At 65.8% G+C, this 56,699-nt stretch carries 51 protein-coding genes (2 of these 51 only partly in view); 35 read left to right on the top strand and 16 right to left on the bottom strand.

The window, feature by feature from the left end; translation table 11 throughout:
* Positions 1–1,331 carry the 5' end (the start) of an ATP-binding protein gene (locus DNX69_RS24655; protein ID WP_110788643.1) on the bottom strand. Its footprint begins 2,902 nt before the window's first position, so only the first 1,331 of its 4,233 coding nucleotides appear in the window; the start codon lies at positions 1,329–1,331; its stop codon lies beyond the left edge, outside the window.
* Between the two features lie 285 nt (positions 1,332–1,616).
* Here DNX69_RS24655 and DNX69_RS24650 point away from each other — a divergent pair, with 285 nt between their 5' ends.
* The 16 genes from DNX69_RS24650 (at position 1,617) to DNX69_RS24575 (ending at position 22,910) form a co-directional block, all read left to right on the top strand.
* Positions 1,617–3,467: a flagellar hook protein FlgE gene (locus DNX69_RS24650; RefSeq protein WP_110788642.1), complete on the top strand. Its 1,851-nt coding sequence runs from the start codon at positions 1,617–1,619 to the stop codon at positions 3,465–3,467.
* 40 nt (positions 3,468–3,507) lie between these two features.
* Positions 3,508–5,382 (top strand): flagellar hook-associated protein FlgK, encoded by a 1,875-nt coding sequence (flgK, locus tag DNX69_RS24645; RefSeq protein WP_110788641.1) that lies wholly within the window; start codon positions 3,508–3,510, stop codon positions 5,380–5,382.
* Positions 5,383–5,390: 8 nt separating this feature from the next.
* Positions 5,391–6,998 (top strand): flagellin, encoded by a 1,608-nt coding sequence (locus tag DNX69_RS24640; protein WP_110788640.1) that lies wholly within the window; start codon positions 5,391–5,393, stop codon positions 6,996–6,998.
* Positions 6,999–7,306: 308 nt separating this feature from the next.
* On the top strand, positions 7,307–9,973 hold the full coding sequence (locus DNX69_RS24635) for a DUF1522 domain-containing protein (protein WP_110788639.1): 2,667 nt from the start codon (positions 7,307–7,309) through the stop codon (positions 9,971–9,973).
* 154 nt (positions 9,974–10,127) lie between these two features.
* Positions 10,128–11,060, top strand: a complete 933-nt coding sequence (locus DNX69_RS24630; protein ID WP_110788638.1) for an FkbM family methyltransferase — start codon at positions 10,128–10,130, stop codon at positions 11,058–11,060.
* Between the two features lie 123 nt (positions 11,061–11,183).
* A complete protein-coding gene (locus tag DNX69_RS24625) occupies positions 11,184–11,852 on the top strand; it encodes an SIS domain-containing protein (RefSeq protein ID WP_110788637.1) in 669 nt (222 codons plus the stop codon).
* A 141-nt stretch (positions 11,853–11,993) separates the two neighbouring features.
* The gene (locus DNX69_RS24620; protein WP_110788636.1) at positions 11,994–12,932 is read left to right on the top strand and encodes an NAD-dependent epimerase/dehydratase family protein; all 939 of its coding nucleotides are present in this window, start codon (positions 11,994–11,996) and stop codon (positions 12,930–12,932) included.
* Positions 12,929–13,966 (top strand): GDP-mannose 4,6-dehydratase, encoded by a 1,038-nt coding sequence (locus tag DNX69_RS24615; RefSeq protein ID WP_110788635.1) that lies wholly within the window; start codon positions 12,929–12,931, stop codon positions 13,964–13,966. Before DNX69_RS24620 ends, DNX69_RS24615 begins: the two co-directional genes overlap by 4 nt.
* Before the next feature lie 8 nt (positions 13,967–13,974).
* Positions 13,975–14,634: a class I SAM-dependent methyltransferase gene (locus DNX69_RS24610; protein ID WP_110788634.1), complete on the top strand. Its 660-nt coding sequence runs from the start codon at positions 13,975–13,977 to the stop codon at positions 14,632–14,634.
* Complete coding sequence (locus DNX69_RS24605) at positions 14,631–15,605, top strand: thiamine pyrophosphate-dependent dehydrogenase E1 component subunit alpha (RefSeq protein ID WP_110788633.1); 975 nt, start codon at positions 14,631–14,633, stop codon at positions 15,603–15,605. Before DNX69_RS24610 ends, DNX69_RS24605 begins: the two co-directional genes overlap by 4 nt.
* Before the next feature lie 10 nt (positions 15,606–15,615).
* A complete protein-coding gene (locus tag DNX69_RS24600) occupies positions 15,616–16,668 on the top strand; it encodes an alpha-ketoacid dehydrogenase subunit beta (protein WP_110788632.1) in 1,053 nt (350 codons plus the stop codon).
* Positions 16,669–16,818: 150 nt separating this feature from the next.
* The gene (locus DNX69_RS24595) at positions 16,819–17,874 is read left to right on the top strand and encodes a zinc-binding dehydrogenase (RefSeq protein ID WP_110788631.1); all 1,056 of its coding nucleotides are present in this window, start codon (positions 16,819–16,821) and stop codon (positions 17,872–17,874) included.
* A gap of 5 nt (positions 17,875–17,879) precedes the next feature.
* Positions 17,880–19,364: a PfkB family carbohydrate kinase gene (locus DNX69_RS24590; RefSeq protein WP_110788630.1), complete on the top strand. Its 1,485-nt coding sequence runs from the start codon at positions 17,880–17,882 to the stop codon at positions 19,362–19,364.
* Positions 19,361–20,281 (top strand): nucleotidyltransferase family protein, encoded by a 921-nt coding sequence (locus tag DNX69_RS24585; protein ID WP_110788629.1) that lies wholly within the window; start codon positions 19,361–19,363, stop codon positions 20,279–20,281. Before DNX69_RS24590 ends, DNX69_RS24585 begins: the two co-directional genes overlap by 4 nt.
* Complete coding sequence (locus DNX69_RS24580) at positions 20,278–21,084, top strand: SDR family NAD(P)-dependent oxidoreductase (RefSeq protein ID WP_110788628.1); 807 nt, start codon at positions 20,278–20,280, stop codon at positions 21,082–21,084. The genes DNX69_RS24585 and DNX69_RS24580 overlap by 4 nt, the downstream gene beginning before the upstream one ends.
* Positions 21,085–21,107: 23 nt before the next feature.
* Positions 21,108–22,910, top strand: coding sequence for a thiamine pyrophosphate-binding protein (locus DNX69_RS24575; RefSeq protein WP_110788627.1), 1,803 nt, complete (start codon positions 21,108–21,110; stop codon positions 22,908–22,910).
* Between the two features lie 6 nt (positions 22,911–22,916).
* Here DNX69_RS24575 and DNX69_RS24570 read toward each other — a convergent pair whose 3' ends face one another.
* Positions 22,917–25,064, bottom strand: coding sequence for a tetratricopeptide repeat protein (locus DNX69_RS24570; RefSeq protein WP_110788626.1), 2,148 nt, complete (start codon positions 25,062–25,064; stop codon positions 22,917–22,919).
* Positions 25,065–25,583: 519 nt separating this feature from the next.
* On the opposite strand from DNX69_RS24570, the gene DNX69_RS24565 reads away from it, so the two are divergent.
* From DNX69_RS24565 to flaF, 3 genes are all read left to right on the top strand, one after another.
* A complete protein-coding gene (locus DNX69_RS24565; RefSeq protein WP_110788625.1) occupies positions 25,584–28,241 on the top strand; it encodes a DUF1522 domain-containing protein in 2,658 nt (885 codons plus the stop codon).
* 208 nt (positions 28,242–28,449) lie between these two features.
* Positions 28,450–28,830 (top strand): flagellar biosynthesis repressor FlbT, encoded by a 381-nt coding sequence (gene flbT, locus DNX69_RS24560; protein WP_110788624.1) that lies wholly within the window; start codon positions 28,450–28,452, stop codon positions 28,828–28,830.
* Positions 28,831–28,833: 3 nt separating this feature from the next.
* Positions 28,834–29,202: a flagellar biosynthesis regulator FlaF gene (gene flaF / locus DNX69_RS24555; RefSeq protein WP_110788623.1), complete on the top strand. Its 369-nt coding sequence runs from the start codon at positions 28,834–28,836 to the stop codon at positions 29,200–29,202.
* A 126-nt stretch (positions 29,203–29,328) separates the two neighbouring features.
* Here the strand turns inward: flaF and DNX69_RS24550 are convergent, their stop codons facing one another.
* From DNX69_RS24550 to DNX69_RS24535, 4 genes are all read right to left on the bottom strand, one after another.
* The gene (locus tag DNX69_RS24550) at positions 29,329–29,697 is read right to left on the bottom strand and encodes a hypothetical protein (protein WP_110788622.1); all 369 of its coding nucleotides are present in this window, start codon (positions 29,695–29,697) and stop codon (positions 29,329–29,331) included.
* Positions 29,698–29,880: 183 nt separating this feature from the next.
* A complete protein-coding gene (locus tag DNX69_RS24545; protein ID WP_110788621.1) occupies positions 29,881–30,372 on the bottom strand; it encodes a hypothetical protein in 492 nt (163 codons plus the stop codon).
* A gap of 19 nt (positions 30,373–30,391) precedes the next feature.
* Positions 30,392–30,727 (bottom strand): flagellar assembly peptidoglycan hydrolase FlgJ, encoded by a 336-nt coding sequence (flgJ, locus tag DNX69_RS24540; RefSeq protein WP_110788620.1) that lies wholly within the window; start codon positions 30,725–30,727, stop codon positions 30,392–30,394.
* Positions 30,727–31,848 (bottom strand): flagellar basal body P-ring protein FlgI, encoded by a 1,122-nt coding sequence (locus tag DNX69_RS24535; protein ID WP_110788619.1) that lies wholly within the window; start codon positions 31,846–31,848, stop codon positions 30,727–30,729. Before DNX69_RS24535 ends, flgJ begins: the two co-directional genes overlap by 1 nt.
* Positions 31,849–32,147: 299 nt before the next feature.
* Between DNX69_RS24535 and DNX69_RS24530 the strand changes: the two genes are divergently transcribed.
* Together DNX69_RS24530 and dksA are read left to right on the top strand one after the other, a co-directional pair.
* On the top strand, positions 32,148–32,558 hold the full coding sequence (locus tag DNX69_RS24530) for a flagellar assembly protein FliX (protein ID WP_110788618.1): 411 nt from the start codon (positions 32,148–32,150) through the stop codon (positions 32,556–32,558).
* Between the two features lie 139 nt (positions 32,559–32,697).
* Positions 32,698–33,108 carry an RNA polymerase-binding protein DksA gene (gene dksA, locus DNX69_RS24525; RefSeq protein WP_013501217.1) on the top strand — a complete coding sequence of 137 codons (411 nt, stop codon included), beginning with the start codon at positions 32,698–32,700 and terminating at the stop codon, positions 33,106–33,108.
* A 125-nt stretch (positions 33,109–33,233) separates the two neighbouring features.
* Here the strand turns inward: dksA and DNX69_RS24520 are convergent, their stop codons facing one another.
* Positions 33,234–33,515, bottom strand: coding sequence for a DUF3551 domain-containing protein (locus DNX69_RS24520; protein ID WP_110788617.1), 282 nt, complete (start codon positions 33,513–33,515; stop codon positions 33,234–33,236).
* A gap of 196 nt (positions 33,516–33,711) precedes the next feature.
* Positions 33,712–34,275: a TetR family transcriptional regulator gene (locus DNX69_RS24515; protein ID WP_110788616.1), complete on the bottom strand. Its 564-nt coding sequence runs from the start codon at positions 34,273–34,275 to the stop codon at positions 33,712–33,714.
* Positions 34,276–34,428: 153 nt separating this feature from the next.
* Between DNX69_RS24515 and DNX69_RS24510 the strand changes: the two genes are divergently transcribed.
* The gene (locus tag DNX69_RS24510) at positions 34,429–35,616 is read left to right on the top strand and encodes an efflux RND transporter periplasmic adaptor subunit (protein WP_425327327.1); all 1,188 of its coding nucleotides are present in this window, start codon (positions 34,429–34,431) and stop codon (positions 35,614–35,616) included.
* 12 nt (positions 35,617–35,628) lie between these two features.
* Positions 35,629–38,781 carry an efflux RND transporter permease subunit gene (locus tag DNX69_RS24505; RefSeq protein ID WP_110788614.1) on the top strand — a complete coding sequence of 1,051 codons (3,153 nt, stop codon included), beginning with the start codon at positions 35,629–35,631 and terminating at the stop codon, positions 38,779–38,781.
* A 137-nt stretch (positions 38,782–38,918) separates the two neighbouring features.
* On the opposite strand, the gene flgH is transcribed toward DNX69_RS24505, so the two are convergent.
* The 4 genes from flgH to flgF are packed head-to-tail and all read right to left on the bottom strand — an operon-like array spanning position 38,919 to position 42,289.
* Positions 38,919–39,677 (bottom strand): flagellar basal body L-ring protein FlgH, encoded by a 759-nt coding sequence (flgH, locus tag DNX69_RS24500; protein WP_110788613.1) that lies wholly within the window; start codon positions 39,675–39,677, stop codon positions 38,919–38,921.
* A gap of 5 nt (positions 39,678–39,682) precedes the next feature.
* A complete protein-coding gene (flgA, locus tag DNX69_RS24495; RefSeq protein WP_110788612.1) occupies positions 39,683–40,714 on the bottom strand; it encodes a flagellar basal body P-ring formation chaperone FlgA in 1,032 nt (343 codons plus the stop codon).
* A 12-nt stretch (positions 40,715–40,726) separates the two neighbouring features.
* On the bottom strand, positions 40,727–41,515 hold the full coding sequence (flgG, locus tag DNX69_RS24490) for a flagellar basal-body rod protein FlgG (RefSeq protein ID WP_110788611.1): 789 nt from the start codon (positions 41,513–41,515) through the stop codon (positions 40,727–40,729).
* Positions 41,516–41,527: 12 nt separating this feature from the next.
* A complete protein-coding gene (gene flgF / locus DNX69_RS24485; protein WP_110788610.1) occupies positions 41,528–42,289 on the bottom strand; it encodes a flagellar basal-body rod protein FlgF in 762 nt (253 codons plus the stop codon).
* 364 nt (positions 42,290–42,653) lie between these two features.
* Between flgF and fliL the strand changes: the two genes are divergently transcribed.
* Genes fliL through DNX69_RS24465 form a run of 4 tightly spaced genes read left to right on the top strand, consistent with a single transcriptional unit; the run spans position 42,654 to position 45,544 of the window.
* Entirely contained in the window at positions 42,654–43,154 is a 501-nt protein-coding gene (gene fliL, locus DNX69_RS24480) for a flagellar basal body-associated protein FliL (protein ID WP_110788772.1), read from the top strand.
* Positions 43,155–43,161: 7 nt separating this feature from the next.
* A complete protein-coding gene (gene fliM / locus DNX69_RS24475) occupies positions 43,162–44,364 on the top strand; it encodes a flagellar motor switch protein FliM (RefSeq protein ID WP_110788609.1) in 1,203 nt (400 codons plus the stop codon).
* Complete coding sequence (locus DNX69_RS24470; RefSeq protein WP_110788608.1) at positions 44,361–44,786, top strand: DUF6468 domain-containing protein; 426 nt, start codon at positions 44,361–44,363, stop codon at positions 44,784–44,786. The genes fliM and DNX69_RS24470 overlap by 4 nt, the downstream gene beginning before the upstream one ends.
* Complete coding sequence (locus tag DNX69_RS24465; protein WP_110788607.1) at positions 44,783–45,544, top strand: MotE family protein; 762 nt, start codon at positions 44,783–44,785, stop codon at positions 45,542–45,544. The genes DNX69_RS24470 and DNX69_RS24465 overlap by 4 nt, the downstream gene beginning before the upstream one ends.
* A gap of 22 nt (positions 45,545–45,566) precedes the next feature.
* Here the strand turns inward: DNX69_RS24465 and DNX69_RS24460 are convergent, their stop codons facing one another.
* Positions 45,567–45,896: a hypothetical protein gene (locus DNX69_RS24460; protein ID WP_110788606.1), complete on the bottom strand. Its 330-nt coding sequence runs from the start codon at positions 45,894–45,896 to the stop codon at positions 45,567–45,569.
* Between the two features lie 380 nt (positions 45,897–46,276).
* Here DNX69_RS24460 and DNX69_RS24455 point away from each other — a divergent pair, with 380 nt between their 5' ends.
* Positions 46,277–49,981, top strand: coding sequence for a tetratricopeptide repeat protein (locus DNX69_RS24455; RefSeq protein ID WP_110788605.1), 3,705 nt, complete (start codon positions 46,277–46,279; stop codon positions 49,979–49,981).
* A 188-nt stretch (positions 49,982–50,169) separates the two neighbouring features.
* On the opposite strand, the gene fliP is transcribed toward DNX69_RS24455, so the two are convergent.
* Positions 50,170–50,934, bottom strand: coding sequence for a flagellar type III secretion system pore protein FliP (gene fliP, locus DNX69_RS24450; protein WP_110788604.1), 765 nt, complete (start codon positions 50,932–50,934; stop codon positions 50,170–50,172).
* The gene (locus DNX69_RS24445) at positions 50,931–52,052 is read right to left on the bottom strand and encodes a flagellar biosynthetic protein FliO (protein WP_110788603.1); all 1,122 of its coding nucleotides are present in this window, start codon (positions 52,050–52,052) and stop codon (positions 50,931–50,933) included. Before DNX69_RS24445 ends, fliP begins: the two co-directional genes overlap by 4 nt.
* 320 nt (positions 52,053–52,372) lie before the next feature.
* Here DNX69_RS24445 and flgB point away from each other — a divergent pair, with 320 nt between their 5' ends.
* The 4 genes from flgB to fliQ all read left to right on the top strand — a co-directional run bounded on the left by flgB (position 52,373) and on the right by fliQ (position 53,978).
* Entirely contained in the window at positions 52,373–52,780 is a 408-nt protein-coding gene (gene flgB, locus DNX69_RS24440) for a flagellar basal body rod protein FlgB (protein ID WP_110788602.1), read from the top strand.
* A 23-nt stretch (positions 52,781–52,803) separates the two neighbouring features.
* The gene (gene flgC, locus DNX69_RS24435) at positions 52,804–53,229 is read left to right on the top strand and encodes a flagellar basal body rod protein FlgC (protein WP_110788601.1); all 426 of its coding nucleotides are present in this window, start codon (positions 52,804–52,806) and stop codon (positions 53,227–53,229) included.
* Between the two features lie 35 nt (positions 53,230–53,264).
* Complete coding sequence (fliE, locus tag DNX69_RS24430; protein ID WP_110788600.1) at positions 53,265–53,570, top strand: flagellar hook-basal body complex protein FliE; 306 nt, start codon at positions 53,265–53,267, stop codon at positions 53,568–53,570.
* A gap of 144 nt (positions 53,571–53,714) precedes the next feature.
* Entirely contained in the window at positions 53,715–53,978 is a 264-nt protein-coding gene (fliQ, locus tag DNX69_RS24425) for a flagellar biosynthesis protein FliQ (protein WP_110788599.1), read from the top strand.
* Here the strand turns inward: fliQ and DNX69_RS26800 are convergent.
* Entirely contained in the window at positions 53,955–54,086 is a 132-nt protein-coding gene (locus DNX69_RS26800; RefSeq protein WP_283809359.1) for a hypothetical protein, read from the bottom strand. The genes fliQ and DNX69_RS26800 overlap by 24 nt on opposite strands.
* On the opposite strand from DNX69_RS26800, the gene fliR reads away from it, so the two are divergent.
* The 3 genes from fliR to cckA all read left to right on the top strand — a co-directional run.
* Entirely contained in the window at positions 54,079–54,846 is a 768-nt protein-coding gene (fliR, locus tag DNX69_RS24420) for a flagellar biosynthetic protein FliR (protein ID WP_110788771.1), read from the top strand. The genes DNX69_RS26800 and fliR overlap by 8 nt on opposite strands.
* A gap of 26 nt (positions 54,847–54,872) precedes the next feature.
* A complete protein-coding gene (gene flhB / locus DNX69_RS24415) occupies positions 54,873–55,946 on the top strand; it encodes a flagellar biosynthesis protein FlhB (protein WP_110788598.1) in 1,074 nt (357 codons plus the stop codon).
* Between the two features lie 155 nt (positions 55,947–56,101).
* Positions 56,102–56,699, top strand: the beginning of a protein-coding gene (gene cckA / locus DNX69_RS24410) for a cell cycle histidine kinase CckA (protein ID WP_234827078.1). 1,964 nt of this gene lie beyond the right edge of the window; only the first 598 of its 2,562 coding nucleotides appear in the window; its start codon is at positions 56,102–56,104; its stop codon lies off the right edge, out of view.

The raw sequence follows: 56,699 nt of genomic DNA, 5'->3' as shown, positions 1-56,699 counted from the left end.
GCGGAGCGGAAGTTCGACGCCAGTTCGGCCGTGAACGACGACAGGTCGACCGGGGTGAAGTGGGCGGTGACGCGGCCGGCTTCGATCCGGGCGAAATCGAGCAGGGTGTTGACCAGCTTCAACAGCCGCAGGCCATTGCGGTGGGCGATGCCGAGCAGCGACCGCTGTTCGTCCGGAATGCCGTCTCCTCCCAGCGCTTCTTCCAGCGGGCTGAGCATCAGCGTCAACGGCGTGCGGAATTCGTGGCTGACGTTGGAGAAGAACGCAGTCTTGGCGCGGTCGATCTCGGCCAGCGCCTCGGCCCGGCGGCGCTCCTCCTGATAGGCGTCGGCATTGGTGATCGCCGCCGCGATCTGGCCGGCGACCAGCGCGAGGAAGTCCTGATAGGCGCTGTCGTACAGCCGGAACGGGTTGAGGCCGGCGATCAGAAATCCGGAGCGGCCGGTGTCGCCGCTGGCCGGGATCGGCAACACCACCGCCCGGGTCGGGGGCTGGCGCCAGCCGCCGGTCGGAAACGCGGTGCCGAAACGGTCGTCGAGATCCGGCACCAGAACCGGCGCGTTGAGGCGGAAGGCGTCGGCGATCGGCCAGGGCTCGTCGCCCGTCAGCGACAACGTCGGCTTCACCGCAGGATGGCCGGCATCAATCCCCGACGAGGCGGCAAGGTCGGCGTGGCCGCTGCCGTGGTCGGTCAGATAGATCAGTGCGAAGGGCAGGTCTTGGGGATCGGTGGCGAGCGCGGCCGCGCTGCGTTCGCAGGCTTGACCGACGCTGCGGGATTCCGCGGCGCTGGCGGCGAGATCGCGCAGCAGCGACAATTGCCGCTCGGTGATGACGCGCTGGGTGTCGTCGGTGTTGGCGCAGAAAATGCCGCCGGGCGAGCCGTCGTCGGTCGGGATCGGGCTGTAGGAGAAGGTGTAATAGGTCTCCTCGGGGAAGCCATTGCGCTCCATGATCAGGAGCTGCGCCTCCACATAGGTGCCCTCGTCGCCGCCGGACGCTTTGGCGAGCAGGGGAGCGATGTCGTCCCAGATCTCGGACCAAACTTCTGCGGTCGGACGCCCGAGCGCCCAAGGGTGCTTGCCGCCGATGATCGACTTGTAGGGATCGTTGTAGAGATAAATCAGCTCTTCGCCCCAGCCGATCCAGATCGGCTGCTGCGAGGTCAGCATAATGCGGACGGCAGTTTTGAGCGCCTGAGGCCAATCCTCCGGCAGCCCGATCGGGGTCGAGGCCCAATCGTGCGCGCGCATCAGCGCAGCGAGTTCGCCGCGCCCGAGAAAGAGGCTGTCTTGGCCGGCTTCGCCACGGCCCGGTCGCCCACCCGGCATATCGTCAGCAGCCAAGTGATCCCCCGATCAACCCCTCTCTGATCGATCGCAAACGCGCAGCCCGAGATTTTGTTCCTCGGTATCCGGTTCGGGGGCGGATTTCGTTCCCTTGTCCCGGCAATTGTTGCCCGACCCGGCAAAACCGCCCTGGCCACCCGGCTTCGAGAAATCCGTCAAGCCATTGCAATTGCATGACTTTGATCGTTGGCACGAGGCTTGCGGAGTGTCGGTCTGGAATCTCGCAGTCTCAGCCGACGCAGACGGTCGCAACGGGAGAAGTCAGTAATGGGTATTTTCGGCGCTCTCACCACCTCGGTTGCGGGCCTCCGCGCCAACTCCTACGCGCTGGAGAACATCTCGGGAAACATCGCCAACTCGCAGACCACTGCGTTCAAGCGCATCGACACCTCGTTTCTCGACCTGATCCCGCAGACCGGCAACAACGCCCAGCTCGCCGGTTCGGTGAACGCTGAATCGCGATCGACCAACACGCTGACGGGCTCGGTGCAGTCGGCCGCGGTGGGGACCTATATGGCGATCAACGGCGACGGCTTCTTCGTGGTGCAGAAGCCAGCCTCTTTCACCGACAACAACCCGATCTTCGGTGGCGTCAACAACTTCACCCGCCGCGGTGACTTCTCGCTCGACAAGAACGGCTATCTGGTCAACGGCGCCGGCTACTATCTGCAGGGCGTTCCGATCGATCCGACCACCGGCAACCCGTCCGGCAGCGTGCCGCAGATCCTGAAGTTCCAGAACGACTTCCTGCCGTCGCAGAAGACCACCAAGGTCGACTACCGAGCCAACCTCGCCAACTATCCGCTGACCTCCAAGGCCAACAAGTCGGTGCTCGGTTCGGAATTGCTGCGTCCTGCGGATTTCGTCTCCAATCCTCTGCCCTTGGGAACTCCAGCGGCGCCGTACACCAACACCAGTATCCTCGGCTCGGCCCGGACAAATTTCCAGACTCCGGCGGTGCCGATCACAGGCGCCACCTTGCTGAAATCCGCTACCGGCACGGACTCGCTGCAGGCCGGCTTCACGGGCAGTGACACCATCACGGTGAAGACGACCACCGGCGGCGTCACCACCAACAAGACGGTGGCGTTCTACGACTCCAGCGCTGGCGGCAGCGCCGGCTCGGCTCCTGACACGGCCTACGTGGATCTCAACGGTGGCAGCGTTTCGACCCTGCTGACGGCGATCGACAGCCTGACCGGCACCGCCGCGCCGAACCTCTCCAGCGTCGCCAGCGGCGTCGTCACCATCAACAGCGGTCTTGCTAACGACATCCAGCTGTCGTCGTCGAGTTCGGCTGCGTGGAATGCCCTTGGCTTCACCGGAACAATGACGGCGCTACGCGGCGGCGGTGGCACCGCGGGCACAGGCGTGGTGATTGGGTCGGACAATCAGGCTTTCCTCGACGAATCCGTCGCCGGCGGCGCGCTCACCGCCTACGACGGCAGCGGCGCTCCCGTCAGCCTGCAGTTCCGCTGGGCCAAGGTGGCGTCGTCGACGGTCGGCGGCACTGATACCTGGAACCTGTTCTACCAGACCAATCCCAATGCGACGGGTTCGGATGTCGGCTGGGTCAACGTCGGCACCAACTTCACCTTCAGCCCTAACGGTCAGATGCAGCCGGTGGTCGGACAGGTCACTCTGCCCGGCGTGACTGTGAGCGGCGTCAGCCTCGGCAACCTGACGATGTCGTTCGGCACCGGCGGCCTGACGCAGTTCTCGGATAGCAACGGCAACGTTCAAGTGAATCAGCTGCAGCAGGACGGCTACGCGGCCGGCCAGCTCGTCAGCGTGTCGGTCAGCAATGAAGGTCGCGTGGTCGGCGCCTATTCCAACGGTCGCAACATCGATCTGGCGCAAGTCTCGGTCGCCACCTTCAACGGCGCCAACTTCCTCAAGCGGATCGACGGCGGCGCCTTCGAAATCACCAACGAGTCGGGTCAGCCGGTGTACGGCAAGGGCGGCAACATCTCTGGAGCTTCGCTGGAGTCGTCGAACACCGATATTGCCGACGAGTTCACCAAGCTGATCGTCACCCAGCAGGCCTATTCGGCAAATACCAAGGTGATCACCACCGCCAATACCATGGTGCAGGACCTGCTCAACGTGATGCGTTGAGCGGTCCAACGGCGTCGTTCTCGAACCCGGGTAGCCAGTCATGAGTCTCGGAGACGCACTATCGATCGCAATGGCCGGCCTGCGGGTGAACCAGTCGGCGATCTCGCTGGTATCGTCCAACGTCGCCAATGCCGAAACGCCCGGCTACGTCCGCAAGACTCTCAACCAGGGCGTCACGGTGTCCGGCCAGGCCGGCACCGGCGTCCAGGTCAATGGCATCAACCGTCAGCTCGACGACTATATTCTGGCGCAGCTTCGTACCGAGACCTCGGGGGCGGCGTATGCGTCGCTGCGCTCCAGCTATCTCAGTCAGCTTCAGGGGCTATACGGAGATCCGAACTCCACCGGCACCCTCGAAGACTCGTTCAATGGCCTGACGGCCGCGATGCAGGCGTTGTCGACCAGCCCCGACAGTACCTCGGCGCGGATCGGGGTACTCAATGCCGCCCAGACCCTGGCCAGCGGCCTCAACTCGATGTCGAACGGCATCCAGACGCTGCGCGCCGGGTGTGAGACCGGTCTCACCGACTCCGTCAACACCGCCAACAATCTGCTGAAACAGATCTCCTCGATCAACAGCCAGATTCGTACCAACCCGCAGGGCGGCACGTCGACCGACGCGGCGACAGCGGCGCTGCTGGATCAGCGCGATCAGGCGATCAACCAGCTCTCGCAGCTGATGGACATCCGCGTCGTCACCAACGGCGCCAACCAGGTCACGGTGTTCACCGGCTCTGGTGTGCAGCTCGCCGGCATGGAAGCGGCGACGCTGTCGTTCAACGCGCAAGGCACCGTCAACCCGTCGACGACTTGGTCGGCGAACAGCGTGACCAGCAAGCTCGGTTCGATCTCGGTGAGTTACGACAGCGGCGCGTCGATCGACATCACGTCGTCGCTGAAGTCAGGCCAGATGGCCGCCTATATCGAGCTTCGCGACAACACGCTGGTGACGGCGCAGGCCCAGCTCGATCAGTTTGCGGCCACGCTGTCCAGTTCGCTGTCGGACAAGACGACGGCCGGCACCCCGGTGACGTCGGGCACGTCGTCCGGCTTCGCGCTCGACCTGTCGGGCATGAGCAACGGCAACACAATCAACATCGCCTATACAGACACCGCCACCGGTCAGCAGCACACCGTCACCGTGGTTCGGGTCGACGACCCAAATCTGCTGCCCTTGCCGCAGAATGCGACCAACGATCCCAAAGACTACGTTGTGGGGATCGACTTCTCCGGCACATCCGGATCGGTGATCTCGCAGCTCAACTCCGCCCTCTACAGCCGAAATCTGCAATTCTCCGGCACCTATCCGGGGGCCGTCAACGTGCTCGACAATGCCGGGTTCTCGACGGTGAATTCCGCCTCGGTGACATCGACGGTGACAGCGTTGGCCGGCGGCAGCGTCGAGGTGCCGCTGTTCAACGACAACGGCAAGGCTTATTCCGGCGCCCGCGATTCGTCCGGCAATCAGATGACCGGCTATGCGCAGCGGATCACGGTTAACACGGACCTGGTGAAGGACAACTCCAAGCTGGTGGTCTATTCGACCTCACCGGCCACCGCCGCCGGCGATACGGCCCGGCCCGACTTCATGATCAAGCAGATGATGAAGAGTCAGTACTACTACTCGGCGTCCACAGGCATCGGGTCCGACACTGCGCCGTTCAAGGGCACGCTGGAGAGCTTTCTGCAGCAGTTCGTCGGCCAGCAGGGCTCCAACGCCGCGGCGGCCAAGCAATTGTCGGACGGCCAGAACGTCGTGCTGAACACCCTGCAGCAGAAGCTGTCGACGTCGTCCGGGGTCAATATGGACGAGGAAATGGCGCATCTGCTCTCGTTGCAGAACGCCTACGCGGCGAACGCGCGGGTGATGTCGACCATCAACCAGATGTATCAGACCCTGATGCAGGCGATTTGAGGCGAGCCATGGCGATCGACGGCGTAAGCGGGCGTACTTCCTACATCGGTTCCACCATCCTCAATCTCCGCAGCCAGCTGGAGTCGTTGAGCCAGCAGCTCGCGACCGGCCGGGTGTCGCAGACTTATGCGGGCGACGGCACCGGCCGCAGCCTCGCAATCGGCTTGCGTGCGCAGATGGCGAACATCGCCAGCTACAGCGACACGATGACCAACATCACCACACGCATCAGCACGGCGAACCTGTCGCTGCAGCGGCTGGCCGACATCAGCAGCGAGGTGAAGGGCGCCGCGGTCAGCGCCGGTTCGACGCTCGACAACACCGGGCAGACGCCGGGACAGCGGACCGCGGGGCTCGACTTCTTCGATTCCGTCGACGTGCTGAACGCCAAGGTCGGCGATCGCTATCTGTTCGCCGGCCGTGCCACCGACACCGCGCCCGTCACCGCAGCCGACGTCATCATGAATGGCGACGGCGCGGCGGTCGCCGGGCTGAAGCAGGTGGTCAGCGAGCGCCACGACGCCGACGTGGGTACCAACGGGATGGGGCGGACCATCGTGTCGGCCGGCGCGACCGCGACCGCCGTGCAGGTCGGCGAAGATTTCGCCGCCAACCCCTATGCGACGCCCGACCCGATCGGAGCTTCGCCATTCGGATTGAAGCTGAATGCGATCTCGACGACGATCAGCGGTGCGGTTGTCACCCAACCGACGGAGACGCCGCCGACCACTCCGCCGGCCGCACCGAATCCGGTGGCGATGGGGATCGATCTCAACGGCGCGATCCCGAACGAAGGCGACGTCGTCAAGCTGACCTTCGATCTGCCGGACGGCACTCAGGAAACCATCACGCTGACGGCGTCGTCAAAGACGCCGCTGCCGGATGATAGCTTCGCAATCGATCCAGGCGATCCAATGGCGGTGCCGCCGGTGGCGCAGTCGTCCGCGGTCACCGCGGCCAATCTGCAGACGGCGCTGACGGCCGCCGTGAAGAAGCTCGCCAACGGCCCGCTAGCCGCGGCGTCGGCGATCAAGGCCGGCGACGACTTCTTCAACAACACTCCGCCGCTGCGGGTTGCCGGCACCGCACCGTTCGGCGCCGCAACCTCCCAGGTCGCCGGCACCAAGGCCAATACGGTGTTCTGGTACAACGGTGAGCCGGACTCGGCGAGCGATCCGGCGCGTGGCACCGCGGTCGGCAAGATCGACGACGCCATCACGGTGCAATACGGCGCCCGAGCCGATGAGCAGGCGCTGCGCAAGCAGTTGCAGACGGTGGCGGTGTTTGCGGCGGTGACGACCTCGGCGACCGATCCCTACGCGTCGGGCAAGATCGCAGGACTGAATCAGCGGGTGGCTGCTAATCTGGCGGTGGTACCGGGTGAGCAATCGATCCAGACCATCCAGGCCGATCTCGCCGGTGCGCAGGCGTCGATCAAGGCGACTACTGCCCGTCAGGTGCAGGGCAAGGCATTGGCGCAGACCATGCTGAGCTCGATCGAGGGGATCAACAACGACGAGGTCGCGACAAAGATCCTGGCGCTGCAGACTGCGCTGCAGGCGTCGTATCAAACGACCTCGCAGCTCTATCAGCTCAGTCTCGTCAAGTTTCTCTAGTTAATTATCTCTGAACAGAAGGCCGCCGCCCCGGCGGCCTTTCGGCCCGGTATTTGGGGCCACGCAGCTGCGGCGGGTGCCGCGCAAATCCAGATAAACACTCGCTGATCTTGACGAACCACGTAGTCTTCCGAGGCTGCGTGGTTCGTTCCTGTGCCTGCCTCATATTGCGCGAGCCCGTGATAATACGGGCGTTTCCTTCCGTTAAAGGCGCCGATCTCGCTTTACGTATTCTTAGATTCTGGCGGTCAAGGTTCCGCGGCCGATCAAGAAGATCGCGTTTTGCACACCAGGAAGGTAGCAACACAATGTCCGGTATCGTTCTATCCAACGCCGTTCGCCAGAATCTCTCGTCGCTCCAGGCCACGGCTGATCTGCTCGCCACCACCCAGAGCCGCCTGTCTTCCGGCAAGAAGGTGAACTCGGCGCTCGACAATCCGACCAACTTCTTCACCGCCGCTGCACTCGACAGCCGCGCCAGCGACATCAACAACCTGCTCGATGGCATCGGCAACGGCGTGCAAATCCTGCAAGCCGCCAACACCGGCATCACCTCGCTGAGCAAGCTGGTCGACAGCGCCAAGTCGATCGCCAACCAGGCTCTGCAGACCTCGTCCGGCTACGCCACCAAGTCGAACGTGTCGGCGACCATCGCTGGCGCCACCGCCGACGACCTGCGCGGCACCCAGAGCTATTCGAACGGCGTCGCCACCGGCAACGTGATCTTCGACGGTAGCGCCGGCGGCGCCACCGCTGCGTCGGGCACCGATACGCTCGGCGGCGCGATCGTCAGCATCGCGGCGTCTGCGGCCGTCACCGTTCTCGGCGCCGCCGACAACACCGCGCTCGGCAGCGTTCTCAGCGTCGGCACCGCCGCAGCGACCGCGGCCGGCACCAACCTGATCAGCGAACTGACCAACGGTTCGACCACCACGGCGACCGGTCCGGCGGCGGGTGACTCGATCACCATCAACGGCAAGACCGTCACCTTCACCACCGCCGGTGCCGCCAGCAAGGACAGCTCGGGCAACTACACGATCGGTCTCGATCAGACCGTCAACTCGCTGCTCGACACCATCGACACCATCAACGGCAATACCAGCTTGTCGTCGGCCGTGACCGCCGGCAAGCTCGAGCTGCATTCCGGCACCAACAGCCCGCTGACGATCGCGGACAATTCGGGTGGCGCCGTTCTGGCCAAGCTCGGCCTGACCGCGCAGACCGTCGATACCGTCGCTGCGACGGCTTCGGCGAACATCTCGGCCAGCACCCAGTTGTTCAACACCAACGGGGGCCTGACCACCACGGCAATCGCCGACGGCACCACGCTCTCGGTCAACGGCAAGACGATCACGTTCAAGACCTCCGATGCTCCGCAGGGGAACAACATCCCGTCGGGCACCGGTGTTCTCGGTCGTATCGGCACCGACGGCAACGGCAACTCGACGATCTATCTCGGCGACCAGAGCAAGTTCACCAACGCGACGGTGGGCGATCTGTTGACCGCGATCGATCTCGCCAATGGCGTCAAGTCGGCTTCGATCTCGAGCGGTGTTGCCACCATCAGCACCAACTCCGGCCAGACCGCGTCGGACGTGTCGGGCGGTATCACCACCATCCGCAGCTCGACCGGTGCTGATCTCAACGTCACCGGCTGGACCGATCTGTTCAAGAACCTCGGTCTGACCACCGCCACGGGTACCGGCCCGCTCACGCTGACCAAGCAGCGCACCACCGGCGGCACCACGATGGGGACGCTGATCGCGGACGGCTCGACGCTGAACGTGAACGGCAAGACCATCACCTTCAAGAACGCCGCGGTGCCGACCGCGTCGGCGAGCCATCAGGGCATCTCCGGCAACGTCGAGACCGACGGTCAGGGCAATTCGACCGTGTACCTGCAGAAGGGCACGATCGACGACGTCCTGAAGGCGGTCGATCTCGCCACCGGTGTCCGCACCGCTGCGCTCGGCGTCTCCGGAGCGACGATCTCGACTGCTAACGGCACCGCCAACTCGTCGATCACGAGCGGCTCGCTGAAGCTGTCGACCGGCCTCGCGGCCGATCTCAGCATCACCGGCACCGGCAACGCGCTGGCCGCCCTCGGCCTGACCGGCCCGAGCGGCAGCTCCAGCTCGTTCACCGCCGCTCGCGGCGTGGCGGCCGGCAGCCTGAACGGCAAGACGTTGACCTTCTCGTCGTTCAATGGCGGCGCGGCGACCAACGTCACCTTCGGCGACGGCACTAACGGCACCGTCAAGTCGCTGTCCCAGCTCAACGTTGCGCTGGCCGCCAACAACCTGACGGCGTCGATCGACAATGCCTCCGGCAAGCTGACGATCGCGGCGTCGAACGACTACGCGTCCCACACTCTGGGCGGCAACGAAGGCGGCGTGATCGGCGGAACTCTGGCTTCGACCCTGACCTTCTCGGTGCCGACCGCACCGGTGGCGGACGTCAACGCTCAGAACACCCGCGCGGGCCTGGTCAAGCAGTTCAACGACGTGCTCGACCAGATCAAGACCACTGCGCAGGATGCCTCCTTCAACGGCGTCAACCTGCTCAACGGCGACAACCTGAAGCTGGTGTTCAACGAGACCGGCAAGTCGACGATCTCGATCCAGGGCGTCACCTTCAATCCGACCGGCCTCGGCCTGTCGAGCCTGTCGTCGGGTGTCGACTTCATCGACAACAAGGCCACCAACGCGGTGCTCGACAAGCTCGGCAGCGCCGCCACCACGCTGCGGTCGCAGGCCTCCGCGTTCGGTTCGAACCTGTCGATCGTGCAGGCCCGTCAGGACTTCTCGAAGAGTCTGATCAACGTGCTGCAGACCGGCTCGTCCAACCTGACGCTGGCCGACACCAACGAGGAAGCGGCGAACAGCCAGGCGCTGACCACCCGCCAGTCGATTGCGGTGTCCGCGCTGTCGCTGGCCAACCAGTCGCAGCAGAGCGTGCTGCAGCTCCTCCGCTAATCGCGGCGTAGCTGATTGAATGATCGAGGGCGGCGGGGGTGACTCCGCCGCCTTCTCTTTTGCACCCGCTGCTCCCGTCCCGAGGTTCGTGTTGCGGGCATGGATGCAGTAAGGTGCAGGTGATTCGGGTTCTCCTGGAAACGGCGCCCCTTGCATGACCGACACCGCCCCGACGGCCGATCTCGTCGCTGCGCCTGCGGGCGCGCCGGCACCGTATTCGCCGGGTTCAGACCGGATCCTCGCTGACATCATCGCCGCGCTGCCTGAGCTCGCGCGGCATCACGCGCCGGGCGGCAACGCCTACAATGCGCTGGCGTCGGCCGCTCGCAGCGCCGTGGTGGCGTTGTTTGCTCACGGCGGCAGCGACGTGCCGTTCGGCCCGTTCGGGTCGATCAGTTTTCCCTATCACCGGATGGGCGCCGTGGACTCGCTCGACCTGTTCGGGCTCGACGAGCTGATCCTGTTTTCGTTCTACTGGCAGAACCGCGGCCGCTATCGGCGTGTCGCCGACATCGGCGGCAATATCGGCCTGCACAGCCTGGTGATGGCCCGCTGCGGCTTCACGGTCGAAACTTACGAGCCGGACCCCGAGCATATCGCGCTGTTTCAGGCCAATATGCGCGCCAACGGCGTCACCGCGGTCCACGTCAACGAGGCCGCGGTTTCGGCGCAAGCCGGCGAGGCGGAGTTTCTCCGGCTACGCGGCAACACCACCGGCAGCCACATCGCCGGCGCCAAGCTCGATCCCTACGGCGAGATCGACCGCTTCAAGGTCCGGCTCGCCGCGTTCGACGAGATCGCTGCACAGGCCGACTTCGCCAAGATCGACGCCGAAGGCCACGAGGCGGTGATCATCACCTCGCTGCCGCGCGAACGCTGGGCGACGATCGACGTCATGCTCGAGATCGGCAGCGACGCCAACGCCGCGGCGATCTTCGACTATGCCCGCGGCGCCGGTGTGAATCTCTTCACGCAGAAGACCGGCTGGCGCCGGGCGGAGACGCTGGCCGACCTGCCGACCTCCTACAAGCAGGGCAGCGCCTTCCTCACCGCCAAGGACGCGATCCCGGGGCTGTCGCCGTCATGATCATCCGCGCCTGCCAGGTAGTATCCCGAGGCGTCCGGCCCTGCGCGGCAGGGACCGGTCATGATTTACACATTGCTAACGAATCATGCGCAACCGTGATGGTTCGGAATGCCGAGGACGCCGATGACGCAATCGCGTAACAGCACCGCCCCCGTTGCCGACGATGGATCCGAGGACGTCGTCGCGACGCCGTTGCTGTCGAAGCGGCAGATGTTCGGCTATTACGATCATCTGCGCGCCACCCTCACCAGCGCCGAGGTGTCGGATTGCGAAGGCCGCCCGTTCGCGCAGGAAATCGCCGCCTCGCTGGTGATCGCCTGGGCCCGCGAGGTGCATGCCGACGGCCGCAAGCTGATGTTCATCGGCAATGGCGGCAGCGCCGCGATCGCCAGCCACATGGCCACCGACTATTCCAAGAACGGCGGGATGCGCGCGCTCTGCCTCAACGACGGCGCGATGCTGACCTGCCTCGGCAACGACTACGGCTACGAGCAGGTGTTCGCCAAGCAGATCGAACTGTTCGCCCAGGACGGCGACCTGTTGATCGCGATCTCCTCGTCCGGGCGCTCGCCGAACATCCTCAACGCGGTGGCTGCGGCGCGCGAGCGCGGCTGCCGGGTCATCACTTTGAGTGGGTTTTCGGCGGACAATCCGCTGCGCCGCGAGGGCGATATCAATTTCTATCTGGCCTCGGACCAATACGGTTTCGTCGAGCTCGGCCATCTGACGATCTGCCATGCCATCCTCGATTTCGCCTGCGGCCAGCGCGTGCCGCTGCCGGCGGCCGGCTGACCGGACGGGGCGAGCAACGATCCGCGCGGCCCTATCAGGGCATGCAAAAATGCGTGTATCTCTTGCATTCAGGCTTGCAGTGATTCGTCGGCGCCGCATCGCGGCGCGCCGTCTGGCGGTTCAATCAGTGGGAATGATACGATGAAGATCCTGGTGACCGGCGCCTGCGGCTACGTCGGAACCACCCTGGTGCCGAAGCTCCTGGCGCGCGGCGACGACGTGGTGGCGTTCGACATCATGTGGTTCGGCAACGATCTGCCGCCGCATCCAGCGCTCACTGTGGTGCGCGGCGACGTCCGCGATACCAGCTCGATCGATCTCTCCGGGATCGACGCCATCGTGCATCTCGCTTCGGTCGCCAACGATCCCTGCGGCGATCTCGATCCCAAGCTGACCTGGGAGATCAGCGCGCTCGCCACCATGCAGCTCGCCGACCGCGCCGCGCGCGCCGGCATCCAGCGCTTCATCTACGCCTCGTCCGGCAGCGTCTACGGCATCAAGGACGAAGAGCAGGTCACCGAGGACCTGACGCTGGAGCCGATCTCGGAATACAACAAGACCAAGATGGTGGCCGAGCGGGTGATGCTCAGCTACGCCGGCGACATGGCGGTGCAGATCGTGCGCCCTGCGACGGTGTGTGGGCCGTCGCCGCGGATGCGGCTCGACGTCTCGGTCAACATGCTGACCATGCAGGCGCTGACCAACGGCGAGATCACCGTGTTCGGTGGCAATCAGGTTCGCCCCAACATTCATATCGACGACATCACCGATCTGTATCTGATGTTGCTCGACCGGCCCGAACTGCGCGGCATCTACAATGCCGGCTTCGAGAACATCTCGATCCTGGATATCGCCAAAATGGTCGATGCCCAGGTCCCGACCAAGATCACCGTCACCGCCTCGAACGATCCGCGCTCCTACCGGATCAACTCCGACAAGCTGCTGGCGACCGGCTTCAAGCCGAAGAAGACGGTGAACGACGCGATCCGCGAGATCATCGTCAAATTCCAGCGCGGCGAACTGAAGAACGAGGACCGCCACTACAATCTGAAATGGATGCAGCGGAGCCTACAGGCGTGACCGGCATCGTTCCCGCGTCCGCACCGTGTGCGATGGCCCGCGCGGGCTTCGACAAATATCTGGTGGTCGGCTCGAACTCGTTCACCGGCGCTTCGATGGTCAGCTATCTGCTCGATCAGGGCGCCGAGGTGGTCGGCATCAGCCGCTCCGACGAGCCGCACCCGGCGTTCCTGCCGTATCGCTGGAAGAATGCCGATCGCTTCCGGTTTCGGAAGCTCGACCTCAACCATGATCTCGACGCGATCATGCAGCTGGTGACCGCCGAGCGGTTTCCCTGCATCATCAATTTTGCAGCGCAAAGCATGGTCGGCGAGAGCTGGGCCAACCCGGACCATTGGTTCATCACCAATGTGGTGTCCACGGTGCGGCTGCACGAGCGCTTGCGCGCTTGCGATTTCCTCGAGCGCTACGTTCACGTCACCACGCCGGAAGTCTACGGCAACGCCACCGGCACCCTGACCGAGGATGCGGTGTTCGATCCCTCGACGCCCTATGCGGTGTCGCGCGCGGCCGGCGACATGAGCCTGCGCTCGTATTTCCGCGCTTACGGCTTTCCGGTGCTGTTCACCCGCGCCGCCAATGTCTACGGCCCAGGCCAGCGGCTGTACCGGATCGTGCCGCGCACCATCCTGTTCATCAAGCTCGGCCGCAAACTGCAGCTGCACGGCGGCGGCACGTCGGAACGCTCGTTCATCCATGCCGCCGATGTCGCCGACGCCACGCGGCGGATCGCCTGCAACGGCAGGCTCGGCGACAGCTATCACATCTCCACCGACCGCATCGTCACCATCCGCGCCCTGGTCGAGATGATCTGCGCGATGATGGGCGTGCGGTTCGAGGATCAGGTCGAGATCGTCGGCGAGCGGCTCGGCAAGGACGCCGCCTACAAGCTCGACAGCAGCAAACTGCGCAGCGAACTCGGCTGGAGCGACCAGATCACGCTGGAGCAGGGCATCGAGCAGACGATCGCCTGGATCGATCGCTGGTTCGAGGAACTGAAGAGCCAGCCGTTCGACTACGCGCACAAGCCTTGAGGACCGCAATGGGCCAGGAAATCGATCTGCTCGTCAACTATCCGCGCACCAAGCGCAATGTCGACGAGCGCGGCCAGACCAAGTCCGAAGAGGATCGTGCGATCGCGCGCAAATTCGGCAAGGAGTTCTTCGACGGCGACCGCCGCCACGGCTACGGCGGCTTCAATTACATGCCGCGGTTCTGGCAGCCGGTGATTCCGACGTTCCAGCAGCATTTCGGCCTCGACGCATCGTCCTCGGTGCTCGATGTCGGCTGCGCCAAGGGCTTCATGCTGCACGACATGGCCGAGCTGATCCCCGGCATCACCGTGAAGGGCGTCGACGTCTCGGATTATGCCATCGAGCACGCCATCGACGACATGAAGCCGCATGTCAGCGTCGCCAGCGCGACCAAGCTGCCGTTCGCCGACAAATCGTTCGACGTGGTGATCTCGATCAACACCGTGCACAACCTCGTCCGTGACGACTGCGCAACGGCGCTGCGCGAGATCGAGCGGGTGGCGCGGAAGGGTGCGTTCATCACCGTCGACGCCTATCGCGACGACGACGAGAAGCGCCGGATGATGGCGTGGAACCTGACCGCGCAGACCATCATGCATGTCGACGAGTGGAAGGCGTTCTTCGCCGACATCGGCTACACCGGCGACTACTACTGGTTCATCCCATGAATCCCGAGACGTCGCGTCGCCTGCTGTTCGACATGCTGCGGATCCGCAGCGTGGAGGAGACCATCGCGGCGCGCTACGGCGAGCAGAAGATGCGCTGCCCGACGCATCTGTCGGTCGGGCAGGAGGCGGTTGCCGCGGCGGCAGGTGCGGTGCTGAGGCCGACCGATCTCGCGGTCAGCGGCCATCGCGCCCACGCGCATTATCTCGCCAAGGGCGGATCGCTGAAGGCGATGATCGCCGAGATCTACGGCAAGGTCACCGGCTGCGCCCGCGGCAAGGGCGGCTCGATGCATCTGATCGACGAGAGCGTCGGCTTCATGGGCTCGACCGCGATCGTCGGCGGCACGGTGCCGGTCGGCGTCGGGCTGTCCTACCCGATGAAGTTGAAAGCCACCGGGCAGATCGCCTGCGTGTTCCTCGGCGACGCTGTGCCGGAAACAGGCGTGTTCTTCGAGTCGGTGAACTTCGCGGTGGTGAAGCAGCTTCCCGTGTTGTTTCTCTGCGAGAACAACGGCTACTCGGTGTATTCGCCGCTGAGCGTGCGGCAGCCGCCCGGCCGCAAGCTGTATGAACTCGTCGCCGGCTTCGGCCTCAAAACGCATCACGGCGATGGCAATGATGCCCGTGCGGTGGTTGCGGCGCTGAGCGAAGGCGTGGCGGCGATCCGGGCCGGCGAGGGGCCGCGGTTCTATGAGTTCGAGACCTATCGCTGGCGCGAACATTGCGGGCCGAACTATGACAACGACATCGGCTATCGCTCGGTGGCTGAATACGAGGCGTGGAAGCTGCGCGATCCGGTGCCGGCGCTGCAGCGCGCGCTGGTCACCGAATCCATCGTGACCGAGGCCGACGTCGCCGACATGCTGGCGGCGATCGATGCCGAGATCGAAGAGGCGTTCGCCTTCGCCGAAAGCTCGCCGTTCCCGCCGCCCGAAGACGCCTTCACCGACGTCTACGCGGCGGCTGGCTGAGGAGGGCGGAATGGCAACCAGTTTCGCTGCCGCGATCCGCGACGGGCTCGCCACCGCGCTGGCGGCCGATCCGAACGTGATCTGCTTCGGCCTCGGCACCGACGATCCCAAGGGCGTATTCGGCACCACGCTCGATCTGCACAAACAGTTCGGCCCGGACCGCGTATTCGACATGCCGACCTCGGAAGCGGCGATGACCGGCTTTGCGATCGGTGCGGCGCTGAACGGCATGCGGCCGGTGCTGACGCATCAGCGGCTCGATTTCGCGCTGCTGTCGCTCGATCAGCTGGTCAACAACGCCGCTAAATGGCGCTTCATGTTCGGCGGCAAGCGCGGCGTGCCGATCACCATCCGGATGATCATCGGCCGCGGCTGGGGCCAGGGCCCAACGCATTCGCAGAGCCTACAATCCTGGTTCGCGCACATTCCCGGTCTGAAGGTGGTGATGCCGACCACCGCTGCGGACGCCAAGACGCTGCTGCTCGGCTCGATCTTCGACGACGATCCGGTGATCTTTCTCGAGCATCGCTGGCTGCACAATATGCAAGGCGAGGTGCCGGCCGGCGACGTGCGCGAGCCTTTGGGCAAGGCGCGCGTGGTCCGAAGCGGCGACGCGGTGACCATCGTGGCAATGAGCTACATGACGGTCGAGGCGCTGCACGCGGTCGATCATCTCGCAGCCCAAGGCATCGTCTGCGACCTGATCGACCTGCGCAGCATTCGTCCGCTGGACTGGCCGGCGGTGATCGCCTCGGTGCAGAAGACCGGCCGGCTGCTGGCGCTTGACAGCGGCCATCTGACCGGCGGTGTCGCCGGCGAGATCGTGGCGCGGATCGCGACCGATCACTTCGCCAACCTGAAATGCGCGCCGCAGCGCCTCGCCGCGCCGGACGTGCCGGAAGCGACCAGCCCGGCGCTGACGAAGAACTACCACGTCCGCGCCGAACACATCGCGCAAGCCGTCGGCCAGATGCTCGGCCGCGAGGTGGAAACCGCGTCGCTGGTCGCCCAGCGCAGCTTCCCGCACGACGTGCCGGGCACCTGGTTCTCGGGACCGTTTTGAGGGAGCGATGATGGCACGGACTTTCCACGTCATTGCGAGGAGGCGAAGCCGACGAAGCAATCCAGCAGATCTGTGCACAGTGCTCCTGGATTGCTTCGCTTCGCTCGCAATGACGGGGAGAAAGCAAGACTCGACCACGCGGAGGCCGCCATGTCCGTGACCTTCCGTGCCGCGGTGCTGTACGAGCTCAACCAGCCGCTCTCGATCGAGACGGTGGAGGCGCCGGCGCTCAGCGCGGGGCAGGTGCTGGTCAAGCTCGCGTACTCCGGTGTCTGCCACAGTCAGCTGATGGAAGCGCGCGGCGGGCGCGGGCCGGATCGCTATCTGCCGCACATGATGGGCCACGAAGGCTCCGGCGTTGTCGTCGAGACCGGTCCCGGCGTCGGCAAGGTCGTGAAGGGCGACCGCGTCATTCTCGGCTGGATCAAGGGGCAGGGCTCCGACACTCAGGGCGTGCGCTACACCAGCGGCGAGCGCGTCATCAATGCCGGCGCCGTCACCACCTTCAACGAATATGCCGTGGTTGCCGAGAATCGCGTCACGCCGTTGCCGGCCGGGCTGCCGATGGATGTGGCGGTGCTGTTCGGCTGCGCGCTGCCGGTCGGTGCCGGCATCGTCATCAACATCGCCAAGCCGCAGGCTGGTAGCACGCTGGCGATCTTCGGTCTCGGCGGCATCGGACTTGCCGCGCTGATGGCCTGCAAGCTGTTCGCCTGCAAACAGGTGATTGCGGTCGATGTCGAACCCGCAAAGCTGAAGATGGCGGCCGAGCTCGGCGCCACCATGGTGATCGACGCCTCGCGCAGCGATCCGGTCGAGGAGATCCGCAAGCTCACCGGCGGCCTCGGGGTCGATATCGCGATCGAGTCCGCCGGCCTCACCCGCGTCATCGAGCAGGCGTTCGATGCCACGCGGCGGTTCGGCGGGCTGTGCGTGTTCGCCTCGCATCCGCGCAGCGGCGAGAAGATCGCGCTCGATCCGTTCGAGCTGATCTGCGGCAAGCGGATCCTCGGCACCTGGGGCGGCGACAGCAAGCCGGAGCGCGACATCGAACTGCTGGCCGGGCTTTACCGCGACGGCAAGCTGCCGCTCGACGCGATGTTCAGCCGCCGCTACGCGCTCGACGAGATCAACGAGGCGCTCGACGATCTGGAGCATCGCCGCAGCGTGCGTCCGTTGATCGAAATCGATCCGTCGCTGAGGTGACCCCGATGCTGCATCCCGAGACCGAGACGACGCTCGCGGAGATCCGGAAACTCGCCGGACGACGCCGCAGCATCGTGTTCGTCTCCGGCAATTTCAACATCGTTCATCCGGGCCATCTGCGGCTTTTGAAATTCGCCGCCGATTGCGGGGATTTTCTCGTCGTCGGCGTCACGGCCGATCCCGGCTACGACTGGATGCTGCCGGCCGAGCTGCGGCTCGAAGGCGTGCGTGCGATCGGCGTGGTCGATCACGCTTTCCTGCTGCACGACGCGCCGGAGGATTTCATCGCCGAGTTGCGGCCCGCCGTCGTGGTCAAGGGCAAGGAACACGAAGGTGCCGACAATCCTGAAAAGGCGGCGCTCGACGGCTATGGCGGCCGGCTGGTGTTCTCCTCGGGCGAGGTCGCGTTCTCGTCGCTCGATCTGATCAAGCGCGAGTTCCGCGAGTTCAATCCGTCGTCGATCATTAAGCCGCTCGACTATCCGCGGCGGCACCGCTTCGAACCGCTCGAGCTGAAGAGCGTGCTGGCGGGCTTTCCCAAGCTGCGGGTGCTGGTGATCGGCGATCTGATCGTCGACGAATACATCGCCTGCGATCCGCTCGGCCTGTCGCAGGAAGATCCGACCATCGTGGTGACGCCGGTGCTCCGCGAGCTGTTCGTCGGCGGCGCCGGGATCGTTGCCGGTCATGCCGCCGGCATGGGCGCGCAGGTCGGTCTGCTCACCGTCGGCGGCGGCGATGCGATGGCGGACTTCGCCCGCGAGCGGCTGGCCTCGTACAACGTCGACGCCACCATCCTCACCGACGAGAGCCGGCCGACCACGACGAAGCAGCGGTTTCGGGCCGGCAACAAGACGCTGCTGCGCGTCAGCCATCTCAAGCAGCACGATGTCGACGCCGATCTGCAGGCGCGCATGCTGGAGACGATCGAGCACCGGTTGCCGAGCACGGATCTCGTGGTGTTCTCGGACTTCAACTACGGCTGTCTGCCGACCCGGCTGATCGAGGCGGTCGGGCAGGCGTGCCGCGCCCGCGGCGTGCCGATGGTGGCCGACAGCCAGTCATCGTCCCAGGTCGGCGACATCTCGCGCTTCACCGAGATGCTGCTGATCAAGCCGACCGAGCGCGAAGCGCGGCTGGCGATGCGTGACTTCGACTCCGGCCTCGTCGTGCTGGTCGAGGCGCTGCGCGAAAAGGCGCGGGCCAAGAACGTGATCCTGACGCTCGCCGCCGAGGGCCTGTTGGTCCACGCCGAGACCGGCGCCGGCGGCACGGTGGTGACGGACAGGCTGCCGGCGTTCAACACCGCGCCGAAAGACGCTGCCGGCGCCGGCGACTCGTTCTTCGTCTGCGCCGCGCTGGCGCTGGCGATCGGCACCGACATCTGGCGCAGCGCGTATCTCGCCTCGATCGCCGCCGCCTGCCAGGTCGGCCGGATCGGCAACATCCCGGTCACCGCGCGCGACATCATCCGGGAGCTCGACACGTGAGCGGCAGCGCCAAAGCGCTCTTGGTCGCGGCCGGCCTCGGCACGCGGCTCGCGCCGCTCACGGGCGTGCTGCCGAAATGCCTGATGCCGATCGCCGGCCGTCCGCTGCTTGGGCTGTGGCTGCAGATGCTGAGCGAGGCCGGCTTCTCCGAGATCGTCGTCAATCTGCACCATCACGCCGATCTGGTGAGCGAGTACATCCGCCGCAGCCCGTGGGCGGAGCGGGTGATCCTCGCGCCCGAGACCACGCTGCTCGGTACCGCCGGCACGCTGCTGCGGCATCGCGAGCGCTTCACGGACGGCCCGACGCTGTTCGCCCATGCCGACAATCTCAGCCTGTTCGATCCGCGCGCCTTCCTTGCCGCGCATGCGGGGCGGCCGGCGGATTGTGCGATGACGATGATGAGTTTCGTCACCGATCATCCGCAGAGCTGCGGCATCCTCACGCTCGATCCCGCCGGCCGTGTGCTTCAGATGGACGAGAAGCCCCAGCATCCCAAGGGCAACCTCGCTAACGCCGCGGTTTATATCGTCGAGCCCGAGGTGATCGATTTCATCGCCTCGCTCGGCAAGCCGGTAGTCGATTTCTCGACCGAAGTGCTGCCGGTGTTCATGGGCCGGATCTTCTCGTTTCACAACGGCAGCTATCACCGCGACATCGGCAATCCGGCGAGCTTGGCGCAGGCGCAGCTCGATTATCCATTGGCCGTACTCGCCTCTCCCCGTCATTGCGAGGAGGCGCAGCCGACGACGCAATCCAGCCCCGTGCACGGGGACTCTGGATTGCTTCGCCTTCGGCTCGCAATGACGCAGACCAATAGCGACGATGCCTGGTACGGCCTGATGACCGACAACGACGGCGCCTTGGCGCATGCGTTTACGCAAGCTGCGGCCAAGACCTATGGAGGCCAGCGATGAGCGGCAGCGTCGTCATCGCGGCGATCTCCAGCGACATCGGCATCAGGTTGGCGCAGCTGTATCGCGCGCAGGGCTACGACGTGATCGGCACCTATCGGTCGAGCGATAACTTGAGCGAGCTGCAAGCCGACGCCGGCATCCATCTGGTGCGTTGCGATCTGACCGACGCCGGCAGCGTGCGCAGCGCGGCGGCGGAGATCGCTGCGCTCGGCAGGCCCTGGGAGCGGCTGATCAGCGCCGCCGGGCAGTTGTCGCCGATCGGCGGCTTCTTCGGGCGTGATTTCGAGGACTGGGCGGCGTCGCTGTCGCTGAACTCGGTGGCCCAGATGCGGCTGCTGCACGCGCTGTATCCGCTGCGCGCGCATACCTCGATCGCCAAGGTCGCGTTCCTGGTCGGCGGCGGCATCAACGGCCCGTTCCGCAACTACTCGGCCTATTGCCTCGGCAAGGTGATGCTGGTGAAGCTGTGCGAGCTGCTCGACGACGAGTACGCGGACGTGCACGCGATCGCGGTCGGCACCGGCTGGGTCAACACCAAGATCCATCGCCAGACCGTCGAGGCCGGCGACGACGCCGGCGTCAATCTGCGCCGCACCCTCGAATTCCTGGACAGCGGCGCACAGGGTACGTCTTACGAGGACATCTTCGGCTGCATCGAATGGGCGTTCGAGGCCGGCCGCGCCGCGACCGGCGGGCGCAATCTCTCGGTGGTGCACGATGCCTGGCGCGGCGGCGGTGCGGCGCTGACCGAACGGCTGGCCGCCGATCCGAACATCTACAAGCTGCGCCGCCACGGCAATTGATCGGCCGCGCAAGGAGGACAAGCGTGAAGCTCTCCGATTACGTCATCGATTTTCTCGCGCGGCGCGGCGTCACCCATGTGTTCGGCATTTCCGGCGGCGCCGCAGTGCATATGTTCGATTCCGCCCAGCGCCATCCGGATGTCACCCCGATCTTCCCGCAGCACGAGCAGGCGGCTGCGATCGCCGCCGACGGCTATGCGCGCGCCACCGGCAAGCTCGGCGTCGCCATCACCACCTCGGGCCCCGGCGCCACCAATCTGCTGACCGGCGTCTGCTGCGCCTATTACGATTCGGTGCCGACGCTGATGATCACCGGTCAGGTCGCCACCCACCGGCTGAAGGGCAAGAACCAGATCCGTCAGCTCGGCTTTCAGGAAACCGACGTCACCTCGATCTTCGCGTCCGTCACCAAATACGCGGTGCAGATCTCTGACCCCGCCACCATCCGCTATCATCTGGAGAAAGCGTATCATCTCGCATTCGAAGGCCGGCCGGGTTCGGTGCTGATCGATCTGCCGGACGATCTGCAGCGGACCGAGATCGACCCAGACGCGCTGCCTGGCTTTACGCCGGAGCCCCCGGCTGGACCGACCAATCTCGACGCCGAAATCGCGGCGCTGCTGCCGCTGATCGCGCGGGCGAAGCGCCCGGTGCTGATCCTCGGCGGCGGGCTGGCGACGCCGCGGATCGGGTCGATGCTGGATCAACTGGTCGATCGCCTCGGCATGCCGGTGCTGACCACCTGGGCTGCGACCGATCTGATCGCAGCCGATCATCCGCTGCGGGTCGGGCCGTTCGGCGTCTATGGGCCGCGGCTCGGCAACTTCACGGTGCAGAACGCCGACCTGATCCTGTGCCTCGGCAGCCGGCTGTCGCAGAACGTCACCGGCGGCATTCTGCCGTCGTTCGCGCGCGAGGCGACGATCGTGATGGTCGACGCCAGCCGCGGCGAGATGGACAAGTTCGACGACCGCGGCATCCGCATCGCGACGCGGATCGCAGCGCGGCTCGACGATTTCGTGCCGAAGCTGCTCGCCGCGATCGAGGCGGCGCCGCCGCGAGACGCGTGGCTGAGTACAATCGCGCATTGGCGCAGCACGTTGCCGGACGATCGGCCTGGCCCCGCGCCCGACAACGCCGGTTTCGTCGACGCCTACGACTTCATCGACGAGCTCAGCGCCGCTGCGCCTGCCGATGAGCTGCTCTATGTCGACACCGGCGGCAACCTGACCTGGACCTGCAACGGCTTCCGTATCCAGCGCGGCCAGCGGCTGATCTCCGACTGGAACAACACCGCGATGGGCTACGCGCTGGCGGCGTCGATCGGCGCCGCGGTGCAGGCGAAGGGCGGCGTCACCTGCATCATCGGCGACGGCGGCCTGATGCTGTCGCTCGGCGAACTGGCGCTGCTGAAGCGGCACGAACTGCCGGTGCGGCTGATGCTGTTCAACAATCACGGCCACGGCATCCAGAAGCAGACGCTGGAGACCTGGCTCGACGGCCACTATGTCGGCGTCGATGCGCCAAGCGGATTGTCGTTCGTGGACTTTCGCAAAGTCGCCGAGGCGATGGATCTGCCGGTGGTCACGATCAGCCGCAGCGCCGATATCGCCGGCCAGCTATCCGACGTCTATGCCCGCAGGGGCCCGGTGTTCTGCAACGTCGAGATCAACCCGGCTCAGAAGCTGTATCCGGTGTTGAAGTTCGGCGCGCCGCTGGAAAGCCAATTGCCGTCGATCGACGACGACTTGATCAAACGCGAAATGCTGATCGCCCCGTTCGTCCCCGGCACCGCGCCGAAGCACAGCGGCGGCGCCGGCGTGTAGCGGATCTCAGCGGCCGCGGCGCAGGGCGCGGTCCTTGGCTTCGTCGAACGGCGTGGCGCACCAGCGCTTCCACATCGTCCGATACGCGTCTTCGACCGCGCGGGTGTAGGCGGCCGGGCCGCAGCGCTGCAGGATGAAGTCGCGCAGTCCGCGGCGGATGGTGCGCAACCGCTCCAGATCCGGCTTACTGGCGATCTCGATGTAACGCGCATCGTCGGTCGCGATGAAGTCGGGCAGCCCGGCGGCGGCGAGCACTGCGCAGCCGACCCGGCTGGGCACGGTGGTGCCGAGCCGGCTGACCACCGGCACGCCCATATGCAGCGCTTCCCAGGTCGAGACGCCGCCGGCCTGCGGGAACGGGTCGAGGCAGAGATCGATCTGCTTGAGCGTTTCCAGATGATCCTGGCGCGAGCTGGAGCCCAGCAGGGTGATCCGGCTCGCCGCGATGCCGCGAGCGGCGAACTTCTCCAACAGGGTCTGGCGCACCGACGGATCGTCGATCTGGTGATCCTTCAGGATCAGCCGCGACGTCGGCACGGTCGTGAGCAGTTGCGCCCACACCTCGATTGCGGCGTCCGAAATCTTGGAGATGCGGTTCAGCGAACCGTAGGTCAGATAGCCGTTGCGGTCGAACGGCAGCTCCTGCGAGCGCCAATCGTCGGGCAGCGGCTCGATGATCACGATCGACGGCAGGTCGTAGATCGTTTCGGCGTAGAACTGGCGGTCCTCACCGGGGATCGCCACCGGGTCGCCGAGCAGATAGTCGATCACCGGCAGGCCGGTGCCGGTGGCATGGCCCCAGGCGGTGATCTGCACCGGGGCGAGCTTGCGGGCGAACACCCGCAGCCGGTTGCCGCCGGAGTGGCCCGACAGATCGACCAGGATGTCGACCTTGTCCTGCCGGATCGCATCGGCGACACGATCGTCGGCCCATTGCGAGATGTCGCGCCATTTGTCGGCGACGGCCATGAAGCTGCTGGTAGTGTCGTCCGGAATGATCACGCCCGAGTAGCAGACGATCTCGAAATTCTGCTTGTCGTGATGCATCAGCACCGGGCGGAACGAGAACGCGGCCGAATGGGCGCGGAAATCCGCCGACACGTAGCCGATCACGAGACGTCGGTCCGGGTCGCGATCGTTGGCCGGCGGCACCGCGCAGGCCCGGTAGATCGGCGCGCCGACTTGCGTCCACCAGTTCTTGCGCGTCGCCTGCTGCATCTCGATGGTCGAGCCCGCGCTGAAATCCATCGCGAAGATCTTGCTGGAGATCGCGGCCTCGTAATGCGGGGCCAGCTCAAGCGCGCGGCTGTGCAGCCCAATGGCAGTATCGGCGTCGCCGAGCGCGGCCATGCAATTGCCGAGCAGCGTTAGAGCCGGCACCGAACTCGGCTCGACCTTGAGCACCGCGGTACAGGTCGCCATCGCGTCCTTGACCTTCTTCATGGCCAGGAGCGTCTCGGCGCGGCAAATTCCGGCCTCGACCGGGCGCTTGCCAATCGACAGCGCGCGGTCGTAGCTGGCGAGCGCCAGATCGAATTGCTTCAGCTCTTTGAAGGTGCTGGCGCGGTTCATGAACGCGGCGTCGTTGAGCGGATCGATCTCGATCGCTTTGTCGTAGCTGGCCAGTGCTTCCTGATAACGGCCGAGCTTGTGCAACGCATTGCCTCGGTCGTTCCAGCTGTCGGCGCGGCTCGGCAGCAGCTCGATCGCCTTGTCGAAGCTCGCCACCGCTTCGTCGTAGCTGCCGAGGGAGGCCAGCGCGAGACCGCGGTTGGCGTGCGCGAGGGTGAGGCTCGGATCGAGCGCGATCGCCTTGTCGGCCGAAGCGACCGCCTCGGCGAACCGGCCGGAGGTGAGCATCAGGATGCTCATGTCGGAATGCGCCTGGGCGGACGTCGGCTCGATCAGCAGGGCGCGCTTCAACGATCGGATCGCGGGTTCGAGATTGCCGCTCTGATATTCGGCCAGCGCGTAGAAATGCAGCGCGCCGAAATTGTCCGGCGCCTTCTTCAGCACCTTCTTGTAAGCGGAGCGCGCTTCGTCGAGCTGTCCGTTCTGATGCAACAGCCGCGCGCGCATCAGCAGCATCACCGGCTCGTAAGCCTTGTCGGTCTGGCTGCGGGGAGGAACGGCCTTGTTGCGTCCGGGCTGCATCTGATGATCCGAATCTGGCTGAGTGATCGTATCTCCTCGGGTCCTGTGGCGCACCTGAGAGACGCTCGTAGGCGCGCCATCCTCGGCGATGCGTGTAAACAATTCATTAACCATAAGGGGCGCCGCGGCGGCATCCGTTCCCGGACCCCGCGAATCAGTCACAAGCGGCCCGCAGCCGTCCAAAAGGTTAGCGAATCACTCTCTTGGAACCCCTCTCCGCGCGGATTCAACAGGCGGCCGATTGGTCGCCTCTTTGATTTAATTGGATTTTTTCTCCTTAAGATGCTGTTAACCATATTTTAAAGGGCCCCGACCATAGTCCCCGGTGCTCAGGAAGAAGGTAGGCCGAGAATCGGCCGCGTTGATCCGGTGCGCACGGGTGTCGTGCAGCCGAGGTCCCTCTCCAGAACAGGCGTCTAAACACAACCGGCAAGCGTCGCAGCGGCAACGACCGTTCGACGCGAGCAGCGACGTGCGACTGAAGGTCGACGTCAAGCGCGGATCAGGAAGGTTTGCACCATGTCTGATGTGGTTCTCTCAGCAGCGGTTCGCCAGAACTTGCTATCGCTGCAGTCGACTGCCGATCTGTTGGCGACGACGCAGAACCGTCTTGCTTCCGGCAAGAAGGTCAACACCGCGCTCGACAATCCGACCAACTTCTTCACCGCGGCAGGTCTCGACAGCCGGGCCAGCGACATCAACAACCTGCTCGACGGCATCAGCAACGGCGTCCAGATCCTGCAGGCAGCCAACACCGGCATCACCTCGCTGAACAAGCTGATCGACACCGCCAAGTCGATCGCCAACCAGGCGCTGCAGTCGAACGTCGGCTACTCCACGAAATCCAACGTTGCGGCGACCATCGCGGGCGCCACCCCGGACGATCTGCGCGGTACCCAGACCTTTGCCAGCGCGACCGCCACCAGCGCGGTGGTCAATGACGGCAGCGCCGGCGGCACCACCGGCGTCTCCCTGACCGACACGCTCGGCGGCGGCGTCGGCAGCATCGGCGGCGCTCCGATCACCCTGCCGACCGCGGCCGACGCCACTGCTACCGGCGCTGTGCTCCACACCGGCACCGCGACCGCCGCGGCAACCGGCGCCGACCTGATCAGTTCGCTGACCAACGGCTCGACCGTTACGCCGACTGGCCCGCAGGCCGGCGATTCGATCACGGTCAACGGCAAGACCATCACCTTCACCACCACGGGCTCGGCCAGCGCCGACACCAACGGCAATTACACGATCGGCATCAACCAGCCGATCAGCGCGTTGCTGGCGACCGTCGACACCATCAACGGCAACACCAGCAACCCGTCGGTGGTCGATGGCACCGGTCACATCCAGCTTCACACCGGCACCAACCGGGCGCTGTCGGTCAGCGACTCCACCGGCGGCCTGGTGTTGGCGAAGCTCGGCTTCGGCGCCACCGTCAACGTCGCGCTGGGCACCGGCGCATCGACAGCGATCACCGCCACCACCAAGCTGTTCAATTCGGTCGGCGGCCTTGGGCCGGCGATCGCCGATGGCACGACGCTGACCGTCAACGGCAAGTCGGTGGTGTTCAAGTCGAGCGATCCGCCGAGCGCGGCCGGCTTGCTCGCCGGCTCCGGCGTGCTCGGCAACATCGTCACCGACACGTCGGGCAATTCGACGATCTATATGGGGACGAGCAACACCTTCACCTCGGCCACGGTGGGCGACGTGCTCACCGCGATCGATCTGGCCAGCGGCGTGAAGACGGCGACGATCTCGGGCGGCGTCGCGACCTTCGCGGCCAACGGCACGCCGTCGCAGATCAGCGGCGGTGCGGTGACGCTGCAGACCTCGACCGGCGCCGATCTTAGCATCACCGGCCCGGCCGACTTCCTCAACTCGCTGCAACTGACCACCTCGACCGGCCCGGGGCCGGCGACGCTGACCGTCACCCGCTCGACCAGCGCGTCCACCATCGGAACGCTGATCGAGGACGGCTCGACGCTGAACGTCAACGGCAAGACCATCACCTTCAAGAACGCGCCGACGCCGACGCCGTCCTTGACCCACCCCGGCGTCACCGGCCACGTCGAGACCGACGGGCTCGGCAATTCGACCGTGTATCTGCAGGGCGGCACCATGGCCGACGTGCTGACCGCGATTGACCTCGCCACCGGCGTGCAGACCGCGAAGCTGAGCCAGGGCGGCGCCATGCTGAGCACTCAGACCGGGTCGGCCAACTCGTCGCTGTCGAGCGGCTCGCTGAAGATCTCGACCGGCAGCGCCTCCGACCTCACCATCAGCGGCACCGGCAACGCCATGCTGGCGCTCGGCCTCGCCGGCAACACCGGCACCTCGACCGAGTTCAAGGCGTCGCGCGCCTCCGGCACCGGCGGCGTCGCCGGCAAGACGCTGACCTTCACCTCGTTCAAGGGCGGCACACCGGTCAGCATCACCTTCGGCGACGGCACCGGCGGCACCGTGAAGTCGCTGGCGCAGCTCAACGCCAAGCTCGCGACCAACAACATGATCGCGCAGATCGACGCCAACGGCCTGCTGACGATTTCGTCCAACAACGACTACGCGTCGTCGACGCTCGGCTCGATTGCCGACGGCGGCGTGCTCGGCGGCACCATCACGGCGACGCTGACCTTCAGCACGCCGAACCCGCCGGTGCCCGACGCCACCTCGCAGATGGCGCGCGCCAAGCTGGTCGATCAGTACAACAACGTGATCGCGCAGATCACCACCACGTCGCAGGACGCGTCGTTCAACGGCGTCAACCTGCTGAACGGCGACACCCTGAAGCTGGTGTTCAACGAGACCGGCAAGTCGACGCTGACCATCGTCGGCACCGCGCTGTCGCCGGCGGCGCTCGGCCTGCCGACGCTGGTGTCCGGCACCGACTTCATCGACAACGCCGCGACCAACAAGACGCTCGCTGCGCTGAACACCGCCTCGACCACGCTGCGGTCGCAGGCGTCGTCCTACGGCTCCAACCTGTCGATCGTGCAGATCCGTCAGGAGTTCGCCAAGAACCTGATCAACGTGCTGCAGACCGGCTCGTCCAACCTGACGCTCGCCGACACCAACGAAGAAGCAGCCAACAGTCAGGCGCTGTCGACCCGGCAATCGATCGCGGTGTCGGCGCTGTCGCTCGCCAACCAGTCGCAGCAGAGCGTGCTGCAGCTGCTGCGGTAGTCACGGCGGTCCCGGCCGCGCGCCGGGACGACGGTCGCAGCGGCGGGTCGCCGCCGTCGCGACTCGCCGCCGCGCAATCGGCTGTTGCACTTTTCCCCTGAAACTACGGCGCGTTTGCACTGGATCGATTCGGAAAGCCTGCGCATAAGGAAAATGGCTTGAGGATGAGTCGATTTTGGTCCGTTGACCGTACGCGAAGGGAGACACCATGCCTCTGCGAGTCGAATTGAAACCGTTCGAGCGGATCGTGATCGGGCAGAGCGTGATCACCAACTCCGACGCCCGCACGACTTTCCTGATTGACGGCGATGCGCCGATCCTGCGCGAGAAGGACATTCTCACCGCGGAGACCGCCAACACGCCGGTCAAGCGCATCTATCTGTGCGTGCAGATGATGTATCTGCAGAACGACATTCCCGCGTACCAGGAGCTGTACCTGGGCTTCATCAAGGAATTGCTCGAGGCGGTTCCGAGCTTCCGGGAAACGATCGAGGCGACCAGTAATCTAATCTTAAGCGGCAATCTCTATAAGGCACTCAGAGAGCTGCGCCCCCTCATCAAGCGTGAAGAAGAATTATTGTCGAGGTAGACGATGTCGAGTGCCGCGCAAGCCTACGCCCGAACCGCGCAGAGAACAGCATCTCCTCGCGAAATCGAGGCGCAAGCGTTGTTGAAGGCGGCCAAACAGCTCCAAGACATCGTCACCAACTGGGAAGAGAAGGGCGCGATCGGACTTCAGGAAGCGCTGATGTTCAATCGCAAGCTGTGGTCGATTTTCGTTTCTGAAGCGATGCGCGACGACAATCCGCAATCGATCGAAATTCGCCAGAACATCGCCAATATTGGCGTGTTCGTGCTCAGCCAGTCCAGCGCGCTGCAGATCAAGCCGGAAGTCGAGCGCCTGCAGGCGCTGATCGACATTAACCGAAACATCGCCGCGGGCCTCAGCGGTCGCGCGTGAAATGATCCCGCTGAATGTGCGTGATGGTTCTGCGCCGGTGCACAGTTCCTCCTTGCGGGCAGCACGAAATCCCCGCGCCTGCGACCGGCAGGCCGGGAAGATCCCGTCGAACGATCCGAGCGCGCGTCAGACGACGCGGTCGGTTGCGAGCGATCCGCTCCGGGCGGTCTTGGACTGATCGAGCTCGCGGAAGTAGGCGCGAGCCTTGAGCTGCCAAGATTCCGGATATTGGCTGATCACCGCCTGCGTGTCCTGATCGAGCGCGACATATACCATCTCTGCCGCAGCCGGATCGAAGATCACCTGACGGGCGATCGGCGAGCGGTCGGATTGAGACCTGACTCCCGTCGAGCCGGATCCGCTCTCCGCCGCGGTCACACTTTGTGGCGCGGGAAGATCGGTCGGTATCGCAGTTCGCGCCGCTTCAGGCTCCGGCCTGAGCATCGGCGTAATCACCGGCGCCCCCACCGGTTTGACGTTGAAATCGATACTCATGTCAGCCTCCTGGCTTCCATCAGGTCAATCCCACACCTCCTCGATCATCGTGGCAAACAGTTCTGAAATTCCTCCTGCAAAGACTGCGATGATTTGAATCGAAAGCGATCGACCGCACGAGCATGCGCGCGCACGAAGCACCGCGCGCAGCGATGGCGATGATCGGCGTTCGGAAGGAGAGGGCTACAGCGAACGGCTGACCGCGATCGGCGTCAGCTGACGCGGGCTCGGCGCGGTGTGCCGGCCGTAGGCGGTGTAGGTCTGCGGGCCGTTGCGCTTCTGCACTTCGGCATTGACGCCGCGCACGATGCCTTCCGACACCGCGTGCGCGGTGGCCAGCACCGTCAGATTGACCTGCAGCATCGCGCGGAACACTTCGTGGTGCCGATGTAGCGTGGCGAGCAGGTCGGGCGTCGCTTTCGCCATGTAGGGCTGGCTGGCGCGCACCAGCGTGATGGCGCTGATGTAACGCTTGGTGCGTTCGGCCTTGTCGCCTTCGAGCTGCATCGCTTCGGCGATCTTGCCGGCGCGGACCAGTTCGGTCTCGCGCTCGATCAGCTTGAGCAACCCGTCCATCACCTCGATCAGGCCTTCGGCGAGCTTGCGTGCATCCGTGGGGGTCGTCACCGACTGCACGGCGGCGGGCTGAACTTGTTGAGGTTGCGTGGAGATCATGGCGTCGTCCTTTGCGGGCTCAGGAGCGGGCTGCCTGTTGCAGGATCAGTGAGCGGTACACGTCGGCGGCGATGCCGACGCCGCCGGCCTTGGCGATCATCTGCGAATGCTGGTCGGTGAGCATCGAGCGCCAGACGCCGGTGCCGACGGTGTCGCCGAACGGCCCTTCACCCTTCAGCCCCGTCGTCATCTGCGAAAACATGGTGTTGAGATACATCGCCTCGAAGTCGCGGGCGTTGGCCTTGGCCTTCTGCTGCAGCTTCGCCGGCACTTTCGACAGCGCTTCGGCGAGCTCGAAGTCGGGCCGGCCGTTGTAGGTCGGAAGCGACGGGCCGTAAGTGGTGGCAGTGGTCATCACATCACCTCGATGTCGGCTTCGATGGCGCCGGCGGCCTTGATCGCCTGCAGAATGCCGATCAGGTCGCGCGGGCCGATGCCCAGGCTGTTGAGGCCGTCGACGAGCTGCTGCAGCGACACCCCGTCCTTGACCACGGCCAGCTTCTTGCCGTCCTGCGTTACCGACACGCGGGTATTGGGGGTGACCACGGTGTTGCCGTTCGACAGCGGCCCAGGCTGGCTCACCTGCGGGCTTTCGGAGATCGACACCGTCAGGTTGCCCTGCGCGACCGCCACGGTGGCGACGCGGACGTCCCGGCCCATGACGATGATACCGCTGCGCTCGTCGATCACGATCTTGGCGGCCTGATCCGGCTCGACCTGCAATTGTTCGATCTCCGTCAGCAGCGCCACGGCATTGCCTTTGAATTCGGCCGGGATCGAGAGCTGCACGGTGGAAGGATCGAGCGGTTCGGCGCATTTGGTGCCGAGATAGTCGTTGACCGCGGCGGCGATCCGCTTGGCGGTGGTGAAGTCGGCATTGCGCAGCGCCAGCCGCACGTTCGGCAGCCGATTCAGAGCGAATTCGATCTCGCGCTCGATGATCGCGCCGTTGGCGATCCGGCCCACGGTCGGGACGCCCTGGGTGATGCTCGCCGCGGCACCCGCGGCCTGGAAGCCGCCGATCGCCAGCGAGCCCTGCGCGACCGCATAGACGTTGCCATCGGCACCGAGCAGCGGCGTGACCAGCAGGGTGCCGCCCTGCAGGTTCTTGGCGTCGCCAAGAGCCGAGACGGTGACGTCCATCCGGGTGCCCTGGGTGGCGAACGGCGGCAGATTGCCGGTTACCATCACGGCGGCGACGTTGCCGGTCCGGATGGTGGCGCCGCGGATGTTGACGCCCATCCGTTCCAGCATCGCCTGCAGCGACTGCTTGGTGAAGGGAATGTTGTTGAGGGTATCGCCGGTGCCGTTGAGGCCGACCACCAAGCCGTAGCCGATCAGCTGGTTCTGGCGGATGCCTTCGATGTTGGCGAGGTCCTTGATCCGAGAGGTCGCGTTCGCCGCCTGGCCGGTCAGCAGCAGCGCGCACAGCACCGCCGAGGCCAGCTTGAGGATTCGGGTGGTCGGACGCAGCATTCACGGCTCCTGTCGATCCATCGACGGCATGCGCCGACGACGTGGGTCAGCCATTCCTTGCCAGTCCTGTGCCACTCCGCGAGTCGGCGCAACTTGTTGATATTACGTATGGAAGTTCCATTTTCCGGAGCCGGGTTCGGGTTCCCGCAGCGCCGAAACTGCCGCTCCCGGCAATTCTTGCCGGGCCGTTTACTCGCCGTTAACCATAAAACGGTTTGCTGCGGGTCGGGGGCCTCAGCCCTGTTGCCGCCCTGGGTGTAAGCTGTTCCGCGGCGAGCCTGGACACGGCGAGAGATACGATGCGCATTTACGGTCCAAACGGCACCACCACATCGACCGGCACCGGCCCAGTCCGGCGCTCCGGATCGAGCACGTTCTCGCTGCCCACCGCGCCGACGCCGCACGACTCCAAGCCGATCAGCGCGCCGCGCCCGGCGGCCGGCCTCGACGCGCTGCTGGCGATGCAGGGGGTCGAGGATGCCACCGAGCGGCGCAAGCGCTCAGTGCGGCGCGGGCGGACTGCGCTGGACGCGCTCGACGATCTGAAGATCGGGCTGCTGTCCGGCTCGCTCGACGCCGCCATGGTTGCCCGGCTGCGGGCCGCCGCTGCCGAATTGAAGGACAGCTCCGGCGATCCGGGCCTCGACGCGGTGCTCGGAGAGATCGAGCTGCGAGTCGAAGTCGAGCTCGCCAAGGCCGGCCAGGGTTGAGCTTTCCGAAACCTGTTCCCCAGCGATTTCGCTGTTCCGCTACGAACGTTGCGGTCGATATTGTCTGTCACACCCCGGCGCTATATAAGCTGCCGCGCAGGCGGGGTGTTTACCGCCTCATGTGGATCATGGATTGCCCTTGGAAAAGTTGAAAGACTATCGACCATCCGAGAAAGAGCCGTTCATGAACGAGCGGCAGCGCGAGTATTTTCGCGCCAAATTGTTGGCTTGGAAGGACGAGATCCTGCGTGAAGCCAAACTCACGCTCCAGGCACTACAGGAAGAGAACGTCAATCATCCCGACTTGGCCGATCGCGCCTCTTCCGAAACCGACCGCGCTATTGAGCTGCGCGCTCGCGACCGTCAACGCAAGCTGATCGCCAAGATCGACGCGGCGCTGCAGCGGATCGAAGACAACACCTACGGCTATTGCGAGGAGACCGGCGAGCCGATCTCTTTGAAGCGGCTCGAAGCGCGCCCGATTGCGACGCTCTCGGTCGAAGCCCAGGAGCGCCATGAGAAGCGCGAAAAGGTGTATCGCGACGAATAGGCGGGTCGCCTGATCGAAGTTTTACGGCGTCGCTTCCGGCCGGAAGCGGCGCCGTCGTTTTTCGGTAACTACCGTTACACCCTCGCGCAGGTGATCCGGCATCATGACCGCCGTCCGTCGGCGCCTCATTGCCGGCGATGATGGAGCTGCCGCTTCGGCGGCGGAGCGTCCTGCGGCTCGGAAGCCTGTGGCCTCTCACTGAACGCGAAGACCGGATTGATGTCGCAATAAGCCAGGGTGCCCGAAGCCGTCACCATGCACTGCTGGTAGGAGTCGAACTGGCAGTTGCCGGGGTAACCCCATCCGCCGCCCTGCAGGCAATAAGGGAAATCGCGGGCCGAGGCCGGAGCCGCCGCCAGAGTGAGAATGGTCGCTGCCGCGAACAATGCGGCGCCGGTCTTGGTCATCTGATTTCTCCATTGGGCCCGAAGACTCCACGCCAGAATCACCGAGCGCGGGGAACGTAGCGTTCCCCGGTCGCGATACAACTACGATCGCGGGATGCCGTCGATGCGCCGGATCATGTCTGCGGATGTCTCGGCCGGCGAGTTGTGATCGGCCGTGATGCGGCGTGTCCGAAGTGCGCGTATCAGGCTCCGCAGGTCAGTCTTTCCGCGTCATCGCGATCAGCCGCGCCAGTAGCTTTTTGCGGTCCATCCGCAGATCGGGGGCGAGGTGGGTGAGGTCGGCGAGCCAGGCGCCGTCGGCGGCGAGCCGGACGATCTCCAGCGCCGGCGCCGAGTCGGTCTTCCTGTGCTTGGTCAGCCACGCGCGCATCCTCTCCGACCAGCGCGGCCGCAGCAGCGGATCGGTCATCATCGACACCGCCAAAGCGCCGCCGCACTGGCTATCGTCCTGATCGCTGAGATTGAAGGTGGCCCGCACATAGGCGCGAGTGAAGCAGCCGTAGCTGGAATGGTCGTCCTGCAGCGCCTCGTCGACGGCGGCGCCGAACACGTCGAGCTGCGCGTCGAACACCGCCTCGATCAGTCTCTCCTTGGTCGGAAAGTGATGAAACAGCCCGCCCTTGGTGACGCCCGCCGCGGCGGCGACGGCCTGCACCGTGACGGCCTGCAGGCCGCGCTCCAGCGCCAGGGTGGCGGCGCAGTCGATCAGCGCGCGGCGGACCACCTCCGGTTGCTTCTTTCGCTCATAGGCGCTGCTCATCGCGGCGAGAGACTTTCGATGTGACGTCTGGATGAATCTAGACGGTGGCCGGTTGTCACTGTCAACAATCTAATATACCAACCGGATGGTATCTTTAGGGCGGTTGCGGTGTGGCTGGGGGCTCCGCGTTCGCGCCGAGCAAAGGTGAGTTGCGTGACGACGAAGATGAAGGCCGCCCTCCGGGCCGCTTGCGCGTTTGGCGTAGTGGTAAGTCTGGCCGGCTGTGGTGACGGCAAACAGGCGGGGGCCGATCAGGCAGCGCCGCCGGTGAAGGTCAGCGTGGTGACGGTCGCGCCGGAAACGGTGCGCATCGTCAGCGACCTGCCCGGGCGGATCGCGCCGACCCGGATCGCCGAGGTGCGCCCGCGCGTCTCCGGCATCATCGTCGAGCGCGTGTTCAAGCAAGGCACCATCGTCCAGCAGGGCGACGTCCTGTACCGGCTCGATCCGGCGCCGTTTCAGGTTCGCGTCGCCAGCGCCAAGGCGGCGCTGCAACGCGCCGAGGCGACGCGTGCGCTGGCGGCCCAGCAGGCCGAGCGCCAGACCCAACTGAAGAATCGCGACGCGACCACCGGCCAGCTCTACGACAAGGCGATCGCCGAACTGGCGCAGGCGGAGGCGGATGAGGCCTCCGCGCGCGCCGGGCTGCAGGGCGCCGAGCTCGATCTGCAGTACACCGAAGTCCGCGCGCCGATCACCGGCCGGATCGGCCGGGCACTGATCACCGAGGGGGCACTGTTCACCGTCGGCGGCAGCGAGAGTCTGGCGACGATCCAGCAGCTCGACCCGGTCTATGCCGACTTCACCCAGTCGGCCAACGACCTGCTGGCCCTGAAGCACGCCGCGCAGCGCTCGGCGAAGCCGGGCGATGAGATCGAGGCCGAGGTGCGGCTGCGGTTCGACAATGGTGCGAGCTATGCCCATCGTGGCCGTCTGCTGTTCTCCGAAGCCTCGGTCGACGCCACCACCGGGCAGGTGACACTGCGCGGCGAGTTTCCCAATCCGGACGGCGACCTGTTGCCCGGCATGTATGTCCGGGTGCAACTCGTGCAGGGCGAGCAGGCGGGCGTGCTGGCGGTGCCCGACCGCGCGCTGCGCCGCGATCCCGGAGGTCAGGCGCAGCTCTACGTCGTCACGGCCGACCGCAAGGCCGAACTGCGGCCGGTGACGCCGTCGCGTCTGGTCGACGGCCGCTGGATCATCGCCGACGGGTTGAAGGCCGGCGACGCGGTGATCGTGCAAGGTTTCCACACGCTGTCGCCGGGGGCGTCGGTCGACCCGAAGCCTTGGCCCGGCGTCGCGACAGCCGGCAGCGCCGGCACCGCCTCCCACGCGAAGTAAGGCTCAGCAGCCATGCCCGATTTCTTCATCGCGCGGCCGGTGTTCGCGTGGGTCGTCGCAATCTTCATCATGATTGCCGGCGCGTTGGCGATTCCGTTCCTGCCGGTCGCGCAATATCCGAACATCGCGCCCGCCAAGATTTCGGTCACCGCCAACTATCCGGGAGCGTCGTCCGAGGAGATCTATCAGGGCGTCGTCCGGCTGATCGAAGATCAACTCGCCGGCATTCCCGGCCTGATGTACTTCGAGTCGACCACCGACGCGACCGGTCAGATCTCGATCGAGGTGTCGTTTCAGCCGGGGACCTCGCTCGCCCAGGCCACGGTCGACGTGCAGAACCGCATCCGGCGCGTGGAGTCGCGGCTGCCGAGCGCGGTGACTCAGCGCGGCATTCTGGTCGACGAAGCCTCCAGCACCTTCCTGATGTTCATCTCGGTGCAGACCACCGACGGATCGCTCGATAGCATCGCGGTCGGCGACTACATCACCCGCAACATCATCAGTGAAATCCGCCGGGTCGAAGGTGTCGGCAAGGCGCAGCTGTTCGGCACCCAGCGCTCAATGCGGGTGTGGATCGATCCGGACAAGCTGTTCGGCGTCGGGCTGACCGTCAGCGACGTCTCGGCGGCGATCGCCGCACAGAACGCGCAGGTCGCGGCCGGACGGATCGGCGCGACGCCCAATCCGGTGTCGCAGGAGGTCACCGCGCCGGTGCTGGTCAAGGGCCAGCTCGGCACGCCGGAGGAATTCGGCGCCATCGTGCTGCGCGCCAATCGTGACGGCTCGTCGGTGCGGCTGCGCGACGTCGCCCGTGTCGAGGTCGGCGGCGAGGACTACAATTCGGAAAGCCGGCTGAACGGCCAGCCCGCAGCGTCGATCGGCGTGCAGTTGTCAGCGACGGCCAATGCGCTCGCCACCTCCAAGGCCGTCACCGCCAAGATGAAGGAACTGTCGCAGTACTTCCCCAAGGGGATGACCTACGAGATTCCCTACGACACCACGCCGTTCATCAAGGCGTCGATCGAGAAGGTGCTGTCCACGCTCGCCGAAGCGATGGCGCTGGTGTTCGTGGTGATGTTCCTGTTCCTGCAGAACATCCGCTACACCCTGATCCCGACCCTGGTGGTGCCGATCGCGCTGCTCGGCACCTGCGCGGTGATGTTCGCCACCGGCTTCTCGATCAACGTGCTGACGATGTTCGCGATGGTGCTGGCGATCGGCATCCTGGTCGACGATGCGATCGTGGTGGTCGAGAACGTCGAGCGGCTGATGGCGACCGAAGGTCTGTCGCCGCGTCAGGCGGCCATCAAGGCGATGGAGCAGATCAAGGGCGCGATCGTCGGCATCACGCTGGTGCTGACCGCGGTGTTTCTGCCGATGGCGTTCTTCCCCGGTGCGGTCGGCATCATCTATCGCCAGTTCAGTCTGACGATGGTGGTCTCGATCCTGTTCTCCAGCTTCCTGGCGCTGACCTTGACGCCGGCGTTGTGCGCGACGTTCCTGAAGCCGGTGCCGGACGATCACCACGAGAAGGGGGGCTTCTTCGGCTGGTTCAATCGCAGCTTCGCGCGCGTCTCCGGCCGCTATCGCAACGGCGTCCGCTGGGCGACGGGGCGCACCGGGCGGTTGATGGTGGTGTATCTGGCGCTGCTCGTTGGACTCGGCTGGGCGTATTTGCGGCTGCCCGCGGCGTTCCTGCCGACCGAAGATCAAGGCTATTTGATCGTCGACATGCAGGCGCCGACCGAAGCGACCCAGACCCGCGCGATGACTTCGATCGAACAGGCCGAACGTGTCTTCCTCGCCGATCCGAGCGTGTCCCAGGTGTTCACCGTGGCGGGCTTCAGCTTTTCCGGCAATTCGCAGAGCGCCGCGGTGGCGTTTGTGACCCTGAAGGATTGGAGCGAACGCGGCCATGACAGCGCGGCGGTGATTGCGAGGCGCGCCAATGGCGAACTTGCGAAGATCGGCGACGCCGCGGTGATGGCGTTCGAGCCGCCGCCGATCGACGGCCTCGGCAACTTCACCGGCTTCACCTTCCGGCTGCAGGACCGCAGCAGCCTCGGCAATGCGGCTCTCGATGATGCCGCGACGCGGCTGACCGCGGCGGGGGCGGCGAGCCCGGTGCTGACCGGCGTCCGCGTCGAGGGGGTGGCCAATTCGGCGCAGCTGCATCTGGTGATCGACCGCGAGAAGGCGAACGCGCTCGGCGTGTCGTTCGCCGACATCAACGCCACCATCACCGGAAGCCTCGGCTCGGCCTACGTCAACGACTTCCCCAACGCCGGCCGGATGCAGCGCGTCACCATTCAGGCGCAGGACGATCGCCGGATGGACGCGGACGACCTGCTCAAGCTGAACGTCCGCAACGCCGCAGGCGGCATGGTGCCGCTGTCGGCATTTGCGCGAACCGAATGGTCGAAGGGACCGATCCAGGTGATCGGCTTCAACGGCTATCCGTCGGTGCGTTTCGCCGGCGACGCCGCGCCGGGCCATTCGTCGGGCGAAGCGATCGCCGAGATGGAGCGGCTCGCCAAGCAGTTGCCGCGCGGCTTCGGCTTCGAATGGGCCGGGCAGTCGCTGCAGGAAATTCAGTCCGGCAATCAGGCGCCGTTCCTGATCGGGCTCAGCGTGCTGTTCGTGTTCCTGCTGCTGGCGGCGCTGTACGAAAGCTGGTCGATCCCGCTGTCGGTGATGCTGGTGGTGCCGCTCGGCATCATCGGCGCGTTGCTCGCGGTGATGATCCGCGACATGCCGAACGACATCTACTTCAAGGTCGGCCTGATCGCGATCATCGGTCTGTCCGCGAAAAACGCGATCCTGATCGTCGAATTCGCCAAGGACCTGCACGCCCAAGGCAAGCCGCTGCGCGAGGCGGCGATCGAGGCGGCGGCGGTCCGCTTCCGCCCGATCATCATGACCTCGCTTGCCTTCATCCTCGGCGTCTCGCCGCTGGCGTTCGCGAGCGGCGTCAGCGCCGGAAGCCAGAATGCGATCGGCACCGGTGTGTTCGGCGGCATGCTGTCAGCCACCGTGCTGGCGGTGCTGTTCGTGCCGGTGTTCTACGTCTTCGTGCTGCGGCGGGTCGAGCGGCGAAAGGCGGCGGGCAGCAAGGGCACGACGGGGCAGGGCGAGCCGCCAGCGACGACGGCTGCGCGGTCGTAAGCGGCTCATCCAGTCGCGTGCTTTAAAACGACCGCGGCCCCCGTCCGGAGGGAGAGCCGGACGGAGGCCGCGTTGGAACACCTGACCGCGCCTAGGTTCGCGGCCGGGTGTGGGAGCTCGTTGTCAGGTCATGACGGTCAGAACGGGAGCAGCACGTCCATCACCTGCTGGCCGTAGCGCTGCTGCTGGACGTCGGTGATCTGGCCGCGGCCGCCATAGGCGATGCGGGCCTGTGCGATCTTGCTCGAGTCGATGGTGTTGTCGCTCTGGATGTCTTCGGGACGGACGATGCCGGCGACGATCAGTTCGCGCACTTCGAAATTGACGCGGATCTCCTGCTTGCCTTCGACCACCAGGTTGCCGTTCGGCAGCACCTGCGTCACCACCGCGGCGACGCTGGTTTGCAACGCTTCCTGACGCTGCACCGAACCCTTGCCGTCGGACGACGAGGTGGAGTCGGTGGTCAGGATCCGGCCCGGCAGCACCGCGGTCGCGGGGGTCGTGATCGTCTTGCTGCCGATGAAATCGGTGATGCCGGAGTCTTCCTTGCTGGTGCGGCTGCGCTGAGTCTCGTTGGCGATATTGGCCTTGTCGGTGAAGTTCACCGTCACGGTGAGAATGTCGCCGATCTTGGCGGCGCGCTGATCCTTGAAGAAGGCGCGGCTGCCGTTCCGCCACAGCGAGTTGGCATTGTAGGACGCCACTTCCGGCTTCGGCATCGGCATCTGCACCGGCTTGTAGCCGGGCTGCGTGGTCGGATTTTCGATCGGGGTGAGCGCCGGCCGTTCGCCGATCGCGGCGAGACGATCGATCGAGGAGCAGCCCCCGGCGAGTCCGCCCGTGGCCACCAGAGCGGCGACCAGAACGATGCGTTGCAGCGGCACTGACTTCGACATGAACTTTACTCGGGTTTCGTGGCGCTGGCGACGACGCGCGGAGAGATGACGGTGATGGCGACCTGGCCGCGACCGACCACCGTGCCGGTGATGGTGCGCTTGGACTGAAGGTTGAGCACGCTGACGACGTCGCCCTCGGCCCCGGTGTCGAGCGCCTTGCCGCGCGCGGTGAGATACAGACCGGCGGCGCGGTAGATCAACGTGACGGCCTGATCGCGGAGTACCAGGTCGGGCTTGGAGAGGTCGGCGCTGCGCAGCACTTGGCCGCCGCGCAGAGTCTGCCGCACCTGCATGCCGATCGCCGCATCGCGCGCGACGGCGTCGGAGGCGACCTCGCTCTTCGGCCGGCGCTCGGTTGCGATGTCGGAGGCCTTGATCACGTCGTTGCGTTGCACCGGGCGCGTCAGCACCGTGGCCATCACGGTTTCGATCGCGGTGCCGGTGACCCGCAGCCGCGCCGGCGCGGTGCCTTGCCCGCCGGCGATCTCGTAGCTGATGTCGAACCGGCCGCTGCGCAGGTCGAACCGCTCGCTGACGAGTTGCAGCGCGCCCGCATAGGCGGCCGGCAGCGTCTTGGTTTCGACGTCGCGGTCGAAGTTCACGGTGATGTCCTCGGCCTCGCCGAGACTGTGGCGCTGCTGCAGGGTGCGGATCACCTGCTGCTCGATTTCCTTGGCCGACAGCGTGCGCGCCAGCCGGGTCACGGTGATCTCGGAAATGTCGCGGGTGTCGACGCCGATCACCTGATGGGCGCGCAGCGCGGCGAGCACGGTCGCGGTTGGCAGCGCGCCGGTGGTGCCGAGATCGGGCGAGCGATAGATCGCGATGTCTGCGGCGGCCCCGGCATTGTCGATTACGTCGCCGATCCGGACCAGCTCGCCGGTGACTTCGACGTGAGCCCGCAGTACCGGTGTCTTCAGCACCTCGCTGGGCCGCAGCTCGGCGGCCGGCTGCGGTTGCGGAGCGGCGGTCTGGCCGGAAGCGGTGGCGCCGGCGGCAGCGACGAAGCTGGCCGCGAGAAGGAGAGTCCGGATCATCTGACGCCTCCCTCAGCGGAACATGTTGGACGTGGACTGCAGCATCTGGTCGGCGGCGCTGACCACCTTGGCGTTCATCTCGTAGGCGCGCTGCGCCGAGATCAGGTCCGAGATTTCCGTCACCGCTTCGACGTTGGCCTGTTCCAGCGTCTTCTGCAGGATGTCGCCGAGGCCGTCGGCGGTGGCGATGCCGTCCTGCGGCGTGCCCGAGGCCGGGGTTTCGACGAACAGATTGTCGCCCTGCGGCTGCAGGCCGGCCTTGTTGATGAACCGCGTCAGGCCGATCTGGCCGAGCACGGTCGGCGTGGTCGAGCCGGACACCGTCACCGAGACCTGGCCGTTGGTGGCGACGGTGATGCTGGTGGCGCCGTTCGGAATCGTGATGGTCGGCTGCACCGGATTGCCGCCGGCGGTGACGATGCGGCCGGTGTTGTCGGTGGTGAACGAGCCGTCGCGCGTATAGGCGAAGGTGCCGTCCGGCATCTGGATCTTGAAGAACCCTTCGCCGCGCACCGCCATGTCGAGGTCGTTGCCGGTCGGCGACAGCGTGCCCTGGGTCATCAGCCGCGGCGTCCCGACGGTCTTGACGCCGCCGCCGATGTCGACACCGACCGGCAGGATCGTGCCCTGGTCGGACGCCTGCGCGCCGACGCGGCGGACGTGATCGTAGATCAGGTCCTGAAACTGCGCGGTCTGCTTCTTGAACCCGGTGGTCCGCATATTGGCGATGTTGTTGGAGATCACCTGGACGTTGAGTTCCTGGGCCGCCATTCCGGTCGCTGCGGTGTAGAGTGCGCGCATCGTCAGTCTCCGTTAGGCCGGCACTTCGGCGAGCCGCTCGATCGCAGTCTTCCGCAGCTCGCTCTCTTGCTGCAGCATCGCCGAGATCTGGGTGTAGGTGCGGGTGACGTCGATCATCCGCGTCATTTCCATCACCGAGTTGACGTTCGATTTCTCGACGTAACCCTGGCGCAGGACCGACTTGATATCCGGCGTGCCCTGATCGGAAGTCGCCGCGAACAGATTGCCGCCTTCCTTGATCAGGCTCTGCGGGCGGTCGAACGACACCACCCGCAGCTTGCCGCGCAGCGAGTCGATCATCGAGGTGCCTTCCAGCACGCTGACGCGGCCGTCCGGCGAGATCGACACTTCCTTGTCGGTCGGCTGGAGTACGATCGGGCCGCCGGTGCCGAGCACCGGAAAGCCCGAGCCGTTAACGAGTTGGCCCTGAGCGTTGACCTTCAGCGAGCCATCGCGGGTAAAGCGCTCGCCCTGGGGCGTCTGCACCACCAGGAAACCCTTGCCGTCGATCGCGAGGTCGAGCGGGTTCTTGGTCTGCTCCAGCGGGCCGGTCGACAGGTCGTGGTAGGTGGCGCGGTCCTGCACGAAGCTGACGCGCTGGTCCGGCCGCGCGAAATTGTCTTCGTGCGCGCGGGTGTTGAGAAATTCCTGAAACATCGACCGCTCGGCCTTGAAGCCGGTGGTGCTGACGTTGGCGAGGTTGTTCGCGACGACATCCATCTGTCGTTCGAGCACGACCTGTCGTGACAGTCCGACGAGAAGTGCATTCTCCATCGGTGGTTCTCCCTTCAATGATCCGCCGCCAAGCCCTCCCAGACCGGTGGCGGATCGTGCGAACCGCAGGTGCTCTCCCAAGCGTGCGGTTCACGGAAGCTCTTGCGAACCTCGTGCCAAATCTAAAAATCAATAAATTTCAGTGGCTTGATAATTTTAAGCGGGTCGCGCAGGCGGCAATAAAGGACTTGTTGACCATACCGGCCGGCAAATTCTTCCTAGCTGCGGCCGCTTGGAAAGGTTCCGTTAACCATTGCGCCATAGCGTCGTGTCATCAGAGCCTTGGGCGCTGGCGGCGTTAGTCTCGCGTTTACGGTTCGCCCCGGCTGCGGCTCGCTTTTTTTAGGACATGGCGATTCGGCCGATGGCGGACGCAGAGAAACCGGAAGAAGGCGCCGAAGCCGGTGAAGGCGGAGCGCCGAAGAGCAAGAAGAAGCTGATCATCATCATCGCCGCTGCGGCCGTGCTGCTGCTCGGCGGCGGCGGCGCATATTTCTTCCTGTTCGCGGGGCACGGCGAAGATGCCCACCAGGCCGAAGCCGCCAAGGAAGTGAAGCCGCCGAACTTCGTCGAAGTGCCGGAGATCATGGTCAACCTCGCCGGCCAGCCGGGCGAGCGGGTGCAATATCTCAAGGCCAAGGTCGTTCTCGAGGTGAAGGACGAGAAGGTGGCCGAACAGATCAAGCCGAACATGCCGCGGATCACCGACCTGTTTCAGACTTACTTGCGCGAGCTGCGTTCCGGCGATCTCAACGGTTCGGTCGGGATGTTTCGGATGAAGGAGGAACTGACCCGGCGCGTCAACCTGGCGGTTGCACCCGCGCAGGTGTCGGCGGTGTTGTTCAAGGAAGTACTGGTGCAGTGAGCTGAGCATGGCCGGCCAGGACCAACTCGACCAGGACGCAATTGCCGCCCAATGGGAAGCCTCCATGGCCTCGGAGGATCCCGAGGCCGCGGCGAAGGCGGCAGCGGAGAACGAACTCACCGGGACGATGGCGGAGCAATGGGCCGCCATGGTCGAGGATGGCGGCCGCGATCTCGGCGGCGGCAAGAACGGCGGCGAGCGGGTGCTGTCGCAGGAGGAGATCGACAATCTCCTCGGCTTCAGCGTCGGCGAGGTACACCTCGACGAGAACTCCGGCATTCGCGCGATCATCGACTCGGCGATGGTCTCCTACGAGCGTCTGCCGATGCTCGAAATCGTGTTCGACCGCCTGGTGCGGTTGATGACGACGAGCTTGCGCAATTTCACCTCCGACAACGTCGAAGTCTCGCTCGACCGCATCACCTCGGTCCGGTTCGGCGACTATATGAACTCGATCCCGCTGCCGGCGGTGCTGTGCGTGTTCAAGGCCGAGGAGTGGCAGAACTTCGGGCTCGCCACCGTCGACTCCAGCCTGATCTATTCGATGATCGACGTGTTGCTCGGTGGCCGCCGTGGCCAGGCGGCGCTGCGCATCGAGGGACGTCCCTACACCACGATCGAAACCAATCTGGTGAAGCGGCTGCTGGAAGTGGTGCTGGCCGACGCCGAGCAGGCGTTCCGGCCGCTGTCGCCAGTGTCGTTCTCGATCGACCGGCTCGAAACCAATCCGCGTTTCGCCGCGATCAGCCGGCCCGCCAACGCCGCGATCCTGGTCCGCTTGCACATCGACATGGAAGACCGCGGCGGCAACATCGAGCTGCTGCTGCCATACGCCACGATCGAACCGATCCGCGGCGTGTTGATGCAGATGTTCATGGGCGAAAAATTCGGCCGTGATCAGGTCTGGGAAGGTCACCTCGCCACCGAGATCGTGCAGGCCGATATTTCGGTCGATGCGGTGCTGTACGAAGCCGAGCTGCCGCTGCGCCAATTGATGGCGCTGCAGGTCGGCGACACCCTGCCACTCGAACTCAGCGCCGACGCCACCGTGGCGGTTCGCTGCGGCAACGTGACGTTGACCGAGGGCCGGATGGGCAGGGTCGGCGATCGCGTCGCGATCCGCGTCACCAAGCCGTTGCGTAGGCCGCTGACGACCTACGCGATGTTCGAGCGCACCGACGAGCAGAGCAAAATGATGGAGGCACAATGAGCCACACCTTCGCAATCGTGATCGAAAGCCTGGTCGCCGTGCTGCTGCTCATCACCGTCGCGTATTGTTGGCTGCTCAACAAGCGGCTGCTGCGGCTGAAGGCCGACGAAGCGTCGCTGAAGGCGACGATCGGCGAATTGATCACCGTCACCGAGATCGCCGAGCGCGCGATCGGCGGCCTCAAACTCACGGTGCGTGAGGTCAACGAGAACCTCGGCCGCGACATCGCCGCCGCCTCGGCGCTGTCCGATCAGCTCAAGAAGCAGCTCGGCGAGGGCGACAACGTGCTCCGGCGGTTGTCGAAGATCGTCGCGGCGGCGCGGCCGGCGGGCGAACAGCAGCCGGTATCGGCGGCGCAGGCCAATGCGGCGGCGGCGCAGGCTTTTGCGGAGCGTAGGCGACAAAACGGCTTGGCTGCATGAACGCATTCCGGGACATCCGCATCCTGCCGGTGGTGCTGGTCGCGGTCTTCGGCCTCGCGGTGCTGAAGATCGCCGGACTGGTGCTCGATGGCGGCTACGTGTTCGATTACGATCCGAACGCGACCAAGCCGTCATGGGCCCAGGAGAACCTGAACTTCCCCGGACGGAAGCCGATCGATCCCGACATCACCGGCTCGGTTCACGGCGAGCCGAAGAAGAAAGAAGAGCCCAAGCCTGTTGTCGCGCCGCCGGAAGAGACCAAGCCGGCCGAGGCCGAGCCGGAGACGCCGCCGATCTCAGCTTCCGAACGCGCCATCCTGGAGCGGCTGCAGGCGCGCCGTCAGGAACTCGACGCCCGCGCCCGCGAAGTCGAAATTCGCGAAAGCCTGCTCAAGGCGGCGGAGAAGCGGATCGAATCCAAGGTCCAGGAGATGAAGCAGACCGAGGGCCAGATCGGCAAGGCGACCGAGGAGAAGTCGGAAGCCGAGGCGGCGCGCTTCAAGGGCATCGTCACGATGTACGAGGCAATGAAGCCGAAGGACGCTGCCAAGATCTTCGATCGCCTTGAAATGCCGGTGCTGATCGAGATCGCCACACAGATCGCCCCGCGCAAGATGTCCGACATCCTCGGGCTGATGACGGCGGAAGCCGCCGAGAAGCTCACCGTGGAAATGGCCCGCCGCGCGACCGGCAAGGCTTCGGTGGCTTCGACCGCGGTGCTGCCGAAGATCGAAGGCCGGCCGGTGCCGCGTCCCTGACGGGCGCCGCCGGTATCGCGAGCTACCCGCTGATCCGCGTCAGTACTGCCTTGAAGCCCAGCGAAGGCGCTTGAGCGGCCACCCCCTCGACCTGCGCGTAGTCGCCGATCGTCGAGCCGTGGAAGTCGACGCGGACGTCGTCCACGCCGAACACCGATTGGATCGCCGGGTCGACGGTATGTCTGCGCGCCGTGATGGTGCCGTGGATCGTCTGGCCGCTCTGTTCGAACGCGCCGATATAGGCGAACGCCGAACTGCCGCCGTGAAGCCGGCCGTCGGACGCGAAGACCACGCCCACCGCCTTGCGGCGTGGCGTTTCGAATTCGACCTTGTAGAGACCCTTCAGCAGCATGGCGTGGTCGGACAGGTTGGAGATTGGGGGGCGCGTCTCTCGTTCGTGGGACGTCGGCGGATGGACGGCCTCAGGTGGTTGCGCTCCGCACTCGCTCACTACTATCAAAAACGTGTCTATGCCGACAATCTAAATCACTGATTGAAGAGGCGTTCGGTGCAGCAATCTGTGCGCGGCCGAGCATCGAGCGCAGCGGGCCGCCGCAACGTCGCACGAAGGTTAAACCACCGTTAACAGCTTCTATGCCCTAGTGGCGGCAGGCTGCGGTTCTGCGCGCTTCCGCCGCGCCCGATCGCATGCTCGAACTGTGTATTGATGGCGAGCGGCGAAGCCGCTCTGAATCGGTCGGCGACGGGGTCGTTGACCGAAAGATACGACGGATGGCGCGAATGGCTGCCGCTGGAGTTTGGTCACAGGCGCTGGTCGGGCGCGTCGCAAGGTTCTGCCTTGCGCTCGCGCTGCTGATCGCCGCCGCGCTGACCGCACAGCCGGCCACAGCGCAGGTCCGCGGCGAAGCCAGCTTCGAAGCAAAGGGCGGTTACGGCCGGCTGCTGCTCAAGCTCGCCGAAGACGTCGAGTCCGACGTTGCCACCGCCGGCTTGATCGTCGTGATCCGCTTCAAGCGCCCGGTCGACATTCCAGTCGACAAACTGGCCGATTCCGCACCCGGTTATATCGGCTCGGCGCGCATCGATCCGGACGGCTACGCGATCCGTCTGGCGCTGACGCGCAAACTCACCGTTAACGCGATGGCCGCCGGCGAGCGAATGTTCGTCGATCTGCTGCCGGAGACCTGGACTGGTGCGCCGCCGGGATTGCCGGCCGACGTGGTCAAGGAACTCGCCGAACGTGCCCGCGCCGCCGAGCGCGCGTTGCGAGCGCAGCGCGCCGCCGCCGAAGTCAAGAAGCGACCGCCGATCCGGGTCCGGACCTCGGTGCAGCCGACTTTCGTGCGTTACGTGTTCGAAGTCCCACCCGACGTGCGGGTGTCGTCGACCACGACCGACCGCAAGCTCAGCGTGCAGTTCAACACGCCGCTGACCTTCGACCTCGCCGATGCGCAGCTCGCATCGCCGCCGAGCGTCGCCTCGATCTCCCAGGCCATCAACGGCGGCAATTCCTCGGTCGACTTCACGCTGATCGGCGGCGCCGACGTGCATTCGTTCCGCGAGGAAAAGAACTTCATCATCGACGTCGGCTTCCAGCCCACCGGATCGGATGCGCCGCAGACCATGGGGCCGTCCGCGTTGAAGCTGCCCGAGGTCGGCAAGCTGGACCCGAAGGCGTTGCAGGCCGAGATCCTGAAGCAGGATGCCAAGAAGGAGGGCGGCCAAAAGGCGGAAGCCAAGGACGCCGGTCATCACGCGGATGCTCACGCGGCGCCGGCTTCCGCGGAAGCCAAAGCGATGAAGCCGGCCACGCCTGCCGGACCGCAGCCTGCGCCCGTTGTGTCCGTTCCCGCGCCGTCGCCGTCGGCGGCCGGTCCCGCGGTGACGCCGTCGCTCGCCGGCCCGCCCGCCAAGGACAGCCGGAGCGCCGTCGCTGCCGCGGCGCCTCGCCCTGCTGCACCGAGCATCGCTCCGCCGAGCACCGCGCCTGCAGAGACGCAGCCCGCGGCGGCCGAACCGGCCAAGCCGGCTGTCTCGAACTCGGCACGCCCGGTCGAAGCCCAAATGCAAAACGACGGCCTGCATCTGAGCTTCGCGTTTGCCGTGCCGACGCCGGCGGCGCTGTTCCGTCGCGGCGACGCGCTGTGGCTGGTGCTCGACAACACCGCGCCATTCGATCTGTCGGCGATCCGCCGTGAAGGCAGCGCCGTGGTCGCCGATGCCAGCAGAGTGCCGCTGGCCAACGGCCAGGCGATCCGCATTCGGCTCAACCGGCCGCAGATCGCGACGCTCGGCGAAGAAGATGGCTCCGGCCGGAGCTGGTCGGTGATCCTCGCCGATGCGGGGCGCTCGGCATCGCGGCCGCTGGTCGCGGTGCGTAATATTGCCGATCCGGGCCGCGCCAGCGTGTCGGTGGCGTTGCCGGCGCGCGGTCAGGTGCAGAATCTCGTCGATCCCGACGCCGGCGACACGCTGACGGTGGTGACGGCGCTGCCGCCGCCGCGCGGTTTCATCAAGCGCCAGAACTTCGTCGAGTTCAGCCTGCTGGAATCGATCCACGGCGTGGTGATTGATCTGAAATCCGACGACGTCCGCGTCGAGACCACCGCAGATGCGGTGGTGCTGACGCGGCCCGGTGGATTGACGCTGTCGTCGGCGCCCGAGACCAATGGGGATGCGGTCGCCCAGCGTCCGTTCTTCGACGTCAGGCAGTGGGAGAAGGATCAGACCGGCAGCTTCAACGAAGCACTCGACGCCCGGCTTGCCGCGGCCTCGGTCGCGGGCGGTGACGACAAGCTGCCGGCGCGGCTCGATCTGGCGCGGTTCTACATGGCGCGCGGGCTGTATCAGGAGGCCAAAGGCGTCCTCGATCTGGCGCTGTCGACCAGCAAGCCGGGGCAGGAGGATGCCACCGCGATGATGGGGCATGCCGCCGCCAGCGCGCTGATGTGGCGGCCGGACCAGACGCTGAAGGACGTCGCCAATCCCGCGATTGCGTCGACCTACGACGCGCAGATGTGGAAAGGCGTGGCACTGGCGCGGCAGGGCAAGTGGCCGGAAGCGCGCGAGAAGCTGAAGAGCGTGCAATTCGCCGTCACCGCGCTGCCGCTCGACATCCAGCGCGCGGTGCTCGCCGCCGCGATGCGCGCCTCGCTCGAGGTGCGGGATTATGCCGGCGCCGCCAAGCTCAGTTCCGATTTCGATCTGGCCGGCATCTCGCCGGAGATCAAGCCGCAGGTCGCGTTGATGCGCGGCTGGCTCGACGAGGCGCTCGGCCGCGATCCGGAGGCGCTGAAGAAGTACAAGGAGGCGATGGCCTCGACCGACCGGCAGGTCGCCGCCGAAGCCCGGTTCCGCGATATCTTGCTGCGGATGAAGCGCGACGAGCTGACCGCGGCCGAGGCGCTGCCCGAGCTGGAGCGGCTGTCGGTCAATTGGCGCGGCGATATGCTCGAAGTGAAGACCCAGCAATTGCTGTCGAAGATGTACGCCGACGTCGGGCGCTATCAGGATTCGCTGCAGGCGGCGCGTGTCGCGACCCAGCTCGCGCCGAACTCGGAGCCCGCCCGCAAGGCGCAGGACGATTCCCGCGCGCTGTTCTCGGAGATCTTCCTCGGCACCAAGGGCGACGGCCTGCCGCCGATCGAGGCGCTGGCGATGTTCTACGAGTATCGCGAACTAACTCCGATCGGCCGCCGCGGCGACGAGATGATCCGAAGGCTCGCCGACCGGCTGGTCGCGGTCGATCTGCTCGATCAGGCCAGCGAGCTGTTACAATATCAGGTCGACAAGCGGCTCGAAGGCGCGGCCCGCGCGCAGGTCGCCTCCAAGCTGGCGATGATCTATCTGATGAACCGCAAGCCGGACCGCGCGATCGCGGCGCTGCATTCGTCGCGGATCGCCGATCTCGCCGGTGAATTGCGTCAGCAGCGACTGCTGCTCGAGGCGCGGGCGCAGAGCGACATCGGCCGCCACGACCTAGCGCTCGACATCATCAGCAATATCGCCGGGCGCGAGGCGATCCGGCTGCGCTCCGACATCTATTGGGCGGCGCGGCGCTGGCGCGAATCCTCCGAGCAGATCGAATTGTATCTCGGCGACCGCTGGAAGGATTTCACCCCGCTGTCGCCGGCGGAGAAGAGCGACGTGATCCGCGCCGTGGTCGGCTACGCGCTGGCCGAGGATTCGCTCGGGCTCGATCGCTTCCGCGAGAAGTTCGCACCGCTGATGACGGATCCGGCCGACCGCGCCGCGTTCGACATCGCCAGCAAGCCGACCGCCGGCAATAGCGCTGCGTTCGCCGCGATCGCCAAGATGGCCGCCAGCGTCGATACGCTGGAAGGTTTCCTGCGCGAGATGAAGCAGCGCTTCCCCGACGCATCCGCCCGCGCCACCCCGCCCGGCGCCGACATGACCTCGACCGGCTCGCTCCCCCAGATCCCGCCGAAAGTCCGCGTCATCCAGACGACGCGGTAGCGGCAACGCGCCGGACGCGAACGATCCGCGCCTCGCACGGCCTCGCGTTCGTCATTCCGGGGCGCGCGTCGCGCGAACCCGGAATCTCGCTGCGCCCGTGGATCCAGATTCCGGGTTCGCCCGCCTGCGGCGCGCGCCCCGGAATGACCCGTGGAGAGGGAGACATCCGCAGCTTCGATGTCGGCGAACTACCCGCCGCCGGTGTAGCTCTGCACCAGACTGCCCGCGACCAGCGACCAGCCGTCGACCAGCACGAAGAAGATCAGCTTGAACGGCAGTGACACCACCACCGGCGGCAGCATCATCATGCCCATCGACATCAGGATCGAGGCGACCACGAGGTCGATGATCAGGAACGGCAGGAACAGCAGAAAGCCGATCTCGAAGGCGCGCTTCAGCTCCGAGATCAGGAACGCCGGCATCAGGATGCGCAGCGACAGGTCTTCCGGCGTCGCCGGCGGCGGTTCGCCCGACAGGTCGAGGAACAGCTTCAGGTCCTTCTCGCGGACGTTCTTCTGCATGAAGATCCGCAGCGGTCCGGACGCCCGCACCAGCGCGTCGTCGACGCCGATCTCGTTGGCGATCAGCGGCTTGATGCCGTCGTCATAGGATTTCTGCAGCGTCGGTCCCATCACGAAAGCGGTGAGGAACAGCGCCAGCGCGATGATCACCGAGTTCGGCGGCGCGGTGGCGGTGCCGAGCGCGGTGCGCAGCAGCGACAGCACCACCACGATCCGGGTGAACGACGTCATCATGATCAGGATCGACGGCGCGATCGACAGCACCGTGAGCAATGCGATCAGCTGGATCGCGCGCTCGGTGACGCCGGGGCTGTTGCCGCCGAGATTGATGCTGATGTCTTGCGCCTGCGCAGGCGCGATCATCGCGAGCACCGCGACGATCAGGACCGAGAAACTGATGAGAACTCTACGCGGGCCGGCCGAGGCGCTCACGTAGGCGACTTCGGGCGGCCGAGCAGGGCGGCCATCTCGTCTTCGAGGCTCTCGAAGCCGGTCTTGCCGGCAGCCGGAGCACTGGTCGCAGCGGCCGGTTCGGCCTCGGTCGGTTGGGCACCGCGCGAGGGCGGCGGTGTCGGCCGGGCCGGCGGCTCCGGCGCGACCGGCGGAGCCGGTTCGGTCGGAGCGTTCGGTGGACGGCGCAGTGCGGCTTCGAGCCGGGTCGCCATCTCGGCGAGATTCTGGTCTGCGGAGGACGCCGGAGCGGGCGGCGGAGCCGGTGGCATCGGCGGCGCGGGTGGCGCAGGGCGTTCGGCGCGCGGCGCCGGCGCAGCGGGCTTCGGCTCGGGGCGCGGCGGTCGCGGCATCGCCGGCTCGGCGCGCGGGCGCGGCGCCGGGTCCATCCGCGGCTCGGGGCGCGGCTCCGGCCGGGGCGGCTCGGGCCGCATGATCGGCGGGTCGGCGCGCATGATCGGCGGCTCGGCTCGCTGCATTGGTGGCATTGGCGGCTCCGCCCGTTGCATCGGCGGCATCGGGGGCTCGGCCCGCGGCATCGGCGGCAGCGGCGGTTCCGCGCGCGGCATTGGTGGCATCGGCGGTTCGGGCCGGGCAATCGGTTCCGGCACCAAGCCGGCGAACGGATCGGCCGGTCGGCGTTCGGGCATCCGCTCCGGCATCGGCGCGCGGCGCGGCTCCTCGGCAAAAGCCGGACGCGACGGACGCGTCGGGATCGGGGGCAGCTCCGGCTCCTGCGGCTCGGCGGCGGGCTCGTCCCACGGTGCCGGCTCCGGCGCCGTCAGGCGGGGCTCCAGGCTGCCGCGGGTCGGCAGTTGATCGCGGGAGGCACTGGCGCGGACGATATTGGGCTCGATCACGATGTCGCTCGGCCCGCCGATCATCAAAAGATGTTCAACATTGTCGCGGCGGACCAGAACCAAACGGCGACGGCCATCGACCGCGGCGGCATCGATCACCGCGAGCCGCGGCATTCGTCCGCGATTGGCGTTGGAGCCGAGCCGGTTGCCGGCGAAGTGACGGACCAGCCAGGCGGCGACGCCGATCAGCGCCAGAACGGCCAGAAATGCGACAAAAAACATCAATGGCTGCGACGACATGCTGTATCCCCGGCAAAAACGCTGACGTCCCGGCGCTTCCTGAAAGTGCCGACCCCGGACGGCGAACGCGACCGGTCCCAGTGATGCGCGGCGGCCCCGCCTCGTCCCTTCTTAATAATCCACGGCAAGAACTGCCATCCGTTTCTTCTCATAATCCACCAATGATGCCGGCCCAACCGAGTTTTGTGCGGTTTTGGTGGCACTTGCGTCGCCGCTGCGGTGTCGGTGCGAGGCTCTTAACCAGTCGTTAACCATAGGGGCGGCAAATTCTGCCTACCCGGCGGAATCGCGTGGCGGCAAGACCGGGGCGGAGGCGGCTAATGTCGATCAACGATCTGCCGGAACTGACCGCGTTGCGCACCAAGATGCAGTGGCATCAGGAGCGCCAGAAAGTCCTGGCCGAAAACATCTCGAATTCCGACACGCCGAATTATCGGCCACGGGATCTGGTGGCGCCGCAATTCACCCCCGAGGGCTATCCCGCCGGTGGTCCGGGCGGCTCGTTGCCGCTGCTGCGCACCAGCGCGGCGCATCTGAAGCCGCCGGGCGGCTCGCCCAGCTTCTCGACCGACAACAAGGGCGGTTTCCAGACCCGGCCGGCCGGCAACGCCGTCAACCTCGAGGACGAGATGCTCAAGGTCTCGGCCAACCAGATGGACTACGCCGCCGTGACCTCGCTCTACAGCCGCAGTCTCGGCCTGCTCAAAACCGCGATCGGCAAGCGCTGACGCCAGCGCCGGGAGGCTGAACCATGGCAGACGACGGCAACGACTTCGCCCGCTCGATGGGCATCGCCACCTCGGGCCTGCGCGCCCAGGCCGGCCGGATGCGGGTGATTTCCGAAAACATCGCCAATGCCGATTCCACCGCGCAGACCGCCGGCGGCGATCCGTACCGCCGCAAGGTGCCGACCTTCACGTCGGCGCTGGATCGCTCGCTCGATGCCCGGGTGGTGGCGCTCGGCCGGGTCAAGCCCGACACCTCGGCGTTCCGCGTCAAATACGAGCCGACCAATCCGGCGGCCGACGCCGCCGGCAACGTCAAATATCCCAACGTCAATCCGGTGATCGAAATGACCGACATGCGCGACGCGCAGCGGTCTTACGAGGCCAACCTCAACATCATCAGCGCCACCCGCCGGATGATCCAGCGCACGCTCGATATCCTCAAAGCCTGATCCGCCCTCAACGCATCGCAGCAGGACACTGACCCATGGCCACCCCGATTTCCGCAGCGAACGCCTATGCGAGCCTCGCCCGTCTGGCCAAGCCGGCCGGCGCCGACAAAGGGAGCGAGGACGCCCCGTCGTTCGGCAATCTGGTCAAACAGGCGATGGGCAGCGTGCTCGACGCCGGCCGCAAATCCGACGCCCAGTCGATCGCGATGGCGTCCGGCAAATCCAACGTCATGGACGTGGTGACCGCAGTCGCGGAGACCGACGTCGCAGTGTCGACGCTGGTGTCGGTCCGCGACCGGGTGATCCAGTCCTACGAAGAAATCATGCGGATGCCGATCTGATCCGCACAGCGGCGCGATGGTCGTCCGTCGTCGTCATGCCCGGCCGTGTGCCGGGCATCCGCGCCGCACCGACGGCGCCGTGAACAAGACGTGGATGGTCGGGACGAGCCCGGCCATGACGGGCAAATCCAAAGGAATAGCGAAATGACCGGCCCCGAAACCCTCGACGTCGCCCGTGACGCGATCTGGACCATCGTGGTGGTGTCGGCGCCGCTGATGGTGGTCGGCCTCGTGGTCGGCGTCGCGGTGTCGCTGGTCCAGGCGCTGACCCAGATCCAGGAACAGACCCTGGTGTTCGTGCCGAAGATCCTGGCGATGTTCGTCACCCTGGTGCTGGCGCTGCCTTTCATGGCGGACGCCCTGCACGCGCAGATGATCCGGATCTCATCGCGAATCATCGGCGGTTGACGCATGATCGAAGCCCGCGCCGCCTTGCTGGTTGCGTCCGCCGCTGTGCGCGGCCGGATCGTGCCGCCGGCTCGCGCGCGCTTCGAGCCAGATCGCCGCGATGAACATCGACCTGACCTTTCTGCCGGCGCTCGCCGCCGCCTTCATTCTGGTGTTCGCCCGCGTCGGCTCGATGGTGATGCTGATGCCGGCGCTCGGCGAGAGCAATATCCCGACCCGGGTGAAGCTGTCGGTCGCGCTGCTGCTGACGCTTATCATGCTGCCTCTGCACCGCTCGGCCTATCAGGTCGACATGTCGTCGCTGACCCCGCTGATGGTGCTGATGCTGCAGGAGATCGCGGTCGGCATCGTGCTCGGCGCCACCGCGCGGGTGACGCTGTCGGCGCTCCAGGTCGCCGGTGCGGTGATCGCGCAGCAGCTCGGGTTGGGGTTCGTCTCGGCGGTCGATCCGACCCAGGGCCAGCAGGGCGTGCTGATCGGCAACTTTCTGACGCTGCTCGGCGTGACGATGCTGTTCGCCACGGATATGCACTATCTGGTGATCCAGGCGCTGAGCGACAGCTACAAGGTGTTCGCGCCGGGCGAATTGCTGAGCACCGGGGACGTCGCGGCGCTGGCGACCAGAGCGTTCGCCGCCGCCTTCAAGCTCGGCCTGCAATTGGCGGCGCCGTTTCTGGTGTTCGGCCTGGTGTTCAACATCGGGCTCGGCGTGCTGGCGCGGCTGATGCCGCAAATGCAGGTGTATTTCGTCGGCGTGCCGCTTTCGATCGTGATCGGCTTCATCGTGCTCGCGGTGGTGCTGACCACGATGATGGGAGCGTTTCTCGGCTATTTCGGCGGCGTGATGCACGACCTGACGCCGAGCTGATGTTCGGCGTCGTTCGGAGCTGAGCGATGTCCGACGACAGCGACGAGAAAACAGAAGAGCCGACACAGAAAAAACTCGACGATGCGCTCAAACGCGGCGACGTAGCCAAGAGCCAGGAGGTCAATACCTGGTTCCTGATCGCCGGCGCCACGCTGGTGCTGTCGTCGTTCCACGAATCGATCGGGGCCGGCATCCTCGCACCGATGCGCAATCTGATCGAGAAGTCGTGGATGTTGCCGGTCGACGGCGACGGGCTGATCGCGCTGGTCAAGAGCCTGTGCTACGCGACGCTGGCCGCTGTCGGCATCCCGCTGCTGATGCTGATGCTGGTGGCGATCGCCTCCAACATGATCCAGCACCGGCTGGTGTTCTCGGCCGAGGCGCTGACCCCGAAATTCAGCAAGCTGTCGCCGCTCGAAGGCGCCAAGCGGCTGTTCGGCAAGCAGGCACTGGCGAACTTCCTCAAAGGCCTGTTCAAGATTGTGGCGCTCGGCATCGTGATGGTCGCGGTGCTGTATCCCGAGCACGACCGGCTCGACGCGCTTCTGAAGATGGACGTCTCCGCGCTGCTCGGCGTCACCGTGGCGCTGACGCTGAAGCTGCTCGGCGCCGTGGTGGCGATGCTCGCCTTCGTCGCGGTCGGCGATTACTTCTTCCAGTATCGGCAGTGGCACGAAAAGCAGAAGATGTCGCTGCAGGAGATCAAGGAAGAGTACAAGCAGTCCGAAGGCGATCCGCACATCAAGGGCCGGCTGCGGCAGCTCCGCTATCAGCGGATGAAGAAGCGGATGATGGCCGAAGTGCCGAACGCTTCTGTGGTGATCACCAACCCGACCCACTTCTCGGTGGCGCTGAAATACGAGCGCGGCATGGCTGCGCCGATCTGTGTCGCCAAGGGCGTCGACGCGGTGGCGTTCAAGATCCGGGAAGTGGCGAAGGAAAACGACGTGCCGATCGTCGAGAACGTGCCGTTGGCGCGGGCGCTGTACGCCACCGTCGAGGTCGACGAGGAGATTCCGGTCGAGCACTACCAGGCGGTCGCCGAGGTGATCGGCTATGTGATGAACCTGAAGCGCAATCTGTTCGGGCGGCGGACCTAAAAAACGGATCGACCGCAGGGGCGCCGCCGAATCGTCCGCTGCGGCGTGTCGGAGGCCGGGGCGAGCGCTAGATTCGCTTGCGTTTCCGGCCGCGATTCAGGCAGTTGGAGCCGTGCCGCTGTGTGCCCGGCGGGCAAGGGACCGGTTCGGTGACCATGACTATCAAGGATCAACAGGCTCCGTCCGAGCTGCGCTCGGCATCGCCGGAGCCCGCCCGCCGCGGCGGTAGTATCGCTCTGGTGCTGCTGCTGGCAGGCGCCATCGTCGCCGCCGCCGTGGCGTTCATGACGCTCGGCCGCGCCGGCGCGCAACCGTACATCCTCGTCCTGCTGGCGCTGCTGGCGATGGTCGGGCTGTTCATGCTGTTCGCCTTTGCGGCCGGCATCATCGGCTTCGCCGACCGCGCCGCCGAAGACCCGATCCTGCGGGCGATTCCTGAGAACGCCTTCGACGGCATCGCGGTGACCGACGCCGGCGGCCATGTCGTCTACGCCAATTCGACCTATCTGGCACTCACGGGCGCGGCGACGATGCAGGACGTCCGCCCGGTGGAGCGGGTGTTCATCGGCAATCCCGACGTTTCCGAGGCGGTGTTCCGGCTGCTCAAGGCGGCGCGTGAAGGACGGCGGCTGCAGGAGGAAGTACGGGTCGCCGGTGCAGACGGCAATCAGGGCCGCTGGATGCGGCTGCGGGTTCGCCCGCTCGGCACCGGCAAGCGCGAGGCGCGGCAGACGGTGTGGTCGATCGCCGACA

The organism is Rhodopseudomonas palustris (genome assembly GCF_003226555.1).
Taxonomy (GTDB): domain Bacteria; phylum Pseudomonadota; class Alphaproteobacteria; order Rhizobiales; family Xanthobacteraceae; genus Rhodopseudomonas; species Rhodopseudomonas palustris_I.
This window is presented reverse-complemented; position numbering and strand designations above follow the sequence as displayed.

What these genes read in the sequence shown, in the direction of transcription:
- DNX69_RS24650 (WP_110788642.1), top strand. Translation starts at nt 1,617, where the DNA reads ATGGGTATTTTCGGCGCTCTCACCACCTCGGTTGCGGGCCTCCGCGCC.
- flgK (WP_110788641.1), top strand. Translation starts at nt 3,508, where the DNA reads ATGAGTCTCGGAGACGCACTATCGATCGCAATGGCCGGCCTGCGGGTG.
- DNX69_RS24640 (WP_110788640.1), top strand. Translation starts at nt 5,391, where the DNA reads ATGGCGATCGACGGCGTAAGCGGGCGTACTTCCTACATCGGTTCCACC.
- DNX69_RS24635 (WP_110788639.1), top strand. Translation starts at nt 7,307, where the DNA reads ATGTCCGGTATCGTTCTATCCAACGCCGTTCGCCAGAATCTCTCGTCG.
- DNX69_RS24630 (WP_110788638.1), top strand. Translation starts at nt 10,128, where the DNA reads ATGACCGACACCGCCCCGACGGCCGATCTCGTCGCTGCGCCTGCGGGC.
- DNX69_RS24625 (WP_110788637.1), top strand. Translation starts at nt 11,184, where the DNA reads ATGACGCAATCGCGTAACAGCACCGCCCCCGTTGCCGACGATGGATCC.
- DNX69_RS24620 (WP_110788636.1), top strand. Translation starts at nt 11,994, where the DNA reads ATGAAGATCCTGGTGACCGGCGCCTGCGGCTACGTCGGAACCACCCTG.
- DNX69_RS24610 (WP_110788634.1), top strand. Translation starts at nt 13,975, where the DNA reads ATGGGCCAGGAAATCGATCTGCTCGTCAACTATCCGCGCACCAAGCGC.
- DNX69_RS24605 (WP_110788633.1), top strand. Translation starts at nt 14,631, where the DNA reads ATGAATCCCGAGACGTCGCGTCGCCTGCTGTTCGACATGCTGCGGATC.
- DNX69_RS24600 (WP_110788632.1), top strand. Translation starts at nt 15,616, where the DNA reads ATGGCAACCAGTTTCGCTGCCGCGATCCGCGACGGGCTCGCCACCGCG.
- DNX69_RS24595 (WP_110788631.1), top strand. Translation starts at nt 16,819, where the DNA reads ATGTCCGTGACCTTCCGTGCCGCGGTGCTGTACGAGCTCAACCAGCCG.
- DNX69_RS24590 (WP_110788630.1), top strand. Translation starts at nt 17,880, where the DNA reads ATGCTGCATCCCGAGACCGAGACGACGCTCGCGGAGATCCGGAAACTC.
- DNX69_RS24580 (WP_110788628.1), top strand. Translation starts at nt 20,278, where the DNA reads ATGAGCGGCAGCGTCGTCATCGCGGCGATCTCCAGCGACATCGGCATC.
- DNX69_RS24570 (WP_110788626.1), bottom strand. Translation starts at nt 25,064, where the DNA reads ATGCAGCCCGGACGCAACAAGGCCGTTCCTCCCCGCAGCCAGACCGAC.
- DNX69_RS24565 (WP_110788625.1), top strand. Translation starts at nt 25,584, where the DNA reads ATGTCTGATGTGGTTCTCTCAGCAGCGGTTCGCCAGAACTTGCTATCG.
- flbT (WP_110788624.1), top strand. Translation starts at nt 28,450, where the DNA reads ATGCCTCTGCGAGTCGAATTGAAACCGTTCGAGCGGATCGTGATCGGG.
- flaF (WP_110788623.1), top strand. Translation starts at nt 28,834, where the DNA reads ATGTCGAGTGCCGCGCAAGCCTACGCCCGAACCGCGCAGAGAACAGCA.
- DNX69_RS24550 (WP_110788622.1), bottom strand. Translation starts at nt 29,697, where the DNA reads ATGAGTATCGATTTCAACGTCAAACCGGTGGGGGCGCCGGTGATTACG.
- DNX69_RS24545 (WP_110788621.1), bottom strand. Translation starts at nt 30,372, where the DNA reads ATGATCTCCACGCAACCTCAACAAGTTCAGCCCGCCGCCGTGCAGTCG.
- flgJ (WP_110788620.1), bottom strand. Translation starts at nt 30,727, where the DNA reads ATGACCACTGCCACCACTTACGGCCCGTCGCTTCCGACCTACAACGGC.
- DNX69_RS24535 (WP_110788619.1), bottom strand. Translation starts at nt 31,848, where the DNA reads ATGCTGCGTCCGACCACCCGAATCCTCAAGCTGGCCTCGGCGGTGCTG.
- DNX69_RS24530 (WP_110788618.1), top strand. Translation starts at nt 32,148, where the DNA reads ATGCGCATTTACGGTCCAAACGGCACCACCACATCGACCGGCACCGGC.
- DNX69_RS24520 (WP_110788617.1), bottom strand. Translation starts at nt 33,515, where the DNA reads ATGACCAAGACCGGCGCCGCATTGTTCGCGGCAGCGACCATTCTCACT.
- DNX69_RS24515 (WP_110788616.1), bottom strand. Translation starts at nt 34,275, where the DNA reads ATGAGCAGCGCCTATGAGCGAAAGAAGCAACCGGAGGTGGTCCGCCGC.
- DNX69_RS24505 (WP_110788614.1), top strand. Translation starts at nt 35,629, where the DNA reads ATGCCCGATTTCTTCATCGCGCGGCCGGTGTTCGCGTGGGTCGTCGCA.
- flgH (WP_110788613.1), bottom strand. Translation starts at nt 39,677, where the DNA reads ATGTCGAAGTCAGTGCCGCTGCAACGCATCGTTCTGGTCGCCGCTCTG.
- flgA (WP_110788612.1), bottom strand. Translation starts at nt 40,714, where the DNA reads ATGATCCGGACTCTCCTTCTCGCGGCCAGCTTCGTCGCTGCCGCCGGC.
- flgG (WP_110788611.1), bottom strand. Translation starts at nt 41,515, where the DNA reads ATGCGCGCACTCTACACCGCAGCGACCGGAATGGCGGCCCAGGAACTC.
- flgF (WP_110788610.1), bottom strand. Translation starts at nt 42,289, where the DNA reads ATGGAGAATGCACTTCTCGTCGGACTGTCACGACAGGTCGTGCTCGAA.
- fliL (WP_110788772.1), top strand. Translation starts at nt 42,654, where the DNA reads ATGGCGGACGCAGAGAAACCGGAAGAAGGCGCCGAAGCCGGTGAAGGC.
- fliM (WP_110788609.1), top strand. Translation starts at nt 43,162, where the DNA reads ATGGCCGGCCAGGACCAACTCGACCAGGACGCAATTGCCGCCCAATGG.
- DNX69_RS24470 (WP_110788608.1), top strand. Translation starts at nt 44,361, where the DNA reads ATGAGCCACACCTTCGCAATCGTGATCGAAAGCCTGGTCGCCGTGCTG.
- DNX69_RS24465 (WP_110788607.1), top strand. Translation starts at nt 44,783, where the DNA reads ATGAACGCATTCCGGGACATCCGCATCCTGCCGGTGGTGCTGGTCGCG.
- DNX69_RS24460 (WP_110788606.1), bottom strand. Translation starts at nt 45,896, where the DNA reads ATGCTGCTGAAGGGTCTCTACAAGGTCGAATTCGAAACGCCACGCCGC.
- DNX69_RS24455 (WP_110788605.1), top strand. Translation starts at nt 46,277, where the DNA reads ATGGCGCGAATGGCTGCCGCTGGAGTTTGGTCACAGGCGCTGGTCGGG.
- DNX69_RS24445 (WP_110788603.1), bottom strand. Translation starts at nt 52,052, where the DNA reads ATGTCGTCGCAGCCATTGATGTTTTTTGTCGCATTTCTGGCCGTTCTG.
- flgB (WP_110788602.1), top strand. Translation starts at nt 52,373, where the DNA reads ATGTCGATCAACGATCTGCCGGAACTGACCGCGTTGCGCACCAAGATG.
- flgC (WP_110788601.1), top strand. Translation starts at nt 52,804, where the DNA reads ATGGCAGACGACGGCAACGACTTCGCCCGCTCGATGGGCATCGCCACC.
- fliE (WP_110788600.1), top strand. Translation starts at nt 53,265, where the DNA reads ATGGCCACCCCGATTTCCGCAGCGAACGCCTATGCGAGCCTCGCCCGT.
- fliQ (WP_110788599.1), top strand. Translation starts at nt 53,715, where the DNA reads ATGACCGGCCCCGAAACCCTCGACGTCGCCCGTGACGCGATCTGGACC.
- fliR (WP_110788771.1), top strand. Translation starts at nt 54,079, where the DNA reads ATGAACATCGACCTGACCTTTCTGCCGGCGCTCGCCGCCGCCTTCATT.
- DNX69_RS26800 (WP_283809359.1), bottom strand. Translation starts at nt 54,086, where the DNA reads ATGTTCATCGCGGCGATCTGGCTCGAAGCGCGCGCGAGCCGGCGGCAC.
- flhB (WP_110788598.1), top strand. Translation starts at nt 54,873, where the DNA reads ATGTCCGACGACAGCGACGAGAAAACAGAAGAGCCGACACAGAAAAAA.